Below are 56,951 nucleotides of genomic sequence, written 5' to 3'. Positions count from 1 at the left end.
TGGAGTTGGGTGCGTGCCTGGGTCATCCGTGAAAGCGATCGCCACTGCGGATACGTGGTGCCGGTTTCGATACGGAACTCCCGGCGCAGCCTGGCCGCGTCGGTACCGAACTCTTGCGCCCACTCGTCCAGAGTGCGAGGGTCGGCCGGGCGGGCGGCGGTCGTCGCTGCCAGTCGTGTGGCAATCGAAGCGGCGGGCGAGGTGTTCGAAACCGGTTGTGCAAGAGGGCCGGTGGCGATGATGTCGAATGCCATGGCGCTGTCGTGGCCGCGCGGGCGCAAGGGCGTGTAGGCGGCGACGAAAGTGTGCAGCAATGCCAACTCGTCAGCGGGGGAGAACTGCACGGTCTCGAGGGCGTCGGCAGATACGGTCGACCCGTTCGAGGAACGGAAGCCGAGCGGCAGAAGCAGTGAACCAGTCGGAACCGTGACGGTATTGAGGACGCCTGCAGGAAGAATCATGGCCTCTCCGGTGCGCAGTTCCCAGCTGCGGTCCGCGACGTCCACCCGGGCTTGGCCTCGGTAGACCCACACGGCGACGTGGGCGCCGTTGACGCGCGGCCACGTCGCATTGGCCGGTATCGGCGGCGCTGTTTCCCCGGGCTGCCTGGTCTCTGCGAGCATGCGGACCAATGCTTGATCGTTGTCGGTGTCCACGCTGCGATCGGTTGGACCGGAGAGGGCCCGGCGGCGATAGTCGCTCGGGCTCTCTCCCATCTGGGACCGGAACGCACGCGTGAATCCGCTGCCCGTTTCGAAGCCGACTTCGTTTGCAATCCAACCGATCTCGCGGTCCTGCTTCAGGTACTCCAACGACGCGGCGATCCGAGCTCGAAGCCGCCAGCGCGTGAAGGTGAGGCCGGTTTCTTCCACGAAGTATCGCTGGAGCGTTCGAATGCTGATCCCGGCACGCTTCGCGAATTGTGCCTCGGTGTCGTCGGTGCCAGGTGTTCGCAACAGGGCGTGCGCGATCTCGAACGCTTCCCGTGATTGCGGCAATTGCGGCAGCGAGGTGGCCCCGTCGTCGGCCCGGGTAATCATTTCGAACAAGGACGACGGGTGTGCAGCGTCGCCGCGCAGATAGCCCAGGTTGTGAACGAACTCGTGGATCAGTCTGTCTTCCCATCCGGGCGGAACGCGCAGACGCGTCACGGTAGCCGGCCCGGCGCTGACGCCGTTCGAGGGCGGAAGCAGGATGGGAAACGCGACGGAATCCGAGTCCGTCTCCATCGAATATCGCACGCCCGCCGGGATCCACAACAACTCGCCTGCCGGCACCTCGTAGACGGTCGATCCGGTCCTGACGCGTCCACTGCCTGCGAGAACCCAGAACAACAGGGGTGAGCGGCCGATGCTTGGCTCGGTGCGGCAGGCGCGGATCGGCCCCAAGTCGATTGCGTCCGACCTTCCCGATAGTGGTAACACGTTGGCGCTCCTGGACAACCCTTGCGACTTAAGTATGGCTAACTTTACCTCTGCCGACTGCGTTCGCAGCGGCGCACTCTCGTATCTTCAGAAAGCCACATACTCATGCGCAGATCTCTACGCCCGACGGCGGCAGTACTCGCCGCGGTCGTCGCCCTCGCTCTTGCCGGCTGCTCGAATTCGTCAGGTAGTGACACCGGAACCGAGGGCACCCAGGAAACCTCCGGGGCCACCGAGGGCTGGCCGCGCACCGTCGATCACGGCGGCCGCAGTACCGAGATCACTGCAAAGCCGACTCGGATCGTGTCCACCTCGCCGTCGTTGACCGGCACGCTGCTTGCGATCGGAGCGCCGGTGGTCGCGAGTGCGGCGACAACGCCGTCGGGAATGACCGATGACCAGGGGTTTTTCTCCCAGTGGTCGGGCGTGGCGGCTGATCGTGGCGTCGCGGTGCTCTACCGAAATCTCGAGCTGGACCTCGACGCGATCGAGACCTTCGAGCCCGATCTGATCATCGGCTCCGCTAACGGCGGCGACTCGACACTCGATGCCTACTCACAGCTGAGCGACATCGCACCCACTGTTCTTCTCGACTACGGCGCCAGCTCCTGGGAGGAGCTCGCTGATCAGCTCGGGACTGTCACCGGACTCGAGAGCGAGGCCGCCAAAACCGTCGACGAATACGACAGCTGGGTCACCACCCAAGCCGCGAAGATCAAACTTCCCGAGCAGCCGGTGACGGCACTGGTCTACATGGGTGCCGACGGTGTCTGGACGTTCCGAGCCGACAGCCCGCAGGGCAATCTGCTGGCCTCGCTCGGCTTCACCTATGCCGAGCCCGCCGAGCAGTTTGTCGCTCCGGACAAGCGGGGTGCCTCCGGCGTCGCGATCGTCAGCTCCGAAAACATGTCTGCCGCACTAGACGGGGCGCAGACGCTGTTTGCCGTCTCGATGGGGCCCAAGGACGTGGAGAAGCAACTCGCGGCCGACCCGCTCCTTGCGAATCAACCTGCGGTCAAGGGTGATCGGGTATACGCGATGGGAACGGCAGCCTTCCGTCTCGACTACTTCAGTGCAAAGCAGACGGTCGAGTCGCTGGTGTCCACGTTCGGTGGATGACCGCGTGGGCGTTTCTGCGCAGTCCCGGACCGAAGCGCCACTGCGGTCCGGGACGGCCGCGCGTGCGGGTTTGTTGGTCCTCGTCTCCATCGTTGTAATCGTGCTGGCATCCGTCGGCGGACTCGTCATCGGCTCACGCAACATCCCCGTCTCCACTGTCCTCGATGCAGTTCTTTCCTACGACGCCGGTAACAACGAGCACCTGATTGTGATCGAATCACGTTTGCCTCGAACAATTCTCGGGCTTGTGGTCGGGGCCGCGCTCGGACTGGCCGGCGCGCTGATGCAGTCGATCACCCGCAACCCTCTGGCCGATCCGGGACTACTCGGTGTGAACGCCGGAGCATCAGCAGCAGTCGTGATTGCGATTGCCTATCTGGGGGTGACTTCGGTCGGCGGCTATCTGTGGTTCGCGCTTGCCGGCGCGGCCGTTGCCTCGGTAGGTGTGTACATGTTGGGGTCGGCGCATCGCAGCGCCGCGACCCCAGCGCGCATGGCGCTTGCCGGTGCCGCTGTTGCGACGGCGATCACGGCTCTCACCAGCATGGTTCTCATCAGTAACGAGGCCGCATTCAATCAGTTCCGATTTTGGGCAGTGGGTTCGTTGCAAGGCCGCGGCGGAGACGTGATTGTCACTGTTCTGCCCTTCGTCATCGTCGGTATCATGTTGTCGTTGTTGCTGATTCGTCCACTCAACGCAATCGCGCTCGGCGAGGATGTCGCCAAAGGGCTCGGTGCCAGCACCGGACCCGCACGGGTCGGATCCGCTGTCGCAGTCATCCTGCTGGCAGGGGCTGCCACTGCGGCGGCTGGACCGCTCGGATTCGTGGGCCTGGCTGCACCGCACATCGTGCGCGGTGTCGTCGGGCCGGATCTGCGATTTCTTCTGCCGTGCGTGCTCGTTGTCGCCCCGGCATTTCTGCTCTTGGCCGACGTTCTCGGTCGCGTTGCCACAGCGCCGGGAGATCTGCAGACGGGGATCGCCGTGGCGGTGCTCGGTGGCCCCTTGTTTGTTGCGCTCGTGCGCTCGCGGCGGGTGGCGTCGCTGTGAATGCGATTGCAGCACAGCCGGTTCCACCGCTGTTCCGCGGTTGGGTGGTTCGAATCGGGTCGTACTCGTGGCGGATAGTTCCGCGAGTGCTGTTCGTAACCGTGACAATCAGTGCGGCATTGGCGGCGCTCTCGTTTGTCGCGCTGATGTATGGAACCCTGGATCTGTCCTTGGGCGAAGTATGGCGTGCCCTGCACGGCGAAGGCGCCCCAGCGGCGGTTCGGTCCGTCCAGAATCGCAGGCTGCCGCGGCTGATCACGGCGATCGGCGTGGGCGGAAGCCTCGGTGTGGCCGGCGCGGTTTTCCAGACGCTTTCGCGCAATGTTCTCGGATCGCCGGACATCATCGGTTTCACCACCGGCGCTGCGACTGCAGCCGTGGTTCAGATCGTCTTCTTCGGAGGCGGGGTACTGCAGACCGCGGGCGCCGCTGTTCTCGGCGGCATGCTGACGGCGCTTCTGGTGTACGCGCTGGCACGCAAAGACGGCGTCAGCGGCGGTCTTCGACTCGTCCTGGTCGGTATCGGCGTGGGCGCGATGCTGAGCGCCGTGATGTCGTTCCTGGTGGTGCGTGCGGATATCGACGACGCCACCGTTGTGCAGCAGTGGACGGCCGGCTCGCTGACCGGGCGCGGTTGGCCACACGCGGTCAGTGTTGCGATCGCCGTCGGTGTTCTCGTTCCTGCTCTCGTCGTGGTGTCCCGGCGCGTCACCATGATGGAGATGGGCGACGACGCAGCGTCCTCGCTCGGGATCTCCGTGGAGCGATACCGATTTGCCGGCATTCTGCTTGCGGTCGCGCTCACCGGCGCGGCGACCGCGGCCACCGGCCCCATCGCATTTGTGGCGCTCGCCGCTCCCCAGATCGCACGACGGTTGGCACGGCGCAGCGGTGTTCTTGTCGCGACTTCCTTCCTGCTAGGCGCAGTTCTGCTGGCGGGCGCCGACTTGATCGCGCAAGCGGTCGAGGTCGGTCTCCGCACTCCGGTCGGTCTCGTCACCAGTCTGCTCGGTGGTGCCTATCTGATCTGGCTGCTCGCTCGTCAGGCCTGAAAAAACTCGCTACGAAAGAGATTCATGACTACTGCCACCCCAACATCGCGGCTGCGTGCCGAGAAGATCGAACTACGGTACGCCGATCGAACCATCGTGGACGAGTTGAGTCTCGAGATCCCCGATGGAGGGTTCACCGTCGTCGTCGGACCGAACGGGTGTGGCAAGTCGACATTGTTGCGTGCGCTCGGCAGAATGCTCGCACCTCGATCGGGTCGTGTTGTGCTCGACGGTAACGATATTCGGTCCTATCGAACCAAAGAAGTCGCCCGGCGAATCGCCCTGTTGCCACAGTCCCCGCTCTCTCCTGGAGCGATCAGTGTCGCAGACCTCGTATCCCGCGGCCGATATCCGTATCAGAGCATGCTGCGCCAGTGGTCACCCGAAGACGAGCATGTTGTCTCCGAGGCCCTGAATGAAGTCGGAATGCGATATGCAGCAGACCAATTGGTGGACGAGCTGAGTGGGGGACAACGTCAGCGGGTATGGATCGCCATGACGCTTGCGCAGCGCACCCCGGTGTTGTTGCTCGACGAACCGACCACCTTTCTCGACATCGCACACCAGATCGAGGTTCTCGACCTCTGTTCCCAACTCCACCAGTCCGGTCGAACATTGGTCGCGGTCCTGCACGACCTGAACCTCGCGGCCAGATATGCCACGCACGTAGTTGCCATGCGGTCCGGAAAAATTGTCATGCAGGGCAGTGCCTCGGACGTCTTCACCCCTGAGTTACTGCGCGAAGTCTTCGACCTCGAGGCGCTGGTTCTCGAAGACCCGGAAACCGGACGGCCACTTGTTGTTCCGCGTGATCGAAGACCTGTCAGTCAGCTACCCGTCCACAACTGAACCACCGATCAGGAGATATCAATGACTACCGCATCTCGACCTGAAGAAACTGAAACGTCTGCGTCGGCAAAGGCGCCACGCGGAGAAGACCACGACCGCGGTCTCAACGACGTGGTTGCCGTCGTCGAACGCGTCGAACGGCCGACCGAGAGCATCTTGCGCATCGCCGTCCAGTTGACTTCGTCGGCGGACGACCCGAATTGGTTGCGGCCCAACGTCGCATTTCGCATCCAGCTCGGTCCACAGTACGGCGACGTCTCTCGCGTCTACACGGTGCGCACCTGCAACGCGCCGAGCAGTTCGATGACCTTCGACGTAGTGCTGCACGGCCACACCAGCCCGATGATGAGGTGGGCCGCCGACCTGCGTGTGGGTGACACGTTCTCACTCACCGGTCCTCGCCCGCACTTCCTCGTTCCCGAGATCGCCGGGCGCCGCGTCGCACTGTTCGCCGACGACACCGCGATACCTGCCCTCTATTCGATTCTGCTTCAGTGGCCCGAGGGACTGACCGGCGTCGGCTGGGTCGCCACCGGTGACGCCGAGGCTTTCGCGGAACTACCCGTGATCCCCGGCCTCGAGCTGCACCATGTCGAAGATGGCCTCGCCGAGTACGCCGTCGAACTCGAAAACCCAGGAGACTACGCGGTGTGGGGTGCCGGGGAACGGGACGAGATGCGAGCCATTCGAGCGCATTTCCGCAAGACAGTCGGCCTGGCGAAGGACGATGTAGTTGTCTTCGGGTACTGGAAGCGAGGGGTCAGCACTACCGAGATAGATCAGAACCGACTTCGGAACTACACGAGCATCCTCGAAAACGGCGGCACGCTCGCAGACATCGACGATCTGGCAATCGGTATCTGACGCTATCACCGGGAACTAGTGCCGGCGGGAGGTTCGGGAACGTCGTGCCTCATCGCCTGTGAGACGTACCCCGTGCCGATTCTGACGCCGCCCAGCCACTCGGTGAGGCGCGCCGCCTCGGCATCGAGAGAACGTCGCGCAGACGCTGACACGGTCTCGAGCAATCGGACGTGCACCACACCGGTTTCGTCTTGGATCCAGCACCCCACGACGCGACCGTCGACCCAAGCGGTGGCGCCGGCATTACCGCGGGTGTCGAAGAGTTGGTTGCGGTGCGGGCCGAGGTAGAAGTCACGGTTCTTCCACCCCATGACCGTCGGGTCGAGCACCGGTAGGAGTGCCACCCAAGGACCTGGATCAGGCACCGTGGCGACGTCATCGGGTAGCAACCAGCCGGTGTCGCCTCCGTCGAGTGAGACTGCAACGGCGTCGAGTTCGGCGAGGGCGGCCCGGACGACCGTCTTCGTCGAGCCCAGCCACCAGACGATGTCGTCTTCCGTGCCCGGTCCGAAGGTGTAGAGCCAACGGCGGACCATTTCTCGATAGCCGTCTGCAGATTCGAGATCGAAGGGGGCGTCGTCGAGCCAGTGTCGAGTGAGAGTCCACAGTGGGCGTGAGACGGGGAAGCGGGCGGTGTTGGTGCCGCGCATGATGTCTGCGGTCGCCCCGAGATGCGTGAGAACCCTGGGTGCCGACCAGATTTCACCTGCCGAACCCTCGACCTTGACGTCGATCATCGGCACGGCCTGACGAATCTCTACCGCTGAAAGCCCTTCAGGCCTATCGGTGAGCAACTTCAGCACTTCCGTCCGTGCGCGATCGAGCCAGTCGTTGCCGTCGACGGCGAGTCCGGCCTTGACGACATCCTTGGCCATTCGTGCCCGCTCGGTGTTCGCGACGCGGGCGGACGCACTCGACCACGCGGCCGGCAGCAAGTCGCGGGGAAAGGTGAAGAGTGTGCGGCGCATTGCCAATTGCTTCACGAGACTGCGTTGGTCGTACAGGGCGCGGTCGACGTCGGCGGCGTCCACGGACCGAACCCTCGCCCAGCAAGACAGATAGACCGTCGCTGACTCGGTGGCGTGCAGTACCGTCATCGCCCGCGTGGCAGCTTCCGGCGAATCGACGTGAAACATTGGCTCCAGCGCATGACGTACTCCTATGCGAGCACGGCGTTCGTCGTCGGAGACATGGCGCATCAGGCCATCGTGCCACAGTCCAGGTGCGTCGTATCAGCTAGTTGCACGAGGGTTCGGTTGCGCCAGTAGTCGTCGTGTCGGAGATGTGTGATTGCACCCGGGGTGGTCGCGAAGGTCGCAAATCCTGCGGCTTCGACGGGAATCTGTAGCCAGGCGGAGACGACGAATGTGTGTGCAAAGCCGTGGGTTACGACGATGTGATCGTGATCGAGATCGTCCATCAGTTCGTGAACGCATTCGTGAACCCTTGATGCGATGTCGCGGCGGGTCTCGGCACCGGCAACGGGGCCACGGTGATCGAGGCGGTTGTTGTCAGGGGCCGGGACCTGCCGCTGGGCCAGCCACGAGTTCGGGCGTCCTTCGGCTTCGCCGAAGCTGATTTCGCGCAATCGTGAATCCGTTGTCGCCGGAGCATCGAGTGTCCGGGCGATGATCGTGGATGTCTCGGTGCAACGATTGAGGTCGGACGAGGTGATGCGGACCGGGCGCGAAGTTCCTGTGCGTCGTCGTTTCAGCGCTTCGGCGATCAAACCTGCATCGCGCCGACCAGCGGGGGTGAGAACCGAATTGTGCCAACCGCCGACTACGTCCTGCGCTGTGTGTTCGGCATGAGGATGAGTGACGACGTAAAGATCCTGCACGAGACCCCTTTTGCTTACCCGACTTTTTCCGGCAACAGTATTCCAGGGTTGAGGATTCCACGGGGATCCCAGGAGGATTTGATCAGCTGCATTGCGGCAATGTCGGTTTCAGTGCGCCCCAGCGATATCCACGGCGACTTCGCGCGGCCTATCCCGTGCTCGGCGCTGATGCTTCCATGGTGGGCGGCGACGAGTCGGAACACCATATCGGTCAGTTCGTGTGCGACCCTCGGCTCGGCATCCAGAAGGTTCACATGAATGTTTCCGTCGGCGAAGTGCCCGAACAGGATTGGCCGCACGAGGGGGAATCGTTGTGCCAGGCTTTCTCGGAGGTTGTCGATGAACATTCCCATCACGGACAAGGGGACGGAGATGTCGAGCTTGACTACCGGCGTCGTCGACGACGCGCTGATGCTTTCGGTATGGCTTTCCCGCAGAGTCCACAGTTTTCGAGCCGGCCCAGGCTCGACCGTCGCGTCCTCGATGAGGTCGGCAGAGTCGGAGAGTACTTCGAGGAGCGACTCTTCCGTTTCGCGCGGTGATGACACCTCGATGAGTGTGTACATCGGTGAAGGGGTGCCGAACGGGCGACGGGCATCGGTGTGTGCGCAGACGAGGGAGATGCCGTCGTCAGTCATGATTTCGGCGGCTTCGACGGTCAATCCGCTCTGACGCACGCGATTACACAAATGAAGCGCTTGATCGACGTCGCGCACACCCGCGAGCACGACCTGGGTGTCGGTCGCCGGGGTGACCAGCTTCATCAGGACCTTGGTGATGACTGCGAGCGTTCCCTCGCTGCCGGCAAGAAGTCCTGGAATATCGTATCCGACATTGTCTTTGACGAGTGGAGTCCATCTACTCAGTACCGAACCGTCCGCGAGCACGGCTTCGATACCGAGTATCTGTGCGCGTGTATTTCCGTATCGGACCATGCGCGTCCCACCGGCGTTGGTTGCGACGATGCCGCCGAGTGTTGCGGATTCCTTTGATGCCAAATCGATTCCGAAGCGGAGACCGTGTGCAGATGCGGCCAGGTCGGCGCGAGCAACGGTCACGCCGGCGCCGGCTGCGATTGTCCGACCGATGGGGTCGACGGCTTCGATCGTCTCCAGACGTCTGGTACTCAGCACCACGGACCCAGTCGAGGCGATTCCACCACCGACCAGTCCGGTGTTGCCGCCTTGCGGTGTGACGGGAACCCCCGCGTCGAAGCATGCTCGAAGAACCGCAGACACTTCGGAGGTGTTGCCGGGGCGGATGACCGCGATCGCGTCGCCGATCCAACGTCCCGTCCAGTCACGTGTGTAGCCCTCGATCAGTTCGGGATCGGTAAGCACATGCGTGTGGCCGACGATCTCTGCGAGGGCGTCGATAAGCCTCGCGTCTGTTGCAGGTTCAGTGAGTGCTCGGGGATTCATGTGCAACCTTGTGATCGTTCGGGTGACAATTTTCGGGAGACAGACGGTGGAACAACGTGAACTCGATCCTCCGACCTCAGGTGATGCCGTGTCCAAGACCAAGTAGTGACACCACCATCTGTTTTTCTTATAATCGCCGTATGAACCTGCAGCGTGCCCGTTATCTGATCGCTCTGTCGGATCATGGGAGCTTCACTCGAGCCGCTGCGAACGTCCACGTCGCGCAATCGGCCCTCAGTCAACAGATCAAGGTTCTCGAGCGCGAACTCGGAGTTCCGCTGGTGGATCGTCGGGGTCCGCAGTTCACCTTCACGGAAGCCGGCAAGGTGGCGGTACGAGAGGCGCGCTTTTTGATCGGGTGTGCGGACCGGGCTGTCGAACGAATTCGGTTGGCCGCGCGCGGTGTGGACGGAGAACTGCGCATCGCGTACACCCGTTCGTGGGCGGGCGGCGCAGTCGCGGATCTGGTCAGCACCTATCGAAGGCTCTACCCGGGCGTCGAAGTTGTCGTTCATCGTGGCACTTCGGCGCAGACTGTCGACCTCGTCCGAACCGGAGCCGTCGACATCGCGGTTGTTCGCCCGCCGCTCGATGAAGACGATCGAGAACTTCCCCTGATCGTCCTCGATACCGAACCTATCCTGGTCGCTGTTCCCGTGGATCATCCGTTCGGAGATCGAGCGACGCTCGAACTCGGAGATCTGGTGGACGTCCCCGTTGTGTTCTGGCCGGAGGCCAACGCCCCGGGGATGTATTTGCGTACGCTCGAACAACTTTGGCCAAACGGGGCGCCCAGCATCGTTCGATTCGAGGCCGACGACGAGCAGGTGCTGCATGCCGTCTCGGACGGGGTGGGTATTGCGCCGATCCCCCAGGGCAGAGCGCGGATGCTCCGCATCCCGGGTGTCCATCTATGTGAGATCGCCGGTGAGCAACCAACTCTCGACGTGGCAGTGACCTACCGGCCGGATAATCCGAATCCGGCGCTTGCGCCGTTTGTTGCGCTCGCTGAACGCGAAAGATCGTCAACCACTGCGTAGTACCTGTGATGCGCGGTGGGTCCTATCCGCCATCGAGGACCAGCATCATGGCCGTTGCGCGTGCTCGGTTCTCGATGGAATCGACGTGGAATCCGACGTGCTGGGACAGTTTCGCCAATCGGTGCGCGACGCTGCTGTGGTGAAGATGCATGGAATCTGCTGCGGCCCTCAAGGTTCCGGACTGCAGGTATGACCTCAAGGTTTCGAGTAGTTCTAACCCCTGTTTGGTGTCGCCGATCTCTTCGGCACGAACCAGATCCGGTATTCGCGAGTGATCGATGTGTGGTCCCGGCGCCAGGAGGTTGAGGGCGCCGAGATCGTCGGCGTTCACGATCGGTGTTGTTGCCGACGCCTGTGCTCGAGCGAATCGTGCAGTGCTCAGTATTGTGCTCACTTCGGAAGCGGGAGCAGTCAAAGATATTCCGGCGCGAATGAATGACGACAGCGCGGCCTCGGACAGCTCGGGTGTCGCCGCGAACGAACCCGTCACGAGATTCAGATACTCGCCGTCAGCGTCTATCCCAGTGGCTTTGCCAGGTTTGTAATCTGGCGAAATGACAAGGTGTGCAGCACCTTCGGCCGTGCCTGAGACTGCCTTGGTTGCCATTACACGGACTGGGGTATGGGGTTCGATACCGAGACCGGCGCAGGAGGTGAGCACCGCGAGTTCATCCATCGGGAACAACAGATTTCGAGTGTGCTCGGCTTCGGTAGGCAGGCGTCGCGGTTGCAGAATTATCGCTGCGGTCAGGGCCATCCGGTCGACGAGCATTTCGTCGAGTGGCAAGCTGGCCCCGGGTCGTTCGATCCATACCGTTCCGAGAACCTCGTCGTCTACGGCAATGTTTCTGGTCATGCTCGGTGGGAGCTGAGGATCGGGTGACCAGCGGCCGCGCGGATCGCAACGGCGCAAATTCTTCTTGCTTCTGCCGCGCTCGACGATCTCGATACCCACGACGCAGTCCGCCAACTGCGCGCTCGCACGAAGCAAAGACGCGGTGTCGGAGCCGTGCCGCACGAGGGCGTCGAAGTAATCGATGACACGTACCAGGCCTGCCGAGTCTGCATCGAGCTCGGCAAGCCGGTACATCAGTCCTTGCATCTCGCAACGCTACGAGACCGGCGAGAGCGAACGCAACCCTCTCCTGAGCGCAGTGAGGGCTTCGGCGGCACCTCTTTCGCTGACCGCGGCGGTCGCGACCAGTGCCGACCCGTGAAAGGTTCCGGGGAAGGAATGCAATTCGACGCTGACTCCCGCTTGCAGCAGCCGAAGGGCGTATTCGATTCCTTCGTCGCGGAGCGGGTCGAGTTCCATGGTGGACAGGTAGGTCGGCGGCAGACCGGTGAGGTCGGTAGCCCGGGACGGCGCAGCGTAAATGGACACGTCAGGATCTTCGGGACCGGAATACGACCCGCCGAGATAGTACTTCCACGACAGGATGGCGTTAGGGCGGTGCCACAAGGGGGTGTCGACGAAGTTCGTCATCGAGACCGTCGCCAGGCGGTCGTCGAGTTCAGGGATTTCGAGGAATTGGAAGGCCACGGGCACAACGCCCTCGTCACGGGCTTTGAGGACAGTGCCTGCGGCCAGTCCACCGCCTGCGCTCTGCCCTCCCACTGCGATGCGGCGTGTATCGACCCCCAGCTCCTCGGCATGGGCGTGGATGTAGAGGAGTGCGGCGTAGCAGTCGTCGACGGGGCCGGGGAAGGGGGTTTCGGGGGCGAGGCGGTACTCCACGTTCGCAACGGCGAATCCGAGTTCCCGCGCCACCTCGACGCAAAATGGATCGCTGGATTCTGCGGTGCCGATTGCGAATCCGCCGCCATGGATCCAGAGCAGAACGGGGACAGGGCCGGCAGTGTTGTCCGGGGTGAAGAAACGAATCGTGACCTCCGGATCGCCGTCCAGGCCGGGTGCCGACAGTTCACGAAGCGAGACTCCGTCGAATGACAGGTCGGCCAACATGGTGCCGACCAGAGCGTCGTAGGTGGCCCGTGCGTTGGGGAGGTCAGCGAAGTCCACCTTCGGGAGCATGGTGAGTGCCGCGGCGAGTTCGGGGTCGAGAGTCGGGAATGTTGTCATGCACCCATCATCGAGCCTGAATGTGGCCTACGTCACCAGCGGCTTGTAGGAAATCGGAGAGTCTCCCTCCGACACCCGTCGGATCTCCCTAGGATGACGCCGGTGGACAGGGTACATCTCGGGGTGGGTTCGAGCGATTCGAATAGTGGGGCACGGATTGGTGGACGACCTCCGCAGGTTTTCGCTGGTCAGGCGATTCTGCGGTCGCACGAGTACCTTCTGACGCTCGAGGCACACACGGCGCCGTGGCTCGGCGTGCGAGAGCTTTCGATCTTCATCCGTCGAGGTTTCTCCATCGGCGACGACGACCTCGAATACCCGGACATCGGGGTTAGGGCAGTCCTGCACTTGCCGTCGTCACGAAGTGCGGAATCGGCGGGCAGCCATGCGGGCCTTGGCAGCGCGGCGTTGATCAGGATTCCCTCGGACGACGAGGTGATGCCGTTGGTGTTGATAGCTCCGCAACCGGTGCTCATTCAGAACGAACCGTCCTACGCCGATGCCGTCGAGGCAGATGGACACAGCTTCCTGTTCCAGATCAACGAAGAGGGGTGGCCGGTGGTTGCTGAGTCCCACCCCGATTTCGTAGAGGAGTACCTATTCGGTTACGGGTCGGTGTATTTCTACGGGAGCTCTGACGCGACCGGGCTCGTTCGCGAAGTTGTGCCGGGATTTCTCGACTTCTGACCGGCCCGACGGCCCGTCCGCCGATACCGTGGGCAGCGTATCGCGACCGGCGGTTATGTCCTCGGAAAAATTGTTTCGGAAGTTTGTCGATCGGTGAGTGCGCCGTTCGACGTGTAAGCAGAGGGACCGAACAGAGCGGTCCACGAACGAAGGAGATTCTCATGAAGTACATGCTGATCATGCGTTCCACCGATGAGGCTATCGAAGCATCCAAGGACATGGACTTCGACGAGATCATCGCGGCGATGGGGCAGTACAACGAGTCCCTGATCAAGGCAGGTGTCTTGCTGGCCGGTGAGGGACTGGCGATGGAGGAGGGATTCATCGTCGATTTCGAGTCCGATCCTCCGCTGGTCTCCGACGGCCCGTACGGGGAGACGAAGGAGTTGTTCTCGGGATTCTGGATCATTCAGACGTCGACCAAAGACGAAGCCTTGGAATGGGCGAAGCGCTGCCCGCTCGGGCCGGGAAGCAAGCTCGAGGTACGCCGCGTGAGCGAGATGTCAGACTTCGATCAGGACAACGAGTACATCCAGAAAGAGGCCGGCTGGCGTGAAGAGCTCGGTACCGATCGTCCGGTCGCAGGCTGACCATGACCGACGAGGCGGTGCGAGAAGAAACGAGAAAGGCTGTCGACGCGGTCTGGCGTATCGAATCCGCGAAGATTGTCGCCACGTTGACTCGCACCGTCGGAGATCTTGATCTCGCCGAAGATCTGGCCGCGCAGGCTCTGCTCGAAGCCGTCGAGCAGTGGCCCGCGACGGGGGTTCCGAGAAACCCCGCTGCCTGGCTGACATCTGTGGCGACACGACGAGCGATCGACGGGTGGCGACGACGTGAGAGGTTGGACGAGCGCTACGCCCACTTTGCGCGTGAACTCGAGAACGACGCTTCACATTTCGACGACGTCAGCTGGGATCCGGACCGCATCGACGACGATGTCCTTCGCCTGATGTTCATCGCCTGCCATCCCGTGTTGAATCGAAAAGCGCAGGTGGCGTTGACGCTTCGGGTGGTGGGCGGTTTGACCACGGAAGAGATTGCGAAAGCGTTCCTCACGCCGACGGCGACGGTGCAGCAGCGGATAGTCCGCGCGAAGAAGGCGCTGACCGCCTCGAAAGCGGTTTTCGAAGTTCCAGGGCGAGAAGAGTTTTCGAGCAGATTGAGCGCGGTCCTCGGAGTGCTGTACCTGGTGTTCAACGAAGGCTATGCAGCCAGTTCCGGGGACGAGTGGATGCGGGCGGAGCTCAGTGCTGAGGCTCTGCGGCTCGCGCGAATACTCGCCGAATTGGTCCCCAGGGAGTCCGAGGTACACGGCCTTGTCGCTTTGATGGAGCTGACAGCCTCGAGATTCGGCGCTCGGACAACCTCGACCGGTGAACCCATCCTGCTGGCTGACCAGGATCGGACGAGGTGGGATCGCCTACAGATCTCACGTGGGCTTGCCGCGCTGGAACGAGCTGACGCCGTCGGGCGTGGACGAGGCCCGTACGGCCTGCAGGCGGCGATTGCCGAATGTCATGCGCGAGCAGCAACTTTCGAAGACACCGATTGGAAGAAGATAGTGATCCTCTACGAGGCTCTGGCGCAACTGGCGCCATCGCCCGTGGTCGACCTCAATCATGCGGCGGCGGTATCCATGGCATACGGTCCTGGCCCTGCGCTCGAATTCGTCGACAAGCTTGTCGCTTCAGGTGAACTGGCCGACTACCACCTGCTTCCCAGCGTTCGGGGGGAGTTGCTCAGTCAGCTCGGCCGATCCGAGGAGGCTAGAACCGAACTCCTCGAAGCGGCTCGGCTGGCCGGGAACGAGCGTGAGCGCGCTGTGCTGGTCGCGAAAGCCGATGCGCTGCTGCCGGATCGGTAGTCACGCGATTGTTAGTCACGCGATTGTTAGTCACGCGATTGTTAGTCAGGGCTGAGTCGGATCATCATTGGGCACCATGGGCGGCATCCCGACTCCGTAGGGATCGAGCATGTCCGATACACGTCGACCCCACCGTTCATGCGCGGACTGACGGGTCATTCCCGCTGCGCGGCCGATGGTTGACCATGTTGCGCCGAATCTACGCAGGCTCATGACGCTTGCCGTCGAATCGATACCTGCGGCCAGCTGAATCCGGAAACAGGCCAACTGCCACGCCATCTGACGCTGCGCCGGGATGTCGGTGTCCTGTTCTGCCTCCCACTCAGGGCTGCCAGGTAAAGGATCTGTTCCGACAATCTTGTCTGCCTGAGTGCCGGCCTCGGTGATCGCGGCGTTGACCGTGGTGATCGCGGCGGTCTCGATCTTCGCAGTCAGGGCGCGTTCGATCAGGTCTTCCATGAGAAGTTCTCCTTTCGTCAGGACTAGCCTGACAGGCGCTGTTGAATTCTGTCAAGAATCCCCTGACAGACTTTGAGTTTAATTAATGCACGATTTATTTGTGTACTATCTAAATAGTCTCCGGTTCTGTTGACCGTCGTCGAAGGGGTTGCTGGTGAAAATCGTGGTTTTGTCGTTCCTGGTGGCATTGACTTTGATAACGGTCGGAATCATCGCCGCGCGCAACCGCAGCACTCGACCTGCCGTGACCGGGGCAGTTACTGCGGCGTCAACGGTTCTCGCTGCCGCCTGGACACTTTTTGCCGTGGCCTTCGTATTGGCCTGATCGTGCTGCAGTGCCGATGCGCCGGTAGTGGTGGTGAAGGAACTTCGCAGCAGGTCAGATGCGTTTTGTGTGCGGCGCGATGCCGCATAGTCTGGCAGACGTGGCAATCGCTGAAACAGACAGAAACTACGGCGGAAGGTCGGTCGCGGCTCGCAAGGCCGAACGCCGTTCCCTCTTTTTGAATGCTGCTCTCAGCGTGTTTGCAGACCAGGGGTATGCCGGAAGTTCGGTGGCGGATATCTGCGCGTCCGCGAGTCTGGCCAGAAGGCAGTTCTACGACGAGTTCGGTAGTCGCGAGGATCTACTCCTCGCGCTGTATGACCAGATTCAACTCGACGCCAGAATTGCAATGGTCGACGCACTCGATGCAGAGCCTTCGGTCAATCTCCGTGACAAGGCAGCGACGGCCATGGCCGCCTTCGTCGAGTCGGTCGGAAGTGACCCACGACGCGCACACGTTGCCTTCATCGACGTCGTAGGTGTCAGTCCCCGGGTGGAAAAGCATCGTGTGGACCAACGTTCGGTCTGGGCAACATTTTTCGAGTCGATCATCAAAGGGATCGTGGGCGAAGATTACGAACCGCCGGGTGGTTACCGGTGGGCGTCCACCGCCTTCATCGGCGCGCTTACCGCGCTGGTGCACCAGTGGAGCACTGCGGAGCCTCGTCCTCCCGTGTCGGTACTGGTCGATCTGATGACGGTGCTCTTGAATGCGTTGATCGACGACGCGCCCCTTCACGCCGACGAATAGGTCACGAACACCAGGGGATTGTAATCCGGCCCACAACGCTCTACTCTCGTCCTCAATGTGTTAGACACTCGCATCTAACTTGTGTGCTCGTGATGAGAACTGCGGCAACACAAGGCAATCTGTGCTTTTCCGGGGAGGAATTGGTATGGGACGACGCTGGACAACTGACCGACAACGCGGGGGCCTCGCAATTGCCGTGATTGCAGTAATCGGGCAGATCGGACTTTCGGCACCTGCCTCAGCGGCACCGGACGAAGGTGTTCCCGCCCAAATTCAGGTCCAGCCTGCCCTGCCGCCTGCGGTTGCACCGCCTTTGCCTGAACTGGACCAGGCCTTCTATGAACCGCCTGTCGAGGTCGTCGAATCCAAGCAACCGGGTGAGATCATCGCCGCTCGTGCGGTGAATCTCGGTACTCTCAACCTGATTCCGACCAACGTGGATGCGTGGCAGATCTCGTATCGATCCAATAATGCTGCGGGCGAGGCGATTCCTGCTGTCACCACAGTGATCAAGCCGCGTGGCGACACTCGCGATGGAGGCCCGCGCCCGCTGCTGTCCTTTCAGATGGCAGAGGATTCACTCGGAAACTACTGCGCACCTTCGTATGTCATGCAGCAAGGCGCGTTGCCGTGGCTGGTGACGGGCGCTGCGACCGGTGGGGCTCAATTCCTCGAAGTGCAGGCGGCACTGGCGCAGGGTTGGGCATTGTCGGTGCCCGATCATCAGGGACCCAATTCTTCCTTCGCCTCCGGCCCCGTCGCGGCCCGGATCACGCTCGACGGTATCCGTGCTGCTGAGAACTTCGAACCCATGGAGCTACAAGGGCGGTCAACTCGCGTAGGGCTGCTCGGCTACTCGGGTGGATCGATTCCTACCGGTCACGCAGCTGAAATACGGCAGGCGTACGCGCCGGAACTGAATATCGTCGGAGTCGCCGAAGGTGGTGTTGCCGCGGATCTCGGCGCTTTGCTCGACAATGCCAACAACGCTCTAGGGGCCGGGATCGTCGCTGCCGGTGTAATCGGAGTGAGCCGAGAAGATCCTGAACTTGCAGGCTTCATCGATCAGCACATAAACCCTGCCGGCCGAGCGCTTTTCGCTGCCAAGGACAACCTGTGCATGCTCTGGACGTCGGCTGCAGTGCCCTTCCTCAATATCAAGGGCTTCCTCGATGTCCCGGGAGATCCCGTCCAACACCCCACGGTGAGAGCTGCGCTCTCCCGAGCTGCCATGGGTAAGTCTGTTCCTGACGTGCCGATGTACATTTATCAGTCGAATCCCGACTGGTTGGTGCCTGTTGGCCCGGTGAACAAACTTGTCGATACCTATTGCCAAGATCCTTCTGCGAGTGTCGTTTACACCAGAGACCACTTCAGTGAGCACGTCAGCATGGAAGTCGTCGCATTGCCGAGTGCTCTACTGTGGCTTCGTGATCGGTTCGCTGGTGTGCCTGCTCAGCAGGGATGCAGCACCTTCGACGCTGGATCCATGGCGCTTGATCAGAGGACCTGGCCAGTCTGGGTGGATGCGGTTGGTGAACTCGTCGCAGGACTGTTCGGCAAGCCGATCGGGACCTGACGGGTGACGTGATTCTGCGGTGGTGAGGAATTCTCACAAGGGCAGCGTGTTGCACTGACTGGACGTTATTTCATTGATCGGGCCTTGAAGATGGTGTCTTGTCACCAATGGGTTCCTTTTACCGACGAAAGGTTGCGCGATGACAAAGCTGTTGTTTGCGGTCACTTCTGCAGATCACTGGACGCTGAAGGACGGAACACCCCACCCGACCGGGTACTGGGCGGAAGAACTGGTCGAGGCGCATCGCGTTTTCGTCGACGCCGGCTACGAGATCGTGATCGCGACGCCTGGCGGTAAAGCTCCCGTTGTGGACGAGGGAAGCCTGGCGCCCGAGGTGAACGGCGGGCAAGAAGGCGCCGACCGTATGCGCAAGTACATCGCCGATCTGCAGCCGGTGCTCGATTCGCCGGAGATTCTGGAGAACGCCGATGCTGCCGATTACGACGTGGTCTTTGTACCGGGTGGGCACGGACCGATGGAGGATCTTGCGGTGTCGGCATCCTTCGGTGAGCTTCTCGTGAACTTCTTGGACGCGGACAAGGTGGTCTCGGCGGTGTGTCACGCGCCGGCGGCACTCCTGCCGGCCCAGAGACCCGATGGAAGCTGGCTGTTCGACGGCTATCAGCTGACCGCGTTCACCAACGAGGAGGAGACGCAGGCTGGTCTGGCGGACAAGGCTCCGTGGCTGCTCGAAACTCGCCTACGCGAATTGGGCGGCAAATTCTCGAAGGCTGAGGCGTGGTCGCCTTATGTCGTGGTGGACCGCAAGCTCTACACCGGTCAGAATCCGGCGTCGTCACGGCCTCTCGCCGAGCGGATTGTCGCCGACTTGGGCTGAGCATGTCTTTTGGCGCCGCATCGAGGTCTCCTCGATGCGGCGCTGGTCCGTGTTCTGTTGTCGCCGAGGAGGTTTGACCTCTCAGGTTTTGAAGGTGGTGTTCGCCGGTCGCGGGTGCTGCCCGGGGTCGATCGAGGGTGGCGGGACGAACCAGGGTTTGTTGTCGGCGCCGATTCGGATCACCCATTTCCCGACGAACCCTGATTTCCGGTGCATCAACCGATGATGTGAACGGCACAGCAGGACCAGGTTGTTCATCACCGTCGGGCCACCGTTCGCCCAGTGCTTAATATGGTGCGCATCCGTCCAGGCAGGCACACATGAACACCCCGGGAACGCGCAGCCCCTGTCTCGGGCGATCAACGCCACTCGCTGTTCGGCGGTGACCAACCTCTTTCCTGGTTTCGCATCCAAGGGCGCGCCGTGACTGTCGAGCAGGACGGTGGAGAGGAAACAATCACATCCGAGGAGTCGGGTCTGCGACACCGAGAGTGGTCCGAGCCAGGGCATGTGCCCGACATCAAGATCCGACACAGCCATTCCACCACCATCGGGCGAGGGTGTGGCGGCGCAGTCTCGGTGCTCAGCGAGATCGCGGGCGTTGATGTGCACGTTCACGTGCGGGCGCTGACCACCGTCGGTGCCGGTTTTGGCGCAGTCGAGGTACCGGCGGATCAGTTCGGTGAACCCGTCGGCCGTCCGCTTGGCCGCCGACCGAGAATCCGGGGTTCCGTCCGGTGCCGGGGTCGGCATCGTCAAATTCGACAACGCCGACAACAACATTTCACCGGTGAGGGCATCGAAATCACCACGCACCACCACCCGACCATTGAGCGTCGAGGCGATCCGCAACTCATTGAGATCGACATCCTCGGCGGGCGGGATCTCATCCGATTCGAACAACCGCTCCAAGGTCGCGATCACGTTCCGCACTTTCGTGGTCGTCGCTTCCACATCCGACGCAGCCGCCAACAGTAGGTCGATACAGCGAGGGAGCGCGGCGTCTGGCATGCCCTTCGGTGGTGACTCACAGAACGCCACGATCAACACGGCATGCTCGAACGAGCAGTCCCCGCCATCGAACCGAGCCGCGACCGCCGGAAACGGCCGCAACGCTGCACCGAACGCGGCGATCTTCTTCCCGTCCCGAACCTGCAGCATCGTGTTGCCCGCCAACCACGCACCCACCCCGCGGCTCGCGATCACCTGATCATCCGGGCGCAACGACAACTCGTCGACCACGGCCACTCGAACGGCTTCCAGGCGCAGAATCTCCGCACTCGCCTCGACGGCAGCAGCGCGCAACTCGGCAGCAGTCAACTGCCACAACCGTCCGCGTAACCCCACCGCAGAACCCGACACCACATCCGACAACAAGACACTCATTGAATCCCCCGATCCCCTCCCCAAATCATACTCGAACACGCGTTCGAGTCAAGAGGGAATTAGGCGAGGGCGCGAAGGAGTGGAGTGGGGTCCGCGACGACGAACAGATGGCCGCCTCCGTTGATCTCTTCGAAGCGAGAGTCGGGAATCAACGAGTGTGCCCAGCGGGCTACTTCGATGGGTACGTTTCCGTCGTCGGTTCCGTGTAGGAAAACCGTTGGTACCGAGATCGATTGGAAGAGTCCAGGCATCTCGTGGCGATACCGAGCCAAGTCGACAACCCCTGCGGATCCGCCCTGTGCGATCCCTTCGGATGAATCCAACTGGAGAGCGGGGCGATGTACCTCGTCGGTCATGACGGCCTGATCGGCGGCCGGCCAGATCGAGACTGAGTCGCTGCGTAGCTTGGAGAACACTCCGGTTCCTGCGAGTATTGCGCCGGCCACACGGGGAGCCCAGTTGGCGGCAAAGTACAACGCAGATACCAGTTTTATTCTGCGTCGCAAAGTATCTCGCGGTGCCCCGGGGATCATGGCGCACGCCAGCACCAGTTTCGAGACTCGTTCGGGAACGGCTGCAGCGACTGCGAGCGCGTAACCGCCGCCTCCGGAGAAACCCATCAGTGTGGCCGAGCCCAACTCGAGGTGATCGACCAGGGTGACGAAGTCGTCGTCCCAGGAATGAAATCCCTTGTCCGTGTACGGATCCGTGCGTCCGAAGCCGGGTCGATCGGGGACTATCAGCCGTATGCCTGCCGTCGAAGACGCGTTGTGGAGTGAGAGCCCTTCGTATCGGCTGCCAGGTGATCCGTGGGCCACGACTACCGGCTGGCCAGTCGGATCGCCGTACTCGCAGAATGCGATACGACGCCCCGACGCGTCGCGAATTTCGGTTGTGGTCACGCTGCTCGTCATGATGTGGTTCCTTGCTGCGCGTTCGACGCCACACCGTCCAGGATGAGGGCGACTCCGAACTCGAACCTTCGGGTGGGATCGTGATGAAGTGCGAACACCGATGCCTCGCGTCGATCGGCAGGTGCGCTGTCGAAAGCGCCGCGTCCCAATTGAATTGCGACGTGTCCGGTGACGAAATCATGCAGCGCGCCGTATGCGTACGTGGCCTGCTCGTCCTCGAGGCCTGCCAAGGAAAGGGCGCTCACGACTCGGTGGGCGGTATCGTCGGCCCCGGGTGCTTCCAGTGATGCCTGCCGATGGGCTTCCAGGACCAGGGGATGGCGCATCAGGAGGTCGTGGAGGCCGTAGGCGAACGTGCGGGCAACCCCGCGCCAATCGGTCGGCCAGTCGATCGACGAGACGGCTTCGCCTACGAGAGTCGAGATCAGATCTCGCCTCAAGGCGTCGATGCCGCCGGTTGTGCGGTGGACGGACATCGGCGATATGCCGAGTCGTTCGGCGAGCACTCGAAATGACACCGCATCCAGGCCGTCCGTATCGGCGATCTCTGCCGCGGCATCAAGAATCTGTCTGTGACTCAATGCTTTTGGTCGACCAGCCCTTGCAGAGCTGGTGGATTCGGATACCATGCTGACAACAATAGCGATACGCGTATCGAAATTACAAGTGTCCATCGACCTCCAAGGAGCGCTGCCCGATGACCGATCTCCATCAACTGTCCGCCGTCGAACTTGCCGGTGTGATCGCCGCCAAACAGGTCTCGATTCCCGAAGTCACCAGGTACTTCGTCGACCGTGCGACCACTTCCGATGACGTCGGCGCCTTCACGACGATCGCCGGGGAGCACGCAGTCGCCCTCGCCGAACAAGCGCAGCGCAGGTTGGACGAGCGGGACGCCGGGCCCCTTCCGCGGCTGTTCGGCGTTCCGACGGCAATCAAAGACCTCGATGCAACGCGCGGCATTCGCACGACCTTCGGATCGGCGCTCTTTCGCGACTTCGTGCCGGACGCTGACGACGAGATCGTCGAGGCGATCCGAGAAGGTGGGTTGATCGACATCGGTAAGACGACGGTGCCCGAGTTCGGGGCAGCCTGTTACACCGAGCCGGAAGTCGCTCCGCCTGCTCGCAGTCCGTTCGATCGCACGCGGAGTGCCGCCGGCAGCAGTGGCGGCGCTGCTGCCGCCGTCGGCGCTGGTCTGGTGCCGTTTGCACAGGGAAGTGACACCGCCGGTTCGTTGCGTTCGCCGGCAAGTACGTGCGGAGTCGTCGGCCTCAAGCCGAGCCGCGGTTTGATCACGATGGGCGTGGCGGGGCATGACAACTTCGGATTTGCGAGCAAGGGGCCGATCGCCCGGACAGTTCGCGATACCGCTGCGCTGCTGGACGTTCTGGCGACGCGACCCGGCGCCGGAACTATCCACCCGCCTCGGCCGAAGTCGTTCGAAGAGTTCGTCGTACAGGCTGGGGGAGTTCGGGCTCGCCCCTTGACCGTCGCTCTTGCTCACGGATCGGTCTCCGGCGGAGCCGTGGATGCGCAGCTCTCGGCTGCTGTATCGAAGGTTGGGTCTGTGCTGGAGGGGCTGGGCCACAACGTGTTCGAGCGACCGCAGGCTCGCGATGACATTTTCATCGATGCTTTCGTCAAGATGTTCTCGTCTTTGGCGGGAACCAAGCCGATCCCGGAGGAGTACGAACACCTTCTGCGTCCGATAGTGCAGCACTTGCGAGTTCAAGCAAACGAGGTGTCTTCGGGTGAGCTGGCCGCGGCAATCGGTATTGTTCAGGCCTGGGCGCGGCGATGGAGTCTCGACTACGCCGACGCCGACCTTGTTGTCACTCCGACTGTGACGAAGCCGCCGCTTGCGATCGGGGAGTTGCGCAACGACGAAGACCCCGCGACCGAACTGATCGACATGGTCGCTTTCACAGGAAACACCGTCGTCGCCAATGCAACCGGTTTCCCGTCGATCAGTCTGCCACTCGGTTGGACGGAAGACGACGTTCCACTCGGCGTGATGATCTCGGCGAAATGGGGTTGCGACGCGGAATTACTCTCTGCCGCTGCAATGCTCGAGGCCGAGATGCCGTGGAAGGATCGGTACCGATTCGACCGCGCCACCGTGCTCTAGTTCGGGAGCGGTACCCGGTCGCTCGCCGATGCGAACCCCAACCACGTGTGGCGGTTACCCCACCAGCACCACCCGACTTTCGGGGCGTTGCGGTTGTCTTTGCCGTCGCGACCGGTTCCGTTGCTGATCCACACGGCGGGAGTTCTGGTGTCGAAGGATCCGTCAGGTTTGCGCAGTCGGGAGCCGATGGTCATGAAACACTTTCCGCGTTCGAGAATGTCGGGGCGCTGCAACAGCCAGTGGATGCCTTCGGTAAGCGTCAGCGGCGTACGGTCTGCGTCGACGATTGCGGGCAATGCTTCGTCCGGGCTCCAGTTGGCCAGGTGATCCCCGCGGTCGACTCCACTGAGCAGATGTAATGAGCTTTCGGGCAGCGTTGCCTGCTCGGTGGGGGCGAACAAATCGACGTCCGCCATGTCGACGACTATGAATCCGCGCTTGTTCTCGAGCTCGAGCAGCGGAGTCAGAACTGAAGCCGGAGCCAGTTTTTCGTGCACGGTGAGTAGTCCGACATCACCGTGCCCGGTTGCGGCCTCCCTGACATCGCCGGCAGAAAGTCCGGCCATCTCGTGAACACCGAGTTCGATCAATCGCTCGGCCTGCTGATCGATGGGCGGGAGGTCGAAATGCATATCTGCGATCCTACCGATCGTGAGCAGAGCGATCGGAGGGTTCGGCCGCGAGGGAAGTCGGCCACGCAACGCCCAACGCGCGCATGATGAACGGGACGGTGGTCGCTACGACGGCGTCCACTCGGTCGCCGGCCATGAGCATCGGGCGTCGGCTTTCCACGCAGGCGAGGATGAGTTGCGCGGATGCGGCAGCATCGGAATCGACAAAGACACCGGCGTCGACACCTTCCTGGACGAGCTGTTCGACCAGAACCGACAGCGGGACAATATGTTCGAGGAAACTTTCGCGATCCTGCGCTGACAACAATTCGACCAACGCGATTCCTGTGAATCGTTGCAGTGAGAACTCGACGAGTGTCAGTTTGACGAGGATTTCGAGTCGGTCCACAGGATTCTCGCGGTCCGCGAGTTCACGCTCGGCCAGGAGTAGGAATCTGTCCATCTCGCGTGTGGACCAGGCGAGCAGCAACGCGGATTTGTCGGGGAAGTAGTTGTACACCGCTGTCCGCGAGACGCCGGCCGCCTGGGCCACCGTCTGCAGCTTCACGTTCTGCCAGCCCTGCTCGTGAAGTTCGCGAATGAACGCGTCCAACATGGCTTCTCGGGTGGCGATTTTGTGCTCAGCGGTTGTCGCACCACCGGTCAACTTCGGCATGGTCGATCCTCCTGGGTCTGATTCACGGTCACGGGGAGGTCGAACAGGTCCGCAACAAGGCGCGGATCACCTTGCCACATCGAGACGGGTGCGAGCATCATCTGCTGCGCGATCGAGCGTACGGATCGGCAGACCTCTTGCTCTTCGGCGAGTGTGAGCGTCGTGCGTTTGCGCAATCGCTCCATCTCCGCGGTAGTGAGATCAGTGATCCATTCCTCAGCTGCAAGCGAGAGGGGTGAATCCGGTGTCACGACCGATCCAACTCGGCACTGGAGAACCGCGAAGTCATCACGGACAGCGTGATGACGGCGACGACCGAGACGGCGTGTGCCGCCGCCAGCCAGAGCGACTCGGGTGCGTGTTTGTGAAGGGTGGGCGCCATCAGCATGGCCATGAGGAGGGCGAGACTCGACAACATCGCGGGACCGTTGGGGCGGCCGACAAGCAGGCTGACCAGAAGAACGAGCGCGACGACGCTGCACGCCACATCTACAGGCGGGTACGTGGCCGGAACGATTCCGCTGACAGTGTCGGTGAAGTTCAGCCCGATCGACACCAATTGTGCGAGACCTGTCGCGCCGGCCAACCAGGCCGTCCAACGCAGTCCGTGGAGTCCGGCTTTCCGAATGCCGGTCAGGGTTCCTTCGGCGGATTCCCACGCTTCGGACGTCGGTGTTGTCACGGCTACTCCTTTTTATGACGAGGTGTCGTCATAAAGTAGCAGTGCGCGATCGCGAGATTCTTGCCGGTAGGTGACTGGCCTGCTTCGAAGGGATAGCGTCGAAGTACCGGCCGAAATGACAATCGCGGGGAGGTGGCTCGATGACGACCTCTGCCCACACGGATCGGCCCTCGTCGAAACAGAGTTGGTTGGCGCGCGCAGCCTTCGCGGCCCTGGTTCTTGCAGTCGCGGTGCTCCTGATCTTCGCCGGACTGAAAACCTTGACCATGCTGATCCTGGGAATCGGTGGGGTGGTCGTGTGCGTCGTAGCCGTGTACTGGTTTCTGACCACCCGCGGATTCCTCCGCTGGCTCTCGTTGGCCGTGGCGGTTCTGACGCCGATCGTGGTGCTCACCTTCCTGGTCCGAGAACGCCTCCTGTGGGTGGTGCTCCTTGCGATCGGGTTGTTCGTGGTAGCCGGTATCTGCGCTCGCACCGCCTTGGCGGGGGAGGAGAAGGAATTGCCGGTTGTCGAGCGACCGGCACCGCCGCCCGTCAAGCCGTTCTTCGTGATGAACCCGAACTCCGGCGGTGGCAAGGTCGAGAAGTTCGACTTGAAACGCAAGGCCGAGGAACGGGGGGCCACGGTCGCACTGCTCGAGGGGCCCGAGAAGATCGACGTGACGGCCTTGGCCAGGCAGGCGGTCGCGGACGGCGCCGACCTACTCGGTGTTGCCGGTGGCGACGGAACGCAGGCACTGGTTGCTGCTGTCGCGGCCGAAAACGACCTGCCCTTCCTCGTCGTCAGTGCGGGAACGCGCAACCACTTCGCCGCGGATCTGGGGCTCGATCTCGAGGATCCGTCACGGTGCCTCGACGCGCTCGTCGACGGCGTCGAGGTCACGGTGGATCTGGGAAACGTCGGCGGTCGAACTTTCGTCAACAACGCATCGTTCGGGGCGTACGCCGAGGTAGTCCAGAGTCCGGAGTACCGCGATGCCAAGACCAGCACCTTCTTGCAGATGCTCCCGGATCTCCTCGCCGGACGTGCCGGAGCGGTGCTGACCGCGCGCTCCCCGAGCGTGTCCGCGGTGGGTCCACAGGCTGTGCTGGTCAGCAACGGCCCGTACGAGATGAACGACCTGGCGGGGCTCGGTCATCGGCCGCGATTGGACAGGGGCACTCTCGGAATCGTCGCGATCTCCGTCAGCAGTGCCCGTCAGGCCATCGGGTTGCTCCATAGGGCGCATCAACACGGTCTGGCTCAGGGCACCGGATTCGAGGTGATCGTCGACGCCGACACCGACGAGATTCCGGTCGGCGTCGACGGCGAGGCGCTGGTGATGCCAACTCCGGTCAGGTGCACGGTCAGTCCGCAGGCGCTGAGGGTCAGAGTCCCCCGAGATCGACCGGGTATCCGTCGCCCCCGGCACGCCTGGGATCTGGTCCGGTTGCGAGAGTTGGCGAAGTTCAGGAGATCCGGCGCATGACCTGACCGACGGCCAGAACTCCCTGTGGATCATGCGTGTCCGCCAAAGCGCTCAGCCAGTGAGCGGTGTCCTCGTCGTAGGTGCGGGCGATCTTCTCCGGGTCGACGCTCGGCGCGAAGTTGGGCAGTGCATGCCCGTTCGTCCATGGCGCCATCGTTCGTCCGAGAGTCTCGGCGTGCGGGACTACCGCGTCGACCATCGGTGGGGCAAGAACTCCGACGGTGAACAGCGAGAAGGCAGCGTCCCGATGGCAGAAGGCGCTGCGGTGCTCAGGTTCCCGTGCGAGGGCGCCCCCGAGGAGACGTAATTCGACGACGGTTTGGGGTGAACCGGATCCGGGGCCGGCAGCGGCGAGCAGTGCGTCGACGGCCTCGTGTGACAGCTCGTTGGTCAATGCCGTGGATTCGTGCGTCGGCATCGGGTCGACGGGATCGGCGTGCACTGCCCCGAGGGCGGCATAAGGCAGCACACCGACTGCGTCGATCAAGGGTGTTGCGATTGAACGGATTCGGTCGATCAGTGACTTGGCATCGGATTCCTCGGCAAGACTTGCGAATCTGACCGCGACGGTGAGCCTGCCGGCCAGCGGTGGCGGAACCTGTGGAAGGGGTGGAAGTTGCAGAAAGGCAAGAGAGGTCGAGCTGTGCTCAGGCAGGTCGGCGCCCCAGTCCAGCCAGGCGTGCGCGACCGCGCTTGCATCTGCGCCGTCGAAATAGAGTGCACCGCCGTAGAAGTGGGTGACCGGTAGTAGGTCGATCTCGATGGCTGTGACAATGCCCAGTGTGGCCTTGCCGCCGCGTAGCCCCCAGAACAATTCGGCATGTTCGTCGGGGGTGACATGAATGAGTTCGCCACTGCCGGTGACGATGTCGAACGAACGAACGTGATCCGACGAGAGCCCGTACGTGCGCACCATCGGGCCGATGCCGGCGCCGGTGAGGAAGCCGGCGACTCCGACCGTGGGTGAAGAACCTGCCAGTGGCGCCAAGCCGTGGGGTGCGGCAGCGTCGATGACGTCCTGCCAGATCAAGCCCGCGCCGATTCGGGCAGTGCGGTTTTCGGGGTCGACGACGCACTCCGTGAGCCTGCCGGTGTGGACGAGGAGAACGTCACTGCCGAGAGGGACCGCGCCGTGGCCGGTGCGCTGAACACCGACGCGCAGACCCAACTTCGCCGCGAATCGCACCGTTGCGACAATGTCTTGCGCGCTCTCGACTGCCACCACAGCGCCAGGCGCGACGGGAACCGCTGCATTCCACGGAATCGCCAACTCGTATCCCGTTTCGCCAGGCAGGGAAACGGAGCCGGTCACCTCTGCGCGCAGTGATTCGACCGCGGCGTCGAGCGTGGGGGTTTGAAGGTTCATGGTCTTCCTTTCCTCATCCGTCTTTCGGTCAAGGGAAGGATGTCCGAACAGGCTTGGGTGGTTCTTGACGTATGTATCCCGAGCGGATCCAAGTTTTATCCAAGCGCATTCTCGCAGTTCAGGGCCATGTCGATCGCGCTCGTTCAGCTACGCCCCACATGCCGAGTGTCTCCGATTCGGCCGCCACTTCCGTCAGCTCCCGTTCACGTTCGGCGGACGGCTCTCGGAGCTGCGCCCGAAGCAGTCGACAGCGCAGCAGTGTTGGTGCTCCGCCGGAGCCAGTTGCGATCTTCTCGGCCTGATCCAGGAGAGTCGATGCCTGCTCGACGTGACCGAGAAGCGCGTGCAGACGCGCGGAGGCTTCGGCGACCGAGCCCAGTTCACCGACATGGCCCACCGTTGCGATGCAGCCGGTGTGTGGCGAGAGTAGGTCGATGAACGTGTCGGCGTATTCGACCAGTTCCAGATCTGCCACGACGCGTGCAAGTAGTGTCTGGTGTCCCAATGTCGTCCACGTCTGTGGCCCGCGATTGATCAGCCACTTCTTGATGCCTTCGGAAGTGGCCTCGCGCTCGCCTCGGGCGGCGTCGATGGCGATGGTCCACGAATCAGGTTCCACGACACCGGGATCAGATTCTGCCAACGCACCTCGCTCCCATTCCAGAGTGTTGAACGCCAGATCTGCGCTGCCAGCCGTGTACAACTCCGTTTGCAGATGGATCTGCCTGGCCGTCTCGTACTTCCGGCGGGCTTGCGCGAAGTCTCCGTACCATTCGGCGAGAGTTGCTTCCATCCAGCGTAATTGGACCCGAACCACCGGGAGTCTCAGTAGCTCGCAGCCGATGATCCCCTGCCTGACGTGTTTGACGGCGGCATCGACATTGGCCAGATTCATCTCCGTCATGCTCGCGACGGCGTGTGCGACGACGCTGTCGACACGCGATTGTTGGTGCGGCAGTTCGAAAAGCTCGCGCAGTAGGCGCATGGACTCCGCGCTGTGCACCGCGACTCCGGAGAAAAGCAGAATCCGTCCGAGCAGCGCGTCCGCGATCACATCCGGATCGTCGAGTTCGCGGGCGATGTCGAGAGCACGGGCGCTCCATCGATTCGGGATCTCGGCTTCGGGGTGGTAGCAACTTCCCACCGCCAGCGCAGCAAGAACCCGTGCGTGAGCTGACCTGTCGTTCTCGACCAAGGGCTCGACCGCCGCGAGCCGTTCGAGCAGTGGTCCCGGATCGGTACCGTAGGAAACCCACGGCCACGCACCGGCGGCCCGAAGTAATGCGCCTGCCAGTCGTCCGACGGCGGAGGTTCGCCCCTCCCGAACAGCCTCGAGGAGACCGGCATTGACGACGTCGAGAACTGTCTGCCCTCGACCTGCGCGGGCGAGGGCCTCGACTCTGGCCACCAGCAGGTCGTCCCGATCGTCAGCGGATTGCTGGGACACCGGAAGTAAGTCGAACGCGCGGACAGCTGCCTCCCACCACTCGGCCGCGGTCTCCGAACTCCACCGATCGGTCGCATCCTGAGCTGCAGCCGTGCATGCCTCCAGAACGACGAGTGGATCGACCAGGGGAAGTGCCGACATCAGATGTTGCGCGCGGCGGCTCAGCCGGTCCGGATCGGAGGAATTTTCGAGCACTTCGGCAACTCGGGCATGTATCCGCTGGCGACGAAGCGTGGGTATCGCTTCGAGGACTTCGTCTCGGAGAAGGCCGTGAGCAAAGACGTAACCGCCGTTTGCCGAGTCCGCGACGATGATTCGATCATCAGCAGCCGCGTCGAGATGGTCGGCGAGAGTGTCGACATCGAGACGGGTGGCTGCGGCCAGTGTGTACACCTCGATGGCGTCGCCGATAACTGCGGCAACCCGAAGAGCGTGCAACACTGCCGGTTCCACTGCAGCAAGCCGTCGACCGAGGACAGATCGAACGGCGACGGGGATGCCGTCGCCCAGTCGCTCGTTCCGGGGAAGCCTGGCGTACTCCGAGACGAACAGCGGGTTGCCGCCGGTTCGTTCCGCCAGGGTTCGCGCCTCCGCGTCGTCGAGCGTGTCCCCGGAGACGCACCTTGCGAGTGTTGCAACCTCGCCCTGCGCGAGCGCCGGCACAATCATGGTTCGGTTTCCTTCGCCGTGGAGTACGGCTTCTTCGAACTTGCGCACTGCCGACCCGACTTCCGAGTCTCGGAGCGTCGACACGAACCAGACTCTGGCACTGGTCATTGCGCCGACCAGGTAGGTCAGGCAACGAAGGGACGTGGGATCGGCCCATTGAATGTCGTCGATGACGACGGTCAACAGTGCATCTTTCGCCGCAGCTTCGATGGTGGTGCGAACCCGTTCGTAGACGGCAAATCTCGCTTCGTCCGGATCGATGTCCGTCGGCGGCGTCAGTACGAAATCGGCGTCGGCTCCGAGTTCCCGAACCAGTCGGCGGATCGGCCACCACGGCGGCGTTCCGTCGTCCTCCGGGCAACGTGCCCAGACGGTGGCTCCTCGAATGGACGTTGTTCTCGACGAACACTCCTCGGCGAATCGTGTCTTGCCGATGCCGGCGGGGCCGGTCAAGATCAACCAGCGAGGTGAGCCACGGCGAACGTCGTCGAGCATCTTGTCGGCGACAATCGTCTGAGCGTCGCGCCCGACGAACAAGCGTGAGGAATCCGTCTCGGGCATCGCTGCTACGGCTGGGGGAGAAGCCGGGACCGACACTTGTTCGGCCCCCGTCCATCCCGGAGTGCGCGGCCAGGCGGCCAGGCCGGGTTCGTGGCGCAGGATCGCGCCTTGCAATGCTGTCAGCTCCCCGCCGGGCTCCAGTCCCAGCTCGGCGTCGAGCCGAGACGCGTGTAATCGAAACTGTTCCAACGCTTCCGGTGACCTGCCCGCCCGATGCAGGGCAACCATTCGCAGCCAGCAGGTCCGGTCGCGGAACGGGTACTCGCTACAGAGTTGAGCAGCTTCGACCAGCGCGGGTGCCAGGCGCCCGAGAGCCAGAAGCGCCGTTATCCGGGTCTCCCGGCACTCGGTCCGCACTTCCTCGAAGGCTGCGGCTTCCACCTCCACCCAGTGCGCGTCGTTCAGGTCGTCCAGAAGCTGCCCCCGGACCGAGGCGAGGGCACGGTCAGCGGTCGTCAAAGCCTCCTGCCACCGTTCGTTCTCAGCGTGTTGTCGCGCCGTTTCGGCGTCGTCGAGAAACACCGACAGATCGACGTCTGCCGGAGCGACCTCGAGGACATAGCCCGGCGATTGACGCACTATCGGTGACGCCGTACCGGTTTCGACGCGTAGCGCTCGGCGCAGGTTGGAGATATACGCCTGGATGCTTGCCATCGCACTCGCCGGTGCGTCGTCGTGCCAGAGAGCATCGATCAGCCGGTCGGTGGAGACGACGCGACCACGGTTGAGCAGTAGAACGGCAAGGACCGTTCGTTGTTTTCGAGGGCCCAGATCGATCACGTCGCTCGTCGCCGGACCCCGTGCGACCTCCAACGGCCCGAGCAGTCGATAGATCATCCGTTTCCCCTCGTACCTGCGGACGCAGGACGGTTCGATTCTAAGGAGCGAAATTCATACATGCAGGACAAAACGGTCAACTAGTTCTCGTCAACATCTGCTCGGATTCCTCGGAGAGAGTCTGGTTGACGCTGGTAGTGCGCAGCGTCGCCGCACAGACCAACGCACCGAGAGCTGCGATGAAGGCTGCGACAAACAGTGCCAACCGAAGTCCACCGACAAAGTCGTCCGGTGGTCCGCCGGGCAGCATCGACTGCGCCGGAAGGAAGGCGCCGAGCACGGCAACCCCGACTGCGATGCCGGTCTGCCGGAACGCGTCGTTGATCCCTGCGGCCAATCCGGAATGGTTCGAAGTGCTTTCGCCCAGAACCAACCCACTCATGACGGGGTTGAACACCCCGGCCCCCACGCACGCGACAACAAATCCGGGAAGTATCGCGTACGGCGAACTGGTCACGTCGACGACGGTCATCATGACCAGCCCCACCGAGACGAGTAGAAGCGAGCACGTCAACGAGACCGAGACGGGGATGCGCCCGTCCAATTTCGCGGTGGCGCCCGCGACGACGAACATCGCTATCGTCGCCGGTAGATACACCAGGCCGGCGTCCACGGGAGACAGATGCAGCACGTTCTGCAGGTAGATGGTCGTGTAGACGAACACCGCGAACAGGGAGGCGGAGATCGAGAACGCTGCGATCTGCGCTCCGGCGAAGGCCCGATTGGCGAGCAGATGTGGGGGCAGCATGGGCTCGGTGGTACGAAGCTCGTGCAGGGAGAAACCGATCATGGCGGCCGCGGCGATCACCGCGGCGATCATCGGCTGCGGCTCGAACCACCCATCCTCGTTACCGCGTAACAAACCGAACACCAGAGCTGCCAGGCCGGTGGACACCAGAATCTGCCCGGGCACGTCCGCGCGGCGAGGCCGAGGATCGCGTGACTCGGGAACCCACCGCACCGTCATCGCCAGTGTGATCAACCCGATCGGAACGTTGATCAAAAAGATTGCGCGCCAATCCAACAACTCGGTGAGCAACCCGCCCACCAGTGGGCCGACGGCAAACGCGCCCCCGATCGTGGCGCCGTATGCAGCCAGAGCAGTCGCGCGCTGGGGACCCTTCTCGAACACGTCCGCCAGCAAGGCAAGTGAGCAGGCGAAGAGTACGGCACCGCCGATACCCTGAGCGGCCCGCGCGAGGTCGAGCACCCAGATGTTCGGCGCCAGAGCGCAGAACAGAGATGCCGTGGTGAACCACAGAATGCCGATGACGAAAACATGGCGTCGACCCCGTCGGTCTGCCCACGATCCGGCGCTGAGAACGACCGTCGCCAATGCCAGCGTGTACGCGTCGATCACCCATTGCAGGGCGCTGACTCCGGTATCGAGATCGGATGCGATCGACGGCAGGGCGGTGTTGACGACGGCGATGTCGAGCATGAGCATTGCGGTGCTCACGCATACTGCCAGCAGAGTGGCTCGTCTTACTGCGGTGTTCTTCGGGGTGATCGGTGCGGTCATGGCCCGTCCTGATGGTCGAAGGGGTGTGGACTCGGAACACCCTGCGCCCCGACGCTTGGGACATATCGGGCGAAATGCTTGGAACCCGCATGGTTGATAACTGCCGTGTTACTCGGAATCCGTCACCACCTGCTCGGTCGAATACGCACTCTCCCAACGGTTAATCTCTGGTCATGGAGACCAGCCAGTGGGTGCGACGGGTGTTGGTGGTGGAAGACCAACCACTGATGCGTGCGCTCGTCGGTGACACGCTCACACACGCCGGGTTCGTGGTCCATACGGCCGGATCGGCGGTCGAAGCGCTCACGGAGTTCGACGGATTCGATCCTGACCTCTTGGTCACGGACATCGACCTTGGCGTGCGGCCGAACGGCGTCGATCTCGCGAACATCGTCACCGTGAAGGCTCCGCATTGCGCGATCGTGTTCCTGACGAACTACCCCAACGCATCGACAGCGCCAGGTTCTGCGGGTGTGCCGCCGAAATCGCTGTTCGTGGACAAGGCGGCTGTCCAGTCGGCGGATCAGTTGATCGGCGTAGTGGAGGCCGCGTTGACGGAAACCGAGCCACCGGCGCTCGGGAGTGATCCGGACTCCGCCTTGTCGAGCCTCACCAGATCACAGCTCGATCTTCTGCGTTACATCTCGCTCGGGTGGTCGAACAGCGCAATCGCAGCGCATCGTGGGTCCTCGATCCGAGGTGTGGAGAAGCTCATCGCGCGCACTCTCGAGAGCCTGGGATTGACGCACGATTCGTCCACCAATCCGCGAGTGCTTGCTGCGAGTATCTTCATCCGCCATTTCGGTGTGCCCGAAGTGACCGACTCGGTGTGAACCCGCGCGAGTGGTGGCTTCGACTCGGTGATCGGAACATCGTCACCAAGTGGTCCTGGATTCTGACGCTGCCGTTCGCGGTGACCGTGATGGCCAACTACTACCTGTGTACCGGGGTGCGCGAAGTAGGCGTGATGGCAGTCGGCGCCTTCGCGACCCACTGCGTTGTCGGGGTGATGCTGCTGATGGCGAGGGCTGTTCTTGCAGCACACCGATCGCAGCTCGCAGCCCTGGCCCTGTTCGCAGTGATCGGCGCGATCCGCCCGTTCGTCCTCGACGCGATCACCCGCGCGCTCGAACTCCCCGTCGACCCCAGACCGATGCTCGTCCGGGTGGCACTCAACGTCGCGTGCAGCGTTGTCTTCTTGTCGTTGACCGCCGTACTGGTAAGCGCTCTCCGTGACCGCCTCGCGCTGCAACGGAGTTTGAAGGTTGCCGGGGCCGCCGTCCAACTCCAACAGACCCGGGATCGATTCCGCCTCGGCCAAACCCGTGCGCAGTGTCGGCGAGAGCTCGAGCGCAGTATCGAGACGGTCATGCACGCGGTTGCTGAAACGGAACTCGAGGGAGTGCGAGGAGCAGCTCTCTTGAAGCGAATCTCCGACGACGTGGTTCGCCCGATGAGTCATCGACTGTTCCGGGAGATTCCCCCGATCGAATCACCGACGCCGACTGTGCGGCTGACGGCGAGAGATCGACTGATCGGCGTCGTACGCAGCGTTGAACCGGCGCCACTGTACGTACCGGTGTTCGCGTACACGGCACTGGTGACCGTCTACCTGCTCACGACTTACGGCGTGACGTTCACGGCGGTCCAGCTCGGCGTCGGTTTCTGGCTCTTCGTCGGTGGCAATGCGTGCGCTCGCCGAGTTGTCAGCAGCGGAGACGGCCCTCTGAGACGGATCGCGACTCTTTCTGCGGTGTACTGCTCGAGTGCGCTGATCAGCAGTACCGCGACGTGGCTGCTCCTGACGGTGTTCGGCCGTACCCCGACCTTCTATTTCTCGTCGATGGCCGTCTACCCGTTGGTTGCGCTGTCCGTCTGCCTGATCAGGGCTGCGGATACGCAGCGTCAGGACGAGGAGCGTCAACTCCGCAGTGCCCTGAGCCGGCAAGCGCTCGATGCAGCTCGTATCCATGCCGAGCTCATGCACACCCGACGTGGACTGGCCAGGTTGTTGCACTCGTCGGTGCAGGGCGAACTCGTAGCGGCCGCATGGTCTTCGGGCGCCGTTGCCGGTCGCCCAGTCGATGTTGCGGCAACCATTGCCCACATTCTCGACGGCTTGGAAAGCGACCTGTCTGCGTCATCCGATCAGCCGGCTGACTCCGATGCCCGAAAGCGTATCGATGATCTTGTCACGGTGTGGCGCTACGCAATTCCGGTCGTCAGTCACGTCGACGACGAAGTCTGGGCGGTGATCGGTTCCGGCTCCGCTCGGCTCGACAGCGTGGTGGAGATCCTGTCGGAGGGACTGACCAACGCCGTGAAACACGGTGCAGGAGGGCCCGTCTTCCTCGAGGTGACACTCGCCGATGCTCGGGCGGTAGTAGTGCGGATCAGTTCGCCGGGTCGGCTGCCGGTGGCACGGGACTCAGGGATCGGGCTTGAATCGCTCGCCGGTACGGTAACGTCCCTCGAACTTGTCGAAGAGGAAGACCGGGTGGTCCTCACAGCCGTGCTTCTGTGACACCGTGAGTGGCGATGTCGTGGAGGCCGAACGTTTCGCCAATGGCCGGATTGGCCGCTTGTACGGTCGCAGAAATGGAATCGATTACTGCGCAGCTCATCCCACTCGCCACCGGCGTCGTCATCAGCCCGATTCCTCTGGTTGCGATCATCGCGATCCTACTGTCCACTCGGGCGAAGGCAAATGCATTCGCGTACACCGCGAGCATCGTGCTGGCCGCGACAGCGATCACAGCAGCGACGGCACTTTCGACCACCGGAGTGGAATCGAAGTCCAGCGGCAGCGCGCATACCGTCCAGACGGTGTTCGCCGTCGTGTTCACTGTCGGTTTTCTGGCGCTCGCATACTCGAGTTGGCGTAGCCGTCCGAAAGACGATGCCGAGCCGGCGATGCCGTCGTGGCTGGCGCAGATCGACTCGATGCAACCGGCCAAAGCCGCGGTCCTGGGACTGTTGTTGACCGTACCCAACGCGAAGAACCTGCCGCTCGAACTCAAGGCAGGTTCGATCATCGGTGGCGGGCACCTCGGCTGGGTATCAGTGATCGCGTACTCCGTCCTGTTCGCGGTAGGGGCGTCCATCGCTTTGATCGTGCTGTCAGCATTGGCTGCCGTGCCCTCGGCGAAGGTGACCGATGCACTGAGCGCCACCAAAAGCACTCTGATCCGCCACAATGCGGCAATCATGACCGTTTTGTTCCTGATGCTGGCAGCATTGGAACTCTCGCACGTTGTCGAAGCCCTGTCGAAGTAGCAACTTGTTTTCGAGGAGAAATCGAATGACGATCACACCCAGCGAAGCGCCGGTAGTCGAGACAACGTACGGGCCGGTTCGAGGATCGACGGAAGGCTCGGTGTCGAGTTGGAAGGGGATTCGTTACGCGGCACCTCCGGTCGGTCCGCTGCGATTTCGCGCGCCGGTTCCGCCGAAGTCATGGACCGAGGTCCAGGACGCAACAGAATTCGGGCCGTGTGAGCCGCAAAGTCGACTCGCGATGATCCCGCTCGGTGAGAACGTTCCGATGGACGAAGACTGCCTGTTCCTCAACGTGTGGGCACCGGGCCCCGTCGGTTCTGATGCGCCGGGTAAACCGGTGATGGTCTGGATTCACGGCGGAGCGTATTTCCGCGGAGCGTCCAGCCAACCACTTTTCGACGCAACCACATTGGCTGAGAACGGCGACGTTGTCGTCGTCTCGATCAACTACCGCATCGGTGTGTTCGGCTTCGTCGATTTCTCGTCCTTCAATTCGAGTGAACATACCTTCGAGCCCAATGTCGCTCTCCGCGACATGATTGCAGCGCTGCAATGGGTTCAAGGCAACATCGCGGCTTTCGGTGGCGATCCCGACAAAGTGACGTTGTTCGGCGAGTCGGCAGGTGGCGGCGCGGTGACGACGCTGATGACCGTCCCGTCCGCTCGCGGCCTGTTTCATCGCGCTATTGCCGAAAGTTCGCCCGCCACTTCGGTGTACGGTAGTGAACGTGGTGAGATCGTCGCGAAGCTGTTTCTCGAGATCTTCAGCGGCGGAAGCGATCTGGGTCTGTTGCGGTCCACGTCTGCCGAAGACTTGATCGGGCCGTCAGACGAACTGTTTGCTCGCGTCCCCCAAGAGACGCCTGGCACTTTGGCGTTCGCGCCGATCGTCGACGGTGATCTGCTCCCTGACTACCCGGTGCGCGCGTTCCGTCACGGCAATGCACACCCGATTCCGCTGATCATCGGAACCAACAAGGACGAATCTTCGCTCTTCCGGATGATGAAGTCGCCGTTGATGCCGATCGATCCCGTCGTGATCACGTCGATGTTCGCGGAGATCGCCGACGAGCATCCAGGACTCGAGCTACCGGATCATTCTCAGATCGAAGGCGCGTATTCGGGACTGTCCAAGCTGGGCGCCGGTCTCGGTTTGACCCGTGATTTCGGATTCCGGCTGCCTACGTTGTGGATCGCCGAGGCGCACAGCAAGGTTGCGCCGACGTGGTTGTATCGCTTCGACTACGCGCCGCCGATGCTCAAGGCGCTGAAGATCGGTGCGACCCACGGCACCGAACTTGCCTACGTCTTCGGCAACATCAACCACGGGGCACGAGACATCACCTACAAGTTGGGTGGATTGAGCGCGGCGCGTCATGTCTCTGAGCGCATGCAGGCGAGGTGGTTGGACTTTGCCAGAGCTGCAGGCGATTACGACGCCGGGGACGATCGCGAACTGGGTGCGGACCCGGGGTGGCCCACTTACGACACCGACACACGCTCGACACTGTTGATCGACAAACGCGATGCCGTCGTCGCTGATCTCGACCGCGAGATCCGGGAGGCGTGGGGTGAGACGGTGATTGCATTCACCTGACGGTTCAGCCCTGCTCCAATTCGGCCAGGTAGTGCGAGACGGGTCCCACGGTTAGCATTCCGCTTCCGGCGCCGGCTATTTCGGCGGCGGCAGGTAGGAGCGCCGCTCGCGCACGCTCCTTGACTCGACGGTCGCCGACTGCAGTGGCAGCTGCGGCAGTCAAGCACCACAGTGCCTCGGAGAGTAGGTCTTCGGGCGGGTCCGGCAATGCCTCGACGGCCTTCGCTGCTTCGTTCGTCTGCCCCTGTGCGATGAGCAGGTGTGGCCGGGCCCAGGGTTCGTAGGGGCCCCACTGCGTGGTCGGGTCGAAAATCGCCGGCAGTCCCCGCCATACGCGGAGGGCGAGAATTGCGAGAGGGAGTATGCCGTCCGCGAGACCCGGCATGCCGGCATCGGAAAGATTGACCGCCGCAGCTTCGTACAGCTTCTCGCAGTGCGCGGCCTCCGCGCCGGCAGCGGCAGTACGCATAGCGCGAAACCAGGTGGTGAACACCGCTGCCAACGGGCGTTCGTGACGTCCGGCCAATCGATCAACCGTCTCGGAATGTAGCTCGGCTGCATCGAATTGCCCAAGGGCGCTGAGGGCTTGCATGCGGATCAGACGGCCGAGGATCTCGAAGGTAGCCAGGCCGTGTCGAATGGCGAGGTCGACCAGTTCACGGCCGATGTCGTCGCGCTCGGAGGCCAGACCGTTAGTCCAGAACGTCTGCATGAACAATCCGTTCAGAGCGAAGGCCAGGAGCCCTGGATCGTCGAGAGCGCGACCGATCTGTACTGCGGCACGGGCACATTCGAGACCGTGATGACCGGGCAGTCCGCGCGATTCGAGTGCGATTGTCGCCAACAGTCTCGCCCGAGCGGGTTCGTTGCCGGCCGGAAGTCGATCGAGAGTGCGCTGAGCGGCCTCGACGATCTGCGTAGCCTGCCGAGGATCGTCGGATCGCGTCCAGATCCCGGGCACGTCGTAATTGCCGATGATCCGCGCGGTGAGTTCGACGTCGTCCAATTGTTCAGCGGCGCCGATGATTGTCAGTCGTTGGTTTCGGGCAGTCTCGAGTCCGCTTCCGCCCGCAACTGCCAAACTTCGGAGGAGGCCGACGGTTGACTCCAATCTCGATTTCGATCCTGCCGCTACGGTCCGGTCGTACGCTGCCGAAACCTGACTGAAGATCTGTTCTGCCCCTACAGGATCCAGGCGGGTTTCCCGGCGGAGAATGTCGGACTCGAGGTCGTTCAGTCGTGGACCAGGGTCGATGCCCAACTCTTCGGCGAGTAACTTCCGTGCGCGACGTAGGACTGCCAGAGCATCGCCTTGACGATCGGACCGGTACAGCGCCAGAGCGAGTAGTCGCCAACCCTCCTCGCGCCAAGGGTGTTCCGTCACGTGGGCATCCAGATCGGGAATCGCTTCGGCAGCTCGCCCGAGATCGAGCTGCGCGGATGCCAAGCGTTCGACGGCAGTCAGACGCAGTTCCTCCAAGCGTGATCGCTCCGTTCGGGCCCAAGGCTCGTCGGCGAACTCCGCGTAGGCCGGCCCTCTCCACAGCTGCAGCGCGGTTCGGAGCAGTTCGAGTGATTGCGCCGGCGTCGAATCTGCGGCTTCTCGCACCAGTCTTTCGAATTCCCAAGCGTCGACCGCGTCGGGTGCTGCATGAAAGGCGTAACCGGGCCCCTCGGTGACAATGACTTTCGGCTTCTTTCGCGGCGCGCGATCCGGTTCGAGCGCACGCCTCAATGCGGAAACGAACGTACGTATTGCGCTGGTAGCGCCGGACGGAGGATCGACCCAGAGGTCGTCGACAATCACGTCCACGGGAACAACACGGCCGCGGGCGACGACGAGACGAGCGAGGACCGCTCGGTGTCGTGGACCCTTCAGATCGATCTGGTGTGAAGACTCGTTCCACGCGACCACGGGTCCGAGCACTCCGAAAGCCGGGGCTTCAAATGTGTGGTCTCGCATTTCCCCACGCTATCGCGCTCATCGAACGCTCATCGACTGCGGCGAAGCTGATTGCCATCACCCCGACCTGCCATCACCCCGACTAACGAGAGCGATCGATGACTATCACCATTCCAGGTTTCGACTACCAGCAGATTTCCACAGCAGACGGAGTGCGGCTCAACGTCGCGGTCGGCGGAAGCGGAACACCACTCGTCCTTCTGCACGGCTTCCCTCAGACTCACCTCATGTGGCGTCACGTAGCCACTGCCTTGGCGTCGGATCACACCGTCATCTGCCCGGATCTCCGCGGATACGGAGCCAGCGACAAACCGGTCGAGGAAAACCCGGACACCTACTCCAAACGAACAATGGCTGCCGACATCGTCGAGGTGGCCAGGAAATTGGGACACGAGAAGTTTGCCCTCGTCGGCCACGATCGTGGCGCACTGGTTGCCGTCAGAGCGGGGCTGGATCATCCGGATGTGATCACGCAACTCGGCTCGCTGGACGTGCTCCCCACCCTGGATATGTGGGACATCCTGCATGGATCGAATGCTGCTGTGGCGTTCCATCTCTATCTCATGGCTCAGCCACCTGGTCTTCCCGAGCAGATGATCAGCGCCAGCGCCGATGCGTTCTTCGAGTACTTTCTCGACGTGTGGACGCAGAACCGCGAAGCGATTCCGGTAGACGTGCGGGCGGAATACCTGCGCGCCTCACGGGAGGCGGTGCCGTCGATCGTTGCCGATTACCGGGCGTCGGCAGGCATCGACATCGAACACGATCAGTCCGATCGGGAGGCGGGCAACCAACTGCACATGCCGGTCACGGTCATTCAGCAGGACTGGGGCTCGATGCTCGGCTACGACGCCGAGGCCCTGTGGAAAGCGTGGGCGCCCGATCTCGAGCACCGCACGCTGTCCGCAGGTCACTTCATGGCAGAAGAGGCGCCTGCCGAAGTGGTCGAGGCGATCCGGACCCTACTCGAGAGGTAGTTTTGACGCTTCTCGGCTGTCGAGGTACTGGCGAGCGCATCACGTGCGTCGCGAATGGACGAGGGGGATCGATGGGTTTCTCGCTGCACTTCATGCGGGTGACGAAGGACGTGCAACTCGATGTTGATCGGGCGGCGGTCGCCGCTTTCCTCGATCAGCACGGGCTGCGCGTGGTCGAGAGCCCGTACGGAGGCGAGATCGTCGACCGTGACGACAGGGCATTGACGATCGACGGGGCCTTCTCCGACCTTCATCTCGACTCGCTCGAGCAGAGCGATCCACTCAGTGGTGGAATCTTCCACGCGACGCTGTCGCCTGCCGAGTGCGCGTTCGTCTACGACCTCTGCGCGGCGGCTGGGTTCCTGATCGTCAACCCTCAGGGTGACCCGACGTTTCTCGTTCCCCAGCGCAATCACGAGCCCGACGACGTTTCCGAGTTGGAGGACGTCGTCTGGGTCGACAGCGCCGAGGAACTGGCGCGGGCGCTCACCGGTGGTTTCCAAGCGTTCCGCGAGTTTCGGGACCGCGTGACAGGACGAGCCGCCGGTGCCGAATGATCGGGGCCCGTCGGGTTGACGAAGGTCGGGTTCTACCGCTTGACCCCGGCCGCCAAGTCGTCGACGAGAACCTTGGCGGTCAAGGCGTATCCCGCGGCCTTGTAGTAGTCGAAGGGAATCACTCGACCAGCCTGCGCGGCGGGCAGACGCTGCCACGTCGGCGAGGTGTACACGCTGCCGGAGGCGCTGCGATCCAAGGCGAAGATGACGTCGGCTTCTTCGAGACGGTTGAACTGCTCCGATCCGAGCATCACGCGAAGGTCGGGGCCTTCACGGAGCACCTCGAATCCCAGGTCCTCGGCGACGGCGGTGCGGAAATCGTTCTGGAACCACGCGATCTGATCCTCCGCGGCGGCGACGAAGGCAACCTTCTTGCCGGCCATCAGCGGTTCGACGGTCGGGCGGACCTGAGCTACATGGGCGTCGTACTCGGCGAGTACTTCTTCGGCGCGATCGCTGCGCCCGATGCCGGTGAGGAAGTCCGACATGACCTTCCGCCACTCCGGGGTGAAGTCCTTGCCGACGGGCAGGACCGGTGCGATCTGCTGCATCCGGTCGTTGCCGTACGACCCGGTGTCCCACCAGCCGGCGCTGAGGACGAGAAGGTCGGCGCCGAGAGTCGAGATGTATTCGAAGTTGGGATCGGAAGCACCTTCGGCGAAGATCTCGACACCCGTGGCATCCGGGACCTCACGGCGCAGGTGTTCGGCTGCGCCGGTCGGGTAGGCGGTCACCGGGTATCCGGCGAGGATCGACAATTCGAGGCCGTCCCGCGGATCGAGGGCAACGACGTTCTGTGGGTCCGTCGGAATGATCAGCTTCTCGTCGCCGCGCGTGAACTCGAAGGTCTCCGCGTTCTCGGGCGTCGAACTTTCCGTGCTGCCGCACGCGGCGAGAAACGCGGCCGCAGCGACGCCCGCGCCGACGCCGAAGAAACCGCGTCGCGTCAGGTTGTCCACGATCGCCCAGTAGTCGCGATCGGTCGTGGAGGGAGAAAGGAGTCGAGTCATGCTTGTTAGGTTAGCCTTAGGGGCTGTCTTCGGGAATGCTGAAACAGCTCCCGCGAACGCCAAGAAATACGGCGAACACGCCAGCACAGAGAGTGTTGTCCGCGTCACCGGCAGGTCTGATTCACAACCCACTTTCGACCTCTGACGTGCATGACGTCACAACCGGCCGCCTCCTCGATCGCGATTTGGCCCTGATCGCGCCGACTATGCTGAGTTGACCAGCAGTACGATTTCGGAGGTTGCAATGCAGATCACCAGCGTCGGCCACGCAGGATTTCACATCCAGACCGAGGCCGGATCCATCCTGTGTGATCCATGGGTGACCCCGACGTATTTTGCGTCCTGGGTGCCGTTCCCCGACAACACAGAGTTGGACTGGGACGCGCTGGGCAACTGCGACTACCTCTACGTCTCGCACCTGCACAAGGACCACTTCGATCCGAAGAATCTGATCGCGCACGTCAACAAGGACGCCACAGTCCTGCTCCCCGATTACCCGGTGCCGGACCTCAAGCGTGAACTCGAGAAGCTCGGCTTCCACAAGTTCTTCGAGACGGAAGACTCCGTCAAGCACACCGTCAGCGGTCCCAAGGGCGATCTCGACATCATGATCATCGCTCTGCGCGCTCCCGCGGACGGTCCGATCGGTGACTCGGGCCTCGTCGTCTCGGACGGGGAAACCACCTGTTTCAACATGAACGACGCCAGGCCCGTCGATCTGGACCCGCTGACCGACGCCTTCGGGAAGGTCGACATCCATCTGCTGCAGTACTCGGGCGCGATCTGGTACCCGATGGTCTACGACATCCCGAAGGGCACCAAGCGCAACTTCGGCAAGCAGAAGCGTCAGCGCGGCATGGACCGTTGCCGCAACTACATCTCCCAGGTCGACGCTGCCTGGGTTGTTCCGTCGGCCGGCCCGCCGGTCTTCCTCGACGACGACCTGCGTTACCTCAACGACGATCACGGCGACGAGGGAAACATCTTCCCCGACCAGATCACGTTCCTCGAGCAGATGCGCATCAACGGCAACGATCGTGGTCTGCTGATGATCCCCGGCTCGGCCGTCGAACTTCGCGGAAGCGAGAAGGTCGCGCTGACGCATCCCATCCCGGACGCAGACGTCGACAAGATCTTCTCCAACAAGGCCGAGTACATCGAGAAGATGGCGCAGAAGATGGCACCGGTCATCGCCGCGCAGAAGGCCACGTGGGCTCCGGCCGAAGGCGAGCCGCTGCTCGACGGTCTCAAGGCCAAGTTCGAGCCGATCATGGCTCAGTCCGATCTGATCTGCGACGGAATCGGCTACCCCGTCGGACTCGTGATGGGAGAGGAGACGGTCGTCCTCGACTTCCCGAAGCGGATCGTTCGTGAGCCCATCGACGGAGAAGGTAAGTACCGCTACGGCTTCCGCATCGCTCCCGAACTGGTTCGCACCGTTCTGCGCGACGACGAGCCCGACTGGGTCAACACCATCTTCCTGTCGACACGCTTCACGGCGTGGCGCATCGGTGGGTACAACGAATTCCTCTACACGTTCTTCAAGTGCCTCACCGACGAGCGCATCGCGTACGCCGACGGCTGGTTCGCCGAGGCCCACGACGACAGCGCGTCTATCGAGTTGGGCGGGTACGAGATTCAGCGTCGTTGCCCCCACCTCAAGGCTGACCTGTCGAAGTTCGGTGTCGTCGACGGCACCAACCTCACCTGCGATCTGCACGGCTGGCAGTGGGATCTCGAGACCGGCCGCTGCAAGACGTCCAAGGGCCACGAGCTGCGCACCAGCAAGCTGAGCTGAACCGAGCTCGTCGGGTGACGGGATACAGCAGGTCGCTGATCGGCCTGGCGACAGCGCTCGCCGGGTTGGCCGGTTACGTCGACGCGCTCGGATTCATCACGCTCGGTGGGCCTTTCGTTTCGTTCATGAGCGGCAACATGACGCAGGCGAGCGTCGCATTTGCCGACGGGGTGTGGTCGACCGCGCGGGTGGCCGGCGGCATCATCGTGCTCTTCCTTCTGGGAATCGCGCTGGGAACCGTCGTCACCCACTTCACGGAGCGCTATTCGGTCCGGGCCCGCAAGGTGACGGTGCTCGCGGTTGTAGCCGGGCTGCTGGCCATCGGTTCGGTGATGAGCAGCCTCGACGTCACCCCCGGCGCGATCTCGGCGATGGCTTTGGCGATGGGAGCCGTCAACTCGGTGTTCCAGCGCGACGGCGAGGTGACGATCGGTGTCACGTACATGACCGGTGCGCTGGTCAAGATGGGCCAGCGTCTGACCGGAGCCTTTCTGGGTGGCCCGAAGTGGGCGTGGCTGCAGCACTTCGGGATGTGCGCGGGGTTGATCGCGGGCGCGGTGGTCGGTGCGCTCGTTCATCGGTGGATCGGTCTTCACGCTCTGTGGCCCGCATCGGCGTTCACGGTTGTTCTGATCGCCGTCGCGTGGCGGGTCTCGCCCCCGTCTCCGGCAAAGGTGTAGAAAGAGCCAGACACAAATCCGGGGGTACAGGGGGAAGCAGTGGACGCTCTGATCATCGTGGTGCTCGGTCTGCTCGGAATCGTCGCGGCCTCGACGCTCGGAGCGCGGATCGGAGTCGCAGCACCGTTGATTCTGGTGATGGCCGGGATCGTTGTCAGCCTCTTACCATTTGTCCCAGCAGTGGACATCGACCCGGAATGGATTCTGGCAGGCGTGCTTCCGCCACTGCTGTACTCCGCCTCGGTCTCGATGCCGTCGATGGAGTTTCGGCGTGAGTTCGGTGCCATCGGTGGGCTTTCCGTTCTGCTCGTGGTCGTGAGTGCGCTTGTTCTCGGTGTGTTCTTCTCCTGGGTGATACCAGGACTCGGTATCTGGTGGGGCATTGCACTCGGTGCGATCGTGAGCCCGACGGATGCCGTCGCGACGTCCATCGTCAAGAAACTCCCGGTCTCGCCGCGGGTGGTGTCGATCCTCGAAGGCGAAAGCCTGCTCAACGACGCCACCGCTCTGGTTCTGTTGCGTACTGCCATCGCCGGGGCCGCCGCATCGGTGTCGCTGTGGAGTGTGTTGGGCAAGTTCGCTTTTGCCGTCGTCGTGGCCGCGGTCATCGGAGTTGTCGTCGGCAAGGTCAACCTGATGGTTCGCGCCCGTGTCACCGATTCGACGGTCAACACGGTCATCTCGTTCACGGTGCCGTTTCTGGCGGCGATCCCCGCCGAAGAGTTGGGTGCGTCAGGATTGGTTGCTGCAGTCGTGGCCGGGCTCGTCACCGGCTACGACGCTCCTCGGAAGCTGTCACCGCGACACCGGTTGTCCGACTCCCAGAACTGGCGCACAGTCGAATTGGTCCTCGAAGGTGCGATCTTCCTGGTGATGGGCCTCGAACTCTCGTCGATAGTCGACGATGTCCGGGTCGACCACGAGGGCATATCCACGGCGGTCTTCGTGGCGGCGGGTGCACTGTTCCTCACGATCTTGGTGCGGGCTCTGTACGTGGCCCCGCTCCTGCGAGCGCTCCAAGCGCGGGCGAATTTTCGTGAACGCATGAAACCCAGACTCTCCGACATCGCGAATCGCCTCGACAATCCCGAGGATTACCCGCCAGACGAACGACGCAGCAGGCGCCGGGCACCTTCGGCGAATCAGATGGAAAGGTTCAAGGTTCGGGTTCGGCGGACGGTTGCCGATATCGACTACTACCTTGCTGCGCCGTTGGGATGGCGTGAAGGCACGATCGTCATCTGGGCCGGCATGCGCGGGGCGGTCACTCTGGCTGCAGCGCAGACTCTGCCGGAAGACACCCCGAGTCGATCGCTCCTGATCTTGGTTGCGTTCCTGGTGGCAGCAGGCTCGTTGATCCTTCAGGGAGGAACGTTGAGGCGCGTCGTAGTGGCGACCGGTCCGGCAGCGCAGGACCTCACCGAATCCGAACTAGACGAGCATCGCAGGTTGCTCGACCTCCTCGAAGATGCTGCTGCGAGTGTCGTTCCGCCAGAGGGTCGGTCGAAGAAGAGGATCCGCCTCGACGTGATCGACGCGCAGCGTCAGGCACTGCTCGACGCACGTGACGATGGCGTGTTCGACGCACGGATGCTCGGATCGGCACTTGCCGCGCTGGATGCCGATCAGATCAGCCTCGAACTCAAGGGCGGTCCGGACGGTTGATCACGTGCACAGTCTCTTTCGAGCGGACGTCATCATTGCCCGCGTGATCACGCCGTGCAGTACCTGAACGGGTGCGAAGTAGATTCGGCCCGCGCGGTTCTTCAGCTCCACGGCGGTGACGACGTGCAGGAGGCCGGCGTCGTTGTCGGCCTGAACCGAGGCGACGAATCGTAGGTGTTTCTCGTCCGCTTCGATGAGGGCCTCGCCGTCGGCGATCTTGTCGACGGCAAAGGTGTCGGGGCGTCCCTTGGCGATGCCGAGCAGTCCGACTATCCGCTCCCTGAGCCAGAACATCGCGAGGACGGGTGCGGGGACATTCCTGACGTCGAAGACTGCCTGCGCCCACTCCTCGGATGTATGGGTCGGAACAGACGGGATGGTGATCGTGGTGGCTTCTGCCCAGTCCGGTGCAGGCATTGCCTTGAAAGCGAGTGTCATTTCGTCCTCCGTACGGTGCCGTATGGAACTTACCCATACGGTACCGTACGGAGGTGACGAATGCCCGCGCCCGACTCTCTCGCGACCAGTGGATCGATGCAGCTTTCCAGGCTCTGACAAGCCATGGGCCTGATGCAGTTGCAGTGGAAAAGGTGGCGCGCACGCTCGGATCGACCAAGGGTTCCTTTTATTGGCACTTCGCCAACCGCGACGAATTGCTGCAAGCTGCGCTCGGCCGGTGGGAAGTTTTGGCAACCGAGAGACTGATCTCCTCCGTCGAGTCCTCTGGTGAACCGGCGGAGGTGAGGTTGCGTCGTCTGGTGGATTCGGTCACGACCGGATTGGCCGGTCGCCGTGCGGAGTTGGAACTGCTTGCCGGGATCGGCCATCCTTTGGTTTCGGCGGCGGTTCGACGTGTCACCGAGCGTCGAGTTACGTACATCGTGACGTTGTTGGTCGATCTGGGGATGGGCAGGCAGAAAGCGGAACATCGTGGCGTACTTGCCTATTCGATGTACCTGGGGCAGATGCAATTGGTACACAGTGCGCCCGATGTGGTTCCTGGCAGCGGTGCGGACGCTCAGGCGCTCGCCGACGAGTTCGTGAACATGGTTCTGGCCAGGTAAGTCCGCCGTCGAACGCAGCGTGATCTGCGCATCACCCTGCGCTTTCAGGTGAGGGACCACACATTGCGCGTAACCCATAGTTACAGATACTTTGAGGTCAGCTGAAGTGGGGTGCCGGATATGTCGACATTTCCCGGAGGCGCAAAACCGTTTCACGACAGGAAGAAAGGTGACTCACCATGAGCGTTGTGCTTATTTCGTTGCTGGTCGCCGCTGGACTCACCGTGCTGGCCACCAGTGACGGTGCCGGTCTGGACTTCGGGAGTCGGCAGCTGAACCGCCAGTTGAAGACCCGCACGCACCGGTAACCCCGGAAATCGGCCGGCTCCACGCGATACTTCGCGGAGCCGGCCGATTGCGTTGCTCCGGTCAGTTCACTCCGAGATCTACCAGCCAGGCCCGGGTGCTGCGGGCGACGATGCCCAAGGCAACGGCAGAACCCGTCGCGGAGTCGAACGCGACGCTGTCGGCAGATTCGAGTCCCGTGTAGAGCTGGGAAACCCCGGCTGCTGCGCCCCCTCCGATGATCGGCGCAATCGACGCACCGAAGGCATCGGGCGTCACGGCTTCGAAAGTTACCGCGCGCGAGAAGTGTTCGGCGAATGCCTCGGCGAGTTCGATGCCGGTGATCGCCGGAATCTGTCCGATGTCGACCGCGTCCGGTGCTACGTCGAGAGTCAGGGCCGCAACGGCTGCATCAGCGACGTCGAGATGTGAACTCCATGCGACCGCGAGATCGGCACGCAGTGGGTAACGCAGGACCCCTTCGTCTTTCACCCCCGACAGCACGGTGGGCAGAAGAAGATTCTCGAGGAACAAACGCGGGGTCAGGACGGTCACCGCGATACCTTCGGCGTGGAGTCCGTCGACGAGCTCGGAGAGAACGGGTGTGTTGGGACCGGCAAGCGGCGAAGTAGCGTCGCGGGTCACCGTGCCGCTGGTAGAGATCACGAACCGCGAAGGACGTGTCACTCTTGCTGCTGCCAGAACGTTGTGGGCGTAACCAGCTAGCGTCTCGGTGTCACCGGCGAGTGGCAGGTGGAAGAACACCCCGTCTACCCCGCGATAAGCATCGGCGAGAGAGTCGGCTGACGCATTGTCCGCGACGACGGTGTTCGCACCCTCGAACGTCTGGTCAGGGTTGCGGGTGATTGCTCGGACTTCGGCACCTGTAGATCCGGCGAGAGCCGCGACCAATCCCGCGAGAACGGGAGAACCCTGTGCGCCGGTGGCGCCATGCACTGTGTAAGTCATGACGCCTATAGTTCAGATTGGGAACCAGTTACTTCAAGTGAACTAATGGGGAATCGATGAGTGAATCAGGTCACGTGCTTCCGGAGTGCGGCGTCGCGCGCTTTCTGCTGGTTCTGGACGGACCGTGGGCAACGCTGATCGTTCGTGAGCTCACGCACGGCCCGATGCGCTTCACGGAACTACGACGCGCATTGCCCGGCATCAGTCCCAGGACACTTTCCGCCAGGCTCAAGCGATTCGAGGAGTTCGATCTGGTGACCCGGACTGCCTACGCCGAGGTGCCGCCGCGAGTGGAGTACGAACTCACCGCGACGGGGATGGAACTGCGCTCCGTGCTCGAAGCGATGGTCGAGTGGGCGGATCTGGCACTCCCCGTTTCGTGACCCTGCCCTCAGTGCGGGCCCGAAAGTCCAACCCGCAGAGCGCCGCAGGCCTCGAACATCGCATCTTGACCGGTATGGCCGACACCGGTGGTGTTGACGAAGGCATGGATCAATCCACTGTGACGCCTGAGTGCAACCGGGACTCCGGCCTCTCGCAGCCGGTTCGCGTATTCCTCACCCTCGTCGCGTAGTGGGTCGAAACCGGCGACGGCAACGTACGCGGACGGTAGGCCGGCCAGGTCCGGAGTGAGCAGCGGTGAGACTCGCGGGTCGAGAGCCGAAGCGCCGCCCGACAGGTAATGGGCTGCATACCAGTCGAGTTGGGCGTCGGTGAGAAAGAAGTCGGTGCCGAACATCTTGTGCGAAGGGCGCTTCGACGAAAGGTCCACCCAGGGGAAGAAGAGCAGTTGGAATACTGGTTTGACGTCGTCTTCGGTCGTGGACTGCGCGACGACGGCAGCCAAGTTCCCACCCGCGCTGTCTCCGCCTACCGCAATGGATTTCGGATCTGCACCCAGCTCTGTGGCATGCTCGACGCAGTACCGGAATGCGGCGACGGCGTCATCGACCCCGGCGGGGAACGGGAACTCCGGTGCTAACCGGTAGTCCACCGACAACACACTGACCTCGCCGTGGCGGGCCAGGAAGCGGCACACACTGTCGCCGCTCTCGAGGCTGCCGAGGACGAACCCGCCGCCGTGGAAGTACACCAAAAGTGGAGCGGGCGTTGAGACTCCGGCCGGGCGATACAGCCGAGCCGGAATCGCGTGATCCCCGGCCGGGATCTCGAGGTCACGTACCGTCTCGATGTCGATGGGCGTACCGCCGAACAGTCGCGATTCGGCGTCGATCTGAGCCCGTCCCTCTTCGACCGGAAGATGCTCGAAGCTCGTACCTTCGACCGCTGAGAGCAATCTCAGCGCAAGCTGGATCTCGGGGTGCAGAGTCTGCCCGTCGATCTCCTTCGGCTTGCCACCGAGAATGCGCTGCGCGCCGGTCGGTAAGGCGCCGACGACATCGAGCACCACCCGCGCAACACGATCTTGGACAGACATCTTCTCCGTGGACATACTCGCCTTCCGTCGGCTGATCACCCGTCGCTTGTACGTTACGAAAGAACCGGACAAATATCCAGGAATCTCGGCGCTCGCGGTCAGCTTGCCGGTGTCACCGTGACTGTGACGGGGCCCGCGTCGTCCGCGGTTTCCACTGTGAGAAGCCGGCTTTGGGGGTTCCAGTTAACGATGTCGGCGCCCGCGACGTCGACGCCGCCGGGAAAGCCGCTCTCGGGTAGATAGATCTCGGTCGGTGCCGTTACCGCGGGGTTCGGGGTGAACGTCAGCTGAAGGCGGTCAACGGTCGAGGACCATTCGGTGGGTGTGCCCGCGACGGCACGCGGATACGGCTTGTTCAGGGTGTCGACGAGGAGTGTCTGCGATCCGTCCGGCAGGTACGGGCCCCAAGGACCTGGATCACTGGACCAGTAGGAGACACCCGCGCCGAGTTCTCGGGCGGTCGTGTAGACGCGGTCGATGTAGTCGGTTGCGCCGGGCAGTGTTGTGTCGAGCCCGAATTCGCCGAGAATGATCGGAACGCCGCCGAGTACGTTGCCTGCGATGTGTTCGACGCTGTCGCGCCAGGTGTCGATGGTCGCGTCGGTGAGTGTGCGTGAGAGGCCGGAGTATCCGTCACCGAGGTCGAGGGGCAGCGGGTACAGGTGTGGGCAGTAGGCGATTCGCTGTTCGCCGGCTCGTGGGTCGTTGATCTTCGTGAGCCCGCTGGGGACACCTTGGTTGACGCCGACGGCCTGCGGGGCCACACACACCCAGCTGTCCTGATCAACTTCCCTGATGGCGTTGGTGGTTCGCTGATACAAGGCAGCGAGGGGCCCACCTTCGAAGGCGGGGCCTTGGAGGGAACCGCCCCACGGCTCGTTCATCAGGTCGTATGCCACGACGGTGTCATTGCCTGCAAAACGTTCGGCCACCGCCTGCCAGGCGTTCGCGTAGTGCTCGACCAGTTCGGGATGTTGGCCGGTGGTGTTCCAGAAGTTGTCGAATGCACGCATCACACCGGGTTGGACGTAGTACAGCTCCCACCGGTCTTGAGGGCTGACCGGAAGGCCGTCCATGTAGGTCGCCCAGGCCGGCGCGCCGTTGCCGATGTTGCCGGCGCCGTTGCCACTGTTGCCCTCTGGTGTGATCGCGCCGGAGTAGACGTCCTGATGCATGTCGAGCATGACCTTGTAGCCGCGCTCGGCGTACCAGCTGACTCGGTCCTCGACGCGGTCCAGATATTCCTGGTCGTACTGTCCCGGCTCTGGCTCCACCGAACGCCAGGAGATCAGGAAACGCACGAAATTTGTTCCCATGTCGGCATGTTCGCGCTCGAGATCGGCTTCGGTGAACTTCGGCATGCCGTCGGGTGCGCTTTTTGCGCTCGACGCCGTGTTGAACCCTCGCAGGATCAAGGAGCGCCCGGCGTCGTCGGTCAGGTACGACGGTGGCACCGACGTGCCATCGGCGTTCCCCGACGTGGGCAGGCTGCCCTGAGCCGCGGCAATTCCGCCGCCCAGTATCAGTGAGCCCGCGACTATCAGTGCTGAGAGCGGGATACGACGCACGGAAACTCCTTCTGGGTATGTGGATGGATTGACTTGTCCGAATGGGGATTCGGCCCTGGGCTTGAACGCTCGGTGTCGATTCACGTCGGTTGGCTTACGCTGGTCCGCCCGTTTTCGATGTGTCCGACGAGCACGCGCTTGAATTCAGGATCTTCGTCGACCGTCACGGCGGCCTGATACCAGCCGTCCACCGAACGCACCGTCCACTGAGAGTGTGCACCGGCAGCGAGTTTGCGTCGGTTTCCGTCCACATTGACCGTCAGTGCACGACTTCCGGAATTGGTCGCCGTCAGTACAAGCGTGCGCGTCCCTGCGTCGACAGTTGTCGAGACGTCGAGCGAAGCTGCCGCACTGTCTGTAGCTCCACTGAACTCGCGCCTGAAACCGTTGGGACCCAACAGGTTCAGGCTGTAGACGCGATCCCTGAGCGCAACGGTGTCGTCGACCTCGCCGACGACGTCGTAATGCCGTGGCTCGTCGAACTCACCTGCGTACGGGTACATGGCCAGGTGCGTTGATGCGGCGCCGGCATTGACCAGATGGACCGCCAACGAGCCGGTTTCCGGGTTCACCGTCGTGTAGGCGTCGGGCTGATAGGGAAGGGCCCGTGCTGGTCGAGTGCCGCTTTCCTGCAGAGGCATTCTCTGTTCGGTGGGCGGGGTCGGTGTCCACCGCGGTTCCAGCGGCGGAGTGGGTTGCGGGCGCGCCAACGTCGGCCGGCTACGCGGGTTGGCGAAGTCGAACACCGACGTGAGGTCGCCACTCACCGTGCGTCGCCACGGGTCGATTTCCGGTTGCGTGATTCCGAACCGCTTCTCCAGAAACTGTGTGACAGACGTGTGGTCGAATACCTGCGAACAAACGAAACCGCCAACAGTCCACGGCGAGATGATCGTCATCGGCACCCGCGGGCCGAGACCGAGCGGCTGATTACCGACCCATTCGGCTTCGACCCAGCGCGGTGGTCGAGGTGGCGGTACATGGTCGAAGTACCCGTCGTTCTCGTCGAAGTTGACGATCACGGCCGTCTTCGCCCACAGATCCGGATCGGACGCGATGGCGTCGAGTACTTGATAGAGCAGTGTTGCGCTCGCCGCAGGTGACGAACCCGATGGATGCTCCGAATCCACCTCGGACGGAACGAGATAACTGACTTGCGGCAGTCGGCCCGACTCGACGTCCTTCCTGAACTCGGCGGCCAGTGTGCCGGGCCGGGATCGGTACAGCGCGCGATCGTAGAGTTGGCGATCAGCAGGCGACAGTTGGTCTGCGGCATTCGCGAGGGCCAGTACCGCTGCGTCCTGGACCGGCGCCGGCATCGACGGCAGGGCGAGATAGAACCCGGCCAAGGTCTGGATTTCGTAGGGGAGCAGGCTTGGCCGACCAAGCAGCCCTGCCGCCACTTTCTTGAAGGCAGTGAAGTATTCGAGGTTGTTGTCTCCGAAGTTGTCCCACTCCTGGTAGGTCTTCCAGGAAATGCCGGCGGACTGCAACCGCTCGGGAACCGTCGTCCATCCGTAGCCGGCGTGCCAGGGGTTGTAGGCCGCATTGGTTACAGCTCTTCCCTCGGGGCCGGGCGGATCCGAAGGCAGGACCGACTCGGTCGGATTAGGCGAAAGTGGCTCGTATCCGGTGTATCCAGAGACCCAATAGTTCCGGTTGGGGCTCGTCGATGTCGGTACGGAGCAGTGGTAGGCGTCGCAGATCGTGAACGCGTCCGCCAGTTCGTAATGGAACGGGATGTCTTGCCGGTCGTAGTACGCCATTGTCGTACTGGTTTTTGCCGCGATCCAACCGTCGTGCCAGCCGTCGGCGAGTGCGGCATGTCCGCCCGCCCAGCTGTGGTCGAGTCCGGTCACGTTCTGGGTGTCCATGCGTTGTGCCGCAGCGGAATCGCGGATGGGGAAGGGGAGCACAGGACCGGTAGGACCGGGTTGTTCGAAGACGCTGTTGCCGCTGCGTAGACGCAACGCATTCGGATCACCGAAGCCGCGAACACCCCTCAGCGCGCCGTAGTAGTGGTCGAAAGATCGGTTCTCCTGCATGACGAGGACTACATGCTCGATCGAATCGAGCCCGCCGGAGTTTGCGGGTGTCGCCAGTACACGTTGAAGCGACGGCGGCAGAAGGGAAGTAGCGGCGACTGCAGTTGCACCGACCCCGGCGGCGAGAAACGACCGTCGAGAAAGAGAATTCCTGGACACTTGTGCTCCATCGATAAATCAATCAGTTCTATGACCACGGCCGCAACAGGCTGCTGCCGCTGCTCCGAATCGGTGCAGCGGCAACAGCGTCGAGAAGAATTCGATCAGGAACCGAAGAGACCGCCCAGTGAACCGAGGCTGCCCGAACCGCCGTTCCCGCCGTCGTCAGGCGCAGCAGAAACCTTGACGACGGATTCGTCCGACGCGGACTGTGTGAATCCACTTCGCCCGGCGTATGCCGCCTTGATCCGATGATCGCCCGTCGATGCGAAAGTGTGCGTCAGTCGCGCCACTCCATCGACTCCGACGACAACGGGCTGTCCGATGGGTTGGTCGCCGTCGTAGAACTGAACCGAGCCCCCGCCGGGGTTGGGGGTGACAGTCGCGGACAGTTCTGCCGCGACATTCTGCTTGGTCGTCGCGGGAGCTGCCAGTGAGGTCGAGGTGGTGACATCGGACGGTGCGGGATCAGACACGGTGACCGTTTGAGCGGATGCCATCGACGGCATGAATCCTGTTGCGCCGGAGTAGTAGGCCGAGACGGCATGAGATCCAGCCGAGGTGAAGGCATGTTCCAGAGTGGCTTTGCCGTCAGCGCCCACCGGGATCGGAGCGCCGATATCTGCAGCGCCGTCCTTGAACTGGAGAGTGCCACCGGCGGGTGTCGGCGTGACCTGCGCCCTCAGCGACACCGATATGCCCGTCTTCGCATCGGTAGGAACGTTCACGGCAGTGTCGGTCTGCTTGACGACAGGTGCGGCAGTCACCGTGACCATTGCCTCGGTCGAGTTGGAACTCTGGAATCCGTTGACGCCCTGGAACGTTGCGGAGACCCGCGCGGTTCCGGCGGTGAAGAAGGTATGCGGTAGCCGGGCAGTGCCGTCGGCACCGGGCGTGACCGGTGTACCGACGTCGGCGCCGTCCACCCTGAACTGCACGTTTCCGTTGACCGGAGCCGGATCCACCTTTGCGACAAGCTCGGTCGGTGTGCTGGCTTGGATCGAGCCGGGCATCTGGATCGTGGTGGTTGTCGGTTGGCTGACGTAGATGGTGGTCAGGGCCTGCCCACCGGCGTTAAGGCCGGAGTTCCTGTTGTCCCGCGGGGAGCAGTTGTAGCGCTCCCAGTAGTTGACTGTGAAGACATCCTTTTCGCGCTGGACGAATGTGAGCGCATTTCGGTCGTCGTCGTAGTTGGCGGAACCGGGATCGGAAACCCTCAGCGAAGGCTTGATCTCGGTACCGGCCGCACCAGCTTTGACCGTGACGTCGACTGCGGGGAGTCGGAACTTGGTGTTGGCACCGACGATGATGCCGTCACTCGATCGAACTGCGGAGGACGGACCGTTTCCGGTGGTCCGATTCGATCCGGAGATACGCAGGTGCGTACCGGATGCCGATGGATTACCGCCGTCGTCGATCCGTGTGACTGTCGGAGTGGCACTGTCGGATCCGAGGCCGTACGCACTGTCCGCCACAAGCTGGGAACTCACGAATTCGACGCCGGACGGGATGTCGAAGTCGTACTTGATCCGGGCCCAATGCACGACTCCACGGCTGGCATGGCCGCCGCTGTTTGTCTTCATCTCGTTCGGCTGCACGCGGTAGGTGACGGTCTCACCTGGTGCCGCGGTGGTCGGCGCGGTGATGGTGACTCCCGAGCCGAGTGTCTCGTTGAACGTGATCGGGCTTGCCACACCGTCCATCTCGCGCACATGGCATGCAGTTGTGAAGGCCACGCTCTTGGTCTCGGGGGCAGCAGAGGCGATCCCGCCGCCGACGATGGAGAACAAGCCGCCGGCCAGTACCGAGACGGTTGCAATCGCAGAGCCGCGTAGGAGTTTCGAGTTCGTCGTCGAATCCTGGTTTCTGTTCACAGTTTTCACGACCCGAATCCGGGGGTACCAAGGCTGCCGAGGCTACCGGTGCCAGGCTCGGGCTCGGACGGTTCGACGACGTTGATCGTCACGGCGCCCGACATCGACTCCATGAAACCGGCCGATCCCGTGTAGTACGCCGTGATGTTGTGGTCGCCCGCTGTTGTCATCGTGCGGTTGGCCTTCGCGACGCCGTTGACGACGGCCACCGGAGCGCCGAGGTCGACCCCTCCGTCACGGAACTGCACTGTTCCTCCCGACGGCCACGGAGTGACCGTTGCCGTCAGTTCCACGGAGTCACCGACGACGGCCTTACCGGGTGCGTCGATTCGCGTCTGTGTCTGAGCGAGGCTGGAGTCGACGTTGATCACGGCGAGCGGCCGGCCGCCGGCGTTCAATCCGGCCGAACGATTGTCGCGTGGTGAGCAATTGGTGGTCAGCCAGTATTTGACGCCGCCGAGCAGGGTCTCCTGCTGCAGGAAGGTCAGGTAGTTGGCGGCACT

Annotated in this window: 53 protein-coding genes (2 of these 53 only partly in view); 27 read left to right on the top strand and 26 right to left on the bottom strand. The window is 62.8% G+C overall.

Annotated elements, in window-relative coordinates; all coding sequences use genetic code 11:
* Positions 1 to 1,424 carry the 5' portion of an AraC family transcriptional regulator gene (locus tag ACN50D_RS10340; protein ID WP_064113552.1) on the bottom strand. It extends 193 nt beyond the left edge of the window, so 1,424 of the gene's 1,617 nt are visible here — the first part of the coding sequence; the start codon lies at positions 1,422 to 1,424; its stop codon lies beyond the left edge, outside the window.
* Between the two features lie 105 nt (positions 1,425 to 1,529).
* On the opposite strand from ACN50D_RS10340, the gene fepB reads away from it, so the two are divergent.
* From fepB to ACN50D_RS10315, 5 genes are read left to right on the top strand one after another with little or no spacing between them, the layout of a single operon-like run.
* A complete protein-coding gene (gene fepB, locus ACN50D_RS10335; protein ID WP_007735706.1) occupies positions 1,530 to 2,543 on the top strand; it encodes a Fe2+-enterobactin ABC transporter substrate-binding protein in 1,014 nt (337 codons plus the stop codon).
* On the top strand, positions 2,536 to 3,594 hold the full coding sequence (locus ACN50D_RS10330) for a FecCD family ABC transporter permease (protein WP_064113554.1): 1,059 nt from the start codon (positions 2,536 to 2,538) through the stop codon (positions 3,592 to 3,594). The genes fepB and ACN50D_RS10330 overlap by 8 nt, the downstream gene beginning before the upstream one ends.
* Positions 3,591 to 4,646, top strand: a complete 1,056-nt coding sequence (locus ACN50D_RS10325; RefSeq protein WP_082900930.1) for a FecCD family ABC transporter permease — start codon at positions 3,591 to 3,593, stop codon at positions 4,644 to 4,646. Before ACN50D_RS10330 ends, ACN50D_RS10325 begins: the two co-directional genes overlap by 4 nt.
* 24 nt (positions 4,647 to 4,670) lie before the next feature.
* A complete protein-coding gene (locus ACN50D_RS10320) occupies positions 4,671 to 5,495 on the top strand; it encodes an ABC transporter ATP-binding protein (RefSeq protein ID WP_007735712.1) in 825 nt (274 codons plus the stop codon).
* 21 nt (positions 5,496 to 5,516) lie between these two features.
* Complete coding sequence (locus ACN50D_RS10315; protein WP_042448187.1) at positions 5,517 to 6,359, top strand: siderophore-interacting protein; 843 nt, start codon at positions 5,517 to 5,519, stop codon at positions 6,357 to 6,359.
* A gap of 5 nt (positions 6,360 to 6,364) precedes the next feature.
* Here ACN50D_RS10315 and ACN50D_RS10310 read toward each other — a convergent pair whose 3' ends face one another.
* The 3 genes from ACN50D_RS10310 to ACN50D_RS10300 all read right to left on the bottom strand — a co-directional run bounded on the left by ACN50D_RS10310 (position 6,365) and on the right by ACN50D_RS10300 (position 9,620).
* Positions 6,365 to 7,495, bottom strand: coding sequence for a winged helix DNA-binding domain-containing protein (locus ACN50D_RS10310; RefSeq protein ID WP_245361509.1), 1,131 nt, complete (start codon positions 7,493 to 7,495; stop codon positions 6,365 to 6,367).
* A gap of 62 nt (positions 7,496 to 7,557) precedes the next feature.
* The gene (locus ACN50D_RS10305) at positions 7,558 to 8,199 is read right to left on the bottom strand and encodes a histidine phosphatase family protein (protein WP_007735718.1); all 642 of its coding nucleotides are present in this window, start codon (positions 8,197 to 8,199) and stop codon (positions 7,558 to 7,560) included.
* A gap of 14 nt (positions 8,200 to 8,213) precedes the next feature.
* Complete coding sequence (locus ACN50D_RS10300; protein WP_054826726.1) at positions 8,214 to 9,620, bottom strand: FAD-binding oxidoreductase; 1,407 nt, start codon at positions 9,618 to 9,620, stop codon at positions 8,214 to 8,216.
* Positions 9,621 to 9,760: 140 nt separating this feature from the next.
* On the opposite strand from ACN50D_RS10300, the gene ACN50D_RS10295 reads away from it, so the two are divergent.
* On the top strand, positions 9,761 to 10,660 hold the full coding sequence (locus tag ACN50D_RS10295; protein ID WP_003943243.1) for a LysR family transcriptional regulator: 900 nt from the start codon (positions 9,761 to 9,763) through the stop codon (positions 10,658 to 10,660).
* Positions 10,661 to 10,682: 22 nt separating this feature from the next.
* Here ACN50D_RS10295 and ACN50D_RS10290 read toward each other — a convergent pair whose 3' ends face one another.
* Both ACN50D_RS10290 and ACN50D_RS10285 read right to left on the bottom strand, forming a co-directional pair.
* Positions 10,683 to 11,762 carry a helix-turn-helix domain-containing protein gene (locus ACN50D_RS10290; protein ID WP_232329945.1) on the bottom strand — a complete coding sequence of 360 codons (1,080 nt, stop codon included), beginning with the start codon at positions 11,760 to 11,762 and terminating at the stop codon, positions 10,683 to 10,685.
* A gap of 9 nt (positions 11,763 to 11,771) precedes the next feature.
* Entirely contained in the window at positions 11,772 to 12,743 is a 972-nt protein-coding gene (locus ACN50D_RS10285; RefSeq protein ID WP_054826727.1) for an alpha/beta hydrolase, read from the bottom strand.
* Positions 12,744 to 12,836: 93 nt separating this feature from the next.
* Between ACN50D_RS10285 and ACN50D_RS10280 the strand changes: the two genes are divergently transcribed.
* The 3 genes from ACN50D_RS10280 (at position 12,837) to ACN50D_RS10270 (ending at position 15,297) form a co-directional block, all read left to right on the top strand.
* A complete protein-coding gene (locus ACN50D_RS10280) occupies positions 12,837 to 13,430 on the top strand; it encodes a hypothetical protein (protein WP_030537406.1) in 594 nt (197 codons plus the stop codon).
* A gap of 161 nt (positions 13,431 to 13,591) precedes the next feature.
* Complete coding sequence (locus tag ACN50D_RS10275; RefSeq protein WP_007735729.1) at positions 13,592 to 14,020, top strand: YciI family protein; 429 nt, start codon at positions 13,592 to 13,594, stop codon at positions 14,018 to 14,020.
* Positions 14,021 to 14,022: 2 nt separating this feature from the next.
* Entirely contained in the window at positions 14,023 to 15,297 is a 1,275-nt protein-coding gene (locus ACN50D_RS10270; RefSeq protein ID WP_042922905.1) for an RNA polymerase sigma factor, read from the top strand.
* Positions 15,298 to 15,342: 45 nt separating this feature from the next.
* Here the strand turns inward: ACN50D_RS10270 and ACN50D_RS10265 are convergent, their stop codons facing one another.
* A complete protein-coding gene (locus ACN50D_RS10265; protein WP_003942828.1) occupies positions 15,343 to 15,756 on the bottom strand; it encodes a hypothetical protein in 414 nt (137 codons plus the stop codon).
* 154 nt (positions 15,757 to 15,910) lie between these two features.
* On the opposite strand from ACN50D_RS10265, the gene ACN50D_RS10260 reads away from it, so the two are divergent.
* The 4 genes from ACN50D_RS10260 to ACN50D_RS10245 all read left to right on the top strand — a co-directional run bounded on the left by ACN50D_RS10260 (position 15,911) and on the right by ACN50D_RS10245 (position 19,249).
* Positions 15,911 to 16,081 carry a hypothetical protein gene (locus ACN50D_RS10260; RefSeq protein ID WP_003943130.1) on the top strand — a complete coding sequence of 57 codons (171 nt, stop codon included), beginning with the start codon at positions 15,911 to 15,913 and terminating at the stop codon, positions 16,079 to 16,081.
* 58 nt (positions 16,082 to 16,139) lie between these two features.
* Complete coding sequence (locus tag ACN50D_RS10255) at positions 16,140 to 16,832, top strand: TetR/AcrR family transcriptional regulator (protein ID WP_080961262.1); 693 nt, start codon at positions 16,140 to 16,142, stop codon at positions 16,830 to 16,832.
* A gap of 145 nt (positions 16,833 to 16,977) precedes the next feature.
* The gene (locus ACN50D_RS10250; RefSeq protein ID WP_116057683.1) at positions 16,978 to 18,411 is read left to right on the top strand and encodes a lipase family protein; all 1,434 of its coding nucleotides are present in this window, start codon (positions 16,978 to 16,980) and stop codon (positions 18,409 to 18,411) included.
* A 139-nt stretch (positions 18,412 to 18,550) separates the two neighbouring features.
* Positions 18,551 to 19,249, top strand: a complete 699-nt coding sequence (locus tag ACN50D_RS10245; RefSeq protein WP_030537402.1) for a type 1 glutamine amidotransferase domain-containing protein — start codon at positions 18,551 to 18,553, stop codon at positions 19,247 to 19,249.
* A gap of 81 nt (positions 19,250 to 19,330) precedes the next feature.
* On the opposite strand, the gene ACN50D_RS10240 is transcribed toward ACN50D_RS10245, so the two are convergent.
* Genes ACN50D_RS10240 through ACN50D_RS10230 form a run of 3 tightly spaced genes read right to left on the bottom strand, consistent with a single transcriptional unit; the run spans position 19,331 to position 22,130 of the window.
* Complete coding sequence (locus tag ACN50D_RS10240) at positions 19,331 to 20,635, bottom strand: HNH endonuclease signature motif containing protein (RefSeq protein WP_211921736.1); 1,305 nt, start codon at positions 20,633 to 20,635, stop codon at positions 19,331 to 19,333.
* A gap of 59 nt (positions 20,636 to 20,694) precedes the next feature.
* Positions 20,695 to 21,549 (bottom strand): alpha/beta fold hydrolase, encoded by an 855-nt coding sequence (locus tag ACN50D_RS10235; protein ID WP_054188294.1) that lies wholly within the window; start codon positions 21,547 to 21,549, stop codon positions 20,695 to 20,697.
* A complete protein-coding gene (locus ACN50D_RS10230; RefSeq protein WP_232319079.1) occupies positions 21,546 to 22,130 on the bottom strand; it encodes a TetR/AcrR family transcriptional regulator in 585 nt (194 codons plus the stop codon). The genes ACN50D_RS10235 and ACN50D_RS10230 overlap by 4 nt, the downstream gene beginning before the upstream one ends.
* Before the next feature lie 116 nt (positions 22,131 to 22,246).
* On the opposite strand from ACN50D_RS10230, the gene ACN50D_RS10225 reads away from it, so the two are divergent.
* Positions 22,247 to 23,680: an amidase gene (locus ACN50D_RS10225; RefSeq protein WP_211921734.1), complete on the top strand. Its 1,434-nt coding sequence runs from the start codon at positions 22,247 to 22,249 to the stop codon at positions 23,678 to 23,680.
* Here the strand turns inward: ACN50D_RS10225 and ACN50D_RS10220 are convergent.
* The 4 genes from ACN50D_RS10220 to ACN50D_RS10205 are packed head-to-tail and all read right to left on the bottom strand — an operon-like array spanning position 23,677 to position 25,649.
* A complete protein-coding gene (locus ACN50D_RS10220; protein ID WP_003942937.1) occupies positions 23,677 to 24,312 on the bottom strand; it encodes a DUF5701 family protein in 636 nt (211 codons plus the stop codon). The genes ACN50D_RS10225 and ACN50D_RS10220 overlap by 4 nt on opposite strands.
* A 10-nt stretch (positions 24,313 to 24,322) precedes the next feature.
* The gene (locus ACN50D_RS10215) at positions 24,323 to 24,967 is read right to left on the bottom strand and encodes a TetR/AcrR family transcriptional regulator (protein WP_054188290.1); all 645 of its coding nucleotides are present in this window, start codon (positions 24,965 to 24,967) and stop codon (positions 24,323 to 24,325) included.
* Positions 24,955 to 25,218 (bottom strand): hypothetical protein, encoded by a 264-nt coding sequence (locus ACN50D_RS10210; protein ID WP_007730221.1) that lies wholly within the window; start codon positions 25,216 to 25,218, stop codon positions 24,955 to 24,957. Before ACN50D_RS10210 ends, ACN50D_RS10215 begins: the two co-directional genes overlap by 13 nt.
* Complete coding sequence (locus ACN50D_RS10205; protein WP_054826733.1) at positions 25,215 to 25,649, bottom strand: hypothetical protein; 435 nt, start codon at positions 25,647 to 25,649, stop codon at positions 25,215 to 25,217. The genes ACN50D_RS10210 and ACN50D_RS10205 overlap by 4 nt, the downstream gene beginning before the upstream one ends.
* Before the next feature lie 140 nt (positions 25,650 to 25,789).
* Between ACN50D_RS10205 and ACN50D_RS10200 the strand changes: the two genes are divergently transcribed.
* Complete coding sequence (locus ACN50D_RS10200) at positions 25,790 to 27,118, top strand: diacylglycerol/lipid kinase family protein (protein WP_075834794.1); 1,329 nt, start codon at positions 25,790 to 25,792, stop codon at positions 27,116 to 27,118.
* On the opposite strand, the gene ACN50D_RS10195 is transcribed toward ACN50D_RS10200, so the two are convergent.
* The 3 genes from ACN50D_RS10195 to ACN50D_RS10185 form a co-directional block, all read right to left on the bottom strand.
* On the bottom strand, positions 27,099 to 28,484 hold the full coding sequence (locus tag ACN50D_RS10195) for an FAD-binding oxidoreductase (protein WP_042922891.1): 1,386 nt from the start codon (positions 28,482 to 28,484) through the stop codon (positions 27,099 to 27,101). The genes ACN50D_RS10200 and ACN50D_RS10195 overlap by 20 nt on opposite strands.
* A gap of 118 nt (positions 28,485 to 28,602) precedes the next feature.
* Complete coding sequence (locus ACN50D_RS10190; protein WP_211921732.1) at positions 28,603 to 31,998, bottom strand: BTAD domain-containing putative transcriptional regulator; 3,396 nt, start codon at positions 31,996 to 31,998, stop codon at positions 28,603 to 28,605.
* Between the two features lie 76 nt (positions 31,999 to 32,074).
* Positions 32,075 to 33,520, bottom strand: a complete 1,446-nt coding sequence (locus ACN50D_RS10185; RefSeq protein WP_083954726.1) for an MFS transporter — start codon at positions 33,518 to 33,520, stop codon at positions 32,075 to 32,077.
* Positions 33,521 to 33,693: 173 nt separating this feature from the next.
* Between ACN50D_RS10185 and ACN50D_RS10180 the strand changes: the two genes are divergently transcribed.
* The 4 genes from ACN50D_RS10180 (at position 33,694) to ACN50D_RS10165 (ending at position 38,396) form a co-directional block, all read left to right on the top strand.
* Positions 33,694 to 34,353, top strand: coding sequence for a response regulator (locus tag ACN50D_RS10180; protein ID WP_058038412.1), 660 nt, complete (start codon positions 33,694 to 33,696; stop codon positions 34,351 to 34,353).
* A complete protein-coding gene (locus ACN50D_RS10175; RefSeq protein WP_116057689.1) occupies positions 34,350 to 36,044 on the top strand; it encodes a two-component system, sensor protein in 1,695 nt (564 codons plus the stop codon). The genes ACN50D_RS10180 and ACN50D_RS10175 overlap by 4 nt, the downstream gene beginning before the upstream one ends.
* A 74-nt stretch (positions 36,045 to 36,118) precedes the next feature.
* A complete protein-coding gene (locus tag ACN50D_RS10170; RefSeq protein ID WP_064113576.1) occupies positions 36,119 to 36,796 on the top strand; it encodes a GAP family protein in 678 nt (225 codons plus the stop codon).
* A 25-nt stretch (positions 36,797 to 36,821) separates the two neighbouring features.
* Entirely contained in the window at positions 36,822 to 38,396 is a 1,575-nt protein-coding gene (locus tag ACN50D_RS10165) for a carboxylesterase/lipase family protein (protein WP_211921730.1), read from the top strand.
* 4 nt (positions 38,397 to 38,400) lie between these two features.
* Here ACN50D_RS10165 and ACN50D_RS10160 read toward each other — a convergent pair whose 3' ends face one another.
* Positions 38,401 to 40,359, bottom strand: a complete 1,959-nt coding sequence (locus ACN50D_RS10160) for an AfsR/SARP family transcriptional regulator (protein ID WP_209448080.1) — start codon at positions 40,357 to 40,359, stop codon at positions 38,401 to 38,403.
* Between the two features lie 98 nt (positions 40,360 to 40,457).
* Between ACN50D_RS10160 and ACN50D_RS10155 the strand changes: the two genes are divergently transcribed.
* Both ACN50D_RS10155 and ACN50D_RS10150 read left to right on the top strand, forming a co-directional pair.
* Complete coding sequence (locus ACN50D_RS10155) at positions 40,458 to 41,336, top strand: alpha/beta fold hydrolase (protein WP_003942926.1); 879 nt, start codon at positions 40,458 to 40,460, stop codon at positions 41,334 to 41,336.
* 71 nt (positions 41,337 to 41,407) lie between these two features.
* Entirely contained in the window at positions 41,408 to 41,893 is a 486-nt protein-coding gene (locus ACN50D_RS10150; protein ID WP_042922885.1) for a hypothetical protein, read from the top strand.
* 32 nt (positions 41,894 to 41,925) lie between these two features.
* Here the strand turns inward: ACN50D_RS10150 and ACN50D_RS10145 are convergent, their stop codons facing one another.
* Positions 41,926 to 42,903 (bottom strand): ABC transporter substrate-binding protein, encoded by a 978-nt coding sequence (locus tag ACN50D_RS10145; protein WP_003942949.1) that lies wholly within the window; start codon positions 42,901 to 42,903, stop codon positions 41,926 to 41,928.
* A 244-nt stretch (positions 42,904 to 43,147) separates the two neighbouring features.
* Here ACN50D_RS10145 and ACN50D_RS10140 point away from each other — a divergent pair, with 244 nt between their 5' ends.
* From ACN50D_RS10140 to ACN50D_RS10130, 3 genes are read left to right on the top strand one after another with little or no spacing between them, the layout of a single operon-like run.
* A complete protein-coding gene (locus ACN50D_RS10140) occupies positions 43,148 to 44,701 on the top strand; it encodes an MBL fold metallo-hydrolase (protein WP_003942885.1) in 1,554 nt (517 codons plus the stop codon).
* Positions 44,702 to 44,715: 14 nt separating this feature from the next.
* The gene (locus ACN50D_RS10135; protein WP_054781194.1) at positions 44,716 to 45,381 is read left to right on the top strand and encodes a YoaK family protein; all 666 of its coding nucleotides are present in this window, start codon (positions 44,716 to 44,718) and stop codon (positions 45,379 to 45,381) included.
* A 39-nt stretch (positions 45,382 to 45,420) separates the two neighbouring features.
* Positions 45,421 to 47,046 (top strand): cation:proton antiporter, encoded by a 1,626-nt coding sequence (locus tag ACN50D_RS10130; RefSeq protein ID WP_064113578.1) that lies wholly within the window; start codon positions 45,421 to 45,423, stop codon positions 47,044 to 47,046.
* Here the strand turns inward: ACN50D_RS10130 and ACN50D_RS10125 are convergent, their stop codons facing one another.
* Positions 47,047 to 47,484 (bottom strand): DUF2867 domain-containing protein, encoded by a 438-nt coding sequence (locus ACN50D_RS10125; RefSeq protein ID WP_007730272.1) that lies wholly within the window; start codon positions 47,482 to 47,484, stop codon positions 47,047 to 47,049.
* Between the two features lie 53 nt (positions 47,485 to 47,537).
* On the opposite strand from ACN50D_RS10125, the gene ACN50D_RS10120 reads away from it, so the two are divergent.
* Both ACN50D_RS10120 and ACN50D_RS10115 read left to right on the top strand, forming a co-directional pair.
* Complete coding sequence (locus ACN50D_RS10120) at positions 47,538 to 48,110, top strand: TetR/AcrR family transcriptional regulator (protein WP_030536196.1); 573 nt, start codon at positions 47,538 to 47,540, stop codon at positions 48,108 to 48,110.
* 179 nt (positions 48,111 to 48,289) lie between these two features.
* Positions 48,290 to 48,418 carry a hypothetical protein gene (locus ACN50D_RS10115; RefSeq protein ID WP_003943237.1) on the top strand — a complete coding sequence of 43 codons (129 nt, stop codon included), beginning with the start codon at positions 48,290 to 48,292 and terminating at the stop codon, positions 48,416 to 48,418.
* A gap of 61 nt (positions 48,419 to 48,479) precedes the next feature.
* Here the strand turns inward: ACN50D_RS10115 and ACN50D_RS10110 are convergent, their stop codons facing one another.
* Positions 48,480 to 49,364: an SDR family oxidoreductase gene (locus ACN50D_RS10110; RefSeq protein WP_064443562.1), complete on the bottom strand. Its 885-nt coding sequence runs from the start codon at positions 49,362 to 49,364 to the stop codon at positions 48,480 to 48,482.
* A gap of 56 nt (positions 49,365 to 49,420) precedes the next feature.
* Here ACN50D_RS10110 and ACN50D_RS10105 point away from each other — a divergent pair, with 56 nt between their 5' ends.
* Complete coding sequence (locus ACN50D_RS10105; protein ID WP_019745900.1) at positions 49,421 to 49,747, top strand: winged helix-turn-helix transcriptional regulator; 327 nt, start codon at positions 49,421 to 49,423, stop codon at positions 49,745 to 49,747.
* Between the two features lie 8 nt (positions 49,748 to 49,755).
* Here ACN50D_RS10105 and ACN50D_RS10100 read toward each other — a convergent pair whose 3' ends face one another.
* The 5 genes from ACN50D_RS10100 to ACN50D_RS10080 form a co-directional block, all read right to left on the bottom strand.
* Positions 49,756 to 50,817, bottom strand: coding sequence for an alpha/beta hydrolase (locus ACN50D_RS10100; RefSeq protein WP_162114071.1), 1,062 nt, complete (start codon positions 50,815 to 50,817; stop codon positions 49,756 to 49,758).
* Positions 50,818 to 50,900: 83 nt separating this feature from the next.
* Entirely contained in the window at positions 50,901 to 52,370 is a 1,470-nt protein-coding gene (locus ACN50D_RS10095; RefSeq protein ID WP_204855244.1) for a cellulase family glycosylhydrolase, read from the bottom strand.
* A gap of 80 nt (positions 52,371 to 52,450) precedes the next feature.
* Positions 52,451 to 54,574: a phosphocholine-specific phospholipase C gene (locus ACN50D_RS10090; RefSeq protein WP_204855245.1), complete on the bottom strand. Its 2,124-nt coding sequence runs from the start codon at positions 54,572 to 54,574 to the stop codon at positions 52,451 to 52,453.
* 104 nt (positions 54,575 to 54,678) lie between these two features.
* Positions 54,679 to 56,457, bottom strand: a complete 1,779-nt coding sequence (locus ACN50D_RS10085; protein WP_211921728.1) for an Ig-like domain-containing protein — start codon at positions 56,455 to 56,457, stop codon at positions 54,679 to 54,681.
* Positions 56,454 to 56,951, bottom strand: partial view of an Ig-like domain-containing protein gene (locus ACN50D_RS10080; protein ID WP_042451633.1) — the 3' end only. Its footprint extends 645 nt past the window's final position; only the last 498 of its 1,143 coding nucleotides appear in the window; its start codon lies beyond the right edge, outside the window; the stop codon is at positions 56,454 to 56,456. The genes ACN50D_RS10085 and ACN50D_RS10080 overlap by 4 nt, the downstream gene beginning before the upstream one ends.

Source organism: Rhodococcus sp. SB1D (assembly GCF_048573875.1).
GTDB lineage: Bacteria > Actinomycetota > Actinomycetes > Mycobacteriales > Mycobacteriaceae > Rhodococcus_F > Rhodococcus_F qingshengii.
Note: the sequence above shows the minus strand (reverse complement) of the source record. Positions and strands in the feature narration are given on the sequence as shown.

Bases quoted from the DNA above. Each gene is read 5' to 3' on its own strand.
- fepB (WP_007735706.1), top strand. From the start codon at position 1,530: ATGCGCAGATCTCTACGCCCGACGGCGGCAGTACTCGCCGCGGTCGTC.
- ACN50D_RS10320 (WP_007735712.1), top strand. From the start codon at position 4,671: ATGACTACTGCCACCCCAACATCGCGGCTGCGTGCCGAGAAGATCGAA.
- ACN50D_RS10315 (WP_042448187.1), top strand. From the start codon at position 5,517: ATGACTACCGCATCTCGACCTGAAGAAACTGAAACGTCTGCGTCGGCA.
- ACN50D_RS10310 (WP_245361509.1), bottom strand. From the start codon at position 7,495: ATGTTTCACGTCGATTCGCCGGAAGCTGCCACGCGGGCGATGACGGTA.
- ACN50D_RS10300 (WP_054826726.1), bottom strand. From the start codon at position 9,620: ATGAATCCCCGAGCACTCACTGAACCTGCAACAGACGCGAGGCTTATC.
- ACN50D_RS10295 (WP_003943243.1), top strand. From the start codon at position 9,761: ATGAACCTGCAGCGTGCCCGTTATCTGATCGCTCTGTCGGATCATGGG.
- ACN50D_RS10290 (WP_232329945.1), bottom strand. From the start codon at position 11,762: ATGCAAGGACTGATGTACCGGCTTGCCGAGCTCGATGCAGACTCGGCA.
- ACN50D_RS10285 (WP_054826727.1), bottom strand. From the start codon at position 12,743: ATGACAACATTCCCGACTCTCGACCCCGAACTCGCCGCGGCACTCACC.
- ACN50D_RS10280 (WP_030537406.1), top strand. From the start codon at position 12,837: ATGACGCCGGTGGACAGGGTACATCTCGGGGTGGGTTCGAGCGATTCG.
- ACN50D_RS10275 (WP_007735729.1), top strand. From the start codon at position 13,592: ATGAAGTACATGCTGATCATGCGTTCCACCGATGAGGCTATCGAAGCA.
- ACN50D_RS10270 (WP_042922905.1), top strand. From the start codon at position 14,023: ATGACCGACGAGGCGGTGCGAGAAGAAACGAGAAAGGCTGTCGACGCG.
- ACN50D_RS10265 (WP_003942828.1), bottom strand. From the start codon at position 15,756: ATGGAAGACCTGATCGAACGCGCCCTGACTGCGAAGATCGAGACCGCC.
- ACN50D_RS10255 (WP_080961262.1), top strand. From the start codon at position 16,140: ATGCGTTTTGTGTGCGGCGCGATGCCGCATAGTCTGGCAGACGTGGCA.
- ACN50D_RS10250 (WP_116057683.1), top strand. From the start codon at position 16,978: ATGGGACGACGCTGGACAACTGACCGACAACGCGGGGGCCTCGCAATT.
- ACN50D_RS10245 (WP_030537402.1), top strand. From the start codon at position 18,551: ATGACAAAGCTGTTGTTTGCGGTCACTTCTGCAGATCACTGGACGCTG.
- ACN50D_RS10240 (WP_211921736.1), bottom strand. From the start codon at position 20,635: ATGAGTGTCTTGTTGTCGGATGTGGTGTCGGGTTCTGCGGTGGGGTTA.
- ACN50D_RS10235 (WP_054188294.1), bottom strand. From the start codon at position 21,549: ATGACGAGCAGCGTGACCACAACCGAAATTCGCGACGCGTCGGGGCGT.
- ACN50D_RS10225 (WP_211921734.1), top strand. From the start codon at position 22,247: ATGACCGATCTCCATCAACTGTCCGCCGTCGAACTTGCCGGTGTGATC.
- ACN50D_RS10220 (WP_003942937.1), bottom strand. From the start codon at position 24,312: ATGCATTTCGACCTCCCGCCCATCGATCAGCAGGCCGAGCGATTGATC.
- ACN50D_RS10215 (WP_054188290.1), bottom strand. From the start codon at position 24,967: ATGCCGAAGTTGACCGGTGGTGCGACAACCGCTGAGCACAAAATCGCC.
- ACN50D_RS10200 (WP_075834794.1), top strand. From the start codon at position 25,790: ATGACGACCTCTGCCCACACGGATCGGCCCTCGTCGAAACAGAGTTGG.
- ACN50D_RS10195 (WP_042922891.1), bottom strand. From the start codon at position 28,484: ATGAACCTTCAAACCCCCACGCTCGACGCCGCGGTCGAATCACTGCGC.
- ACN50D_RS10190 (WP_211921732.1), bottom strand. From the start codon at position 31,998: ATGATCTATCGACTGCTCGGGCCGTTGGAGGTCGCACGGGGTCCGGCG.
- ACN50D_RS10185 (WP_083954726.1), bottom strand. From the start codon at position 33,520: ATGACCGCACCGATCACCCCGAAGAACACCGCAGTAAGACGAGCCACT.
- ACN50D_RS10180 (WP_058038412.1), top strand. From the start codon at position 33,694: ATGGAGACCAGCCAGTGGGTGCGACGGGTGTTGGTGGTGGAAGACCAA.
- ACN50D_RS10170 (WP_064113576.1), top strand. From the start codon at position 36,119: ATGGAATCGATTACTGCGCAGCTCATCCCACTCGCCACCGGCGTCGTC.
- ACN50D_RS10165 (WP_211921730.1), top strand. From the start codon at position 36,822: ATGACGATCACACCCAGCGAAGCGCCGGTAGTCGAGACAACGTACGGG.
- ACN50D_RS10160 (WP_209448080.1), bottom strand. From the start codon at position 40,359: ATGCGAGACCACACATTTGAAGCCCCGGCTTTCGGAGTGCTCGGACCC.
- ACN50D_RS10155 (WP_003942926.1), top strand. From the start codon at position 40,458: ATGACTATCACCATTCCAGGTTTCGACTACCAGCAGATTTCCACAGCA.
- ACN50D_RS10150 (WP_042922885.1), top strand. From the start codon at position 41,408: ATGGGTTTCTCGCTGCACTTCATGCGGGTGACGAAGGACGTGCAACTC.
- ACN50D_RS10145 (WP_003942949.1), bottom strand. From the start codon at position 42,903: ATGACTCGACTCCTTTCTCCCTCCACGACCGATCGCGACTACTGGGCG.
- ACN50D_RS10140 (WP_003942885.1), top strand. From the start codon at position 43,148: ATGCAGATCACCAGCGTCGGCCACGCAGGATTTCACATCCAGACCGAG.
- ACN50D_RS10125 (WP_007730272.1), bottom strand. From the start codon at position 47,484: ATGACACTCGCTTTCAAGGCAATGCCTGCACCGGACTGGGCAGAAGCC.
- ACN50D_RS10115 (WP_003943237.1), top strand. From the start codon at position 48,290: ATGAGCGTTGTGCTTATTTCGTTGCTGGTCGCCGCTGGACTCACCGTG.
- ACN50D_RS10110 (WP_064443562.1), bottom strand. From the start codon at position 49,364: ATGACTTACACAGTGCATGGCGCCACCGGCGCACAGGGTTCTCCCGTT.
- ACN50D_RS10105 (WP_019745900.1), top strand. From the start codon at position 49,421: ATGAGTGAATCAGGTCACGTGCTTCCGGAGTGCGGCGTCGCGCGCTTT.
- ACN50D_RS10100 (WP_162114071.1), bottom strand. From the start codon at position 50,817: ATGTCCACGGAGAAGATGTCTGTCCAAGATCGTGTTGCGCGGGTGGTG.